Annotated in this window: 54 protein-coding genes and 1 pseudogene; 46 read left to right on the top strand and 9 right to left on the bottom strand. The window is 49.2% G+C overall.

The genetic code is table 11. The features are described 5' to 3' along the window. Positions 1–68: 68 nt before the first annotated feature. From JCM12308_RS25335 to JCM12308_RS25270, 14 genes are all read left to right on the top strand, one after another. Positions 69–1,472 carry a SagB/ThcOx family dehydrogenase gene (locus JCM12308_RS25335; RefSeq protein ID WP_054785504.1) on the top strand — a complete coding sequence of 468 codons (1,404 nt, stop codon included), beginning with the start codon at positions 69–71 and terminating at the stop codon, positions 1,470–1,472. Further along, positions 1,472–2,572: an amidase family protein gene (locus JCM12308_RS25330; RefSeq protein WP_054785503.1), complete on the top strand. Its 1,101-nt coding sequence runs from the start codon at positions 1,472–1,474 to the stop codon at positions 2,570–2,572. Before JCM12308_RS25335 ends, JCM12308_RS25330 begins: the two co-directional genes overlap by 1 nt. Beyond that, positions 2,569–2,910 carry an amidase family protein gene (locus JCM12308_RS25325; RefSeq protein ID WP_054785502.1) on the top strand — a complete coding sequence of 114 codons (342 nt, stop codon included), beginning with the start codon at positions 2,569–2,571 and terminating at the stop codon, positions 2,908–2,910. Before JCM12308_RS25330 ends, JCM12308_RS25325 begins: the two co-directional genes overlap by 4 nt. Further along, on the top strand, positions 2,907–4,313 hold the full coding sequence (locus JCM12308_RS25320; protein WP_054785501.1) for an MATE family efflux transporter: 1,407 nt from the start codon (positions 2,907–2,909) through the stop codon (positions 4,311–4,313). Before JCM12308_RS25325 ends, JCM12308_RS25320 begins: the two co-directional genes overlap by 4 nt. Then, positions 4,310–8,749, top strand: coding sequence for a non-ribosomal peptide synthetase (locus JCM12308_RS25315; RefSeq protein ID WP_054785500.1), 4,440 nt, complete (start codon positions 4,310–4,312; stop codon positions 8,747–8,749). The genes JCM12308_RS25320 and JCM12308_RS25315 overlap by 4 nt, the downstream gene beginning before the upstream one ends. Next, a complete protein-coding gene (locus tag JCM12308_RS25310; protein WP_054785499.1) occupies positions 8,739–9,854 on the top strand; it encodes an efflux RND transporter periplasmic adaptor subunit in 1,116 nt (371 codons plus the stop codon). The genes JCM12308_RS25315 and JCM12308_RS25310 overlap by 11 nt, the downstream gene beginning before the upstream one ends. A 2-nt stretch (positions 9,855–9,856) precedes the next feature. Continuing rightward, positions 9,857–10,552: an ABC transporter ATP-binding protein gene (locus JCM12308_RS25305; protein WP_014285858.1), complete on the top strand. Its 696-nt coding sequence runs from the start codon at positions 9,857–9,859 to the stop codon at positions 10,550–10,552. 81 nt (positions 10,553–10,633) lie between these two features. Beyond that, positions 10,634–11,731 carry an ABC transporter permease gene (locus tag JCM12308_RS25300; protein WP_164845366.1) on the top strand — a complete coding sequence of 366 codons (1,098 nt, stop codon included), beginning with the start codon at positions 10,634–10,636 and terminating at the stop codon, positions 11,729–11,731. Between the two features lie 4 nt (positions 11,732–11,735). Continuing rightward, a complete protein-coding gene (locus JCM12308_RS25295; RefSeq protein ID WP_128647498.1) occupies positions 11,736–12,995 on the top strand; it encodes an ABC transporter permease in 1,260 nt (419 codons plus the stop codon). Beyond that, on the top strand, positions 12,988–14,550 hold the full coding sequence (locus JCM12308_RS25290) for a beta-ketoacyl synthase N-terminal-like domain-containing protein (RefSeq protein WP_054785497.1): 1,563 nt from the start codon (positions 12,988–12,990) through the stop codon (positions 14,548–14,550). The genes JCM12308_RS25295 and JCM12308_RS25290 overlap by 8 nt, the downstream gene beginning before the upstream one ends. Then, positions 14,460–15,593, top strand: a complete 1,134-nt coding sequence (locus tag JCM12308_RS25285; protein WP_128647497.1) for an acyl carrier protein — start codon at positions 14,460–14,462, stop codon at positions 15,591–15,593. The genes JCM12308_RS25290 and JCM12308_RS25285 overlap by 91 nt, the downstream gene beginning before the upstream one ends. Position 15,594: 1 nt before the next feature. Beyond that, positions 15,595–15,933 (top strand): serine hydrolase, encoded by a 339-nt coding sequence (locus tag JCM12308_RS32610; RefSeq protein ID WP_054785495.1) that lies wholly within the window; start codon positions 15,595–15,597, stop codon positions 15,931–15,933. Between the two features lie 14 nt (positions 15,934–15,947). Continuing rightward, on the top strand, positions 15,948–17,087 hold the full coding sequence (locus tag JCM12308_RS25275; protein WP_164845365.1) for a serine hydrolase domain-containing protein: 1,140 nt from the start codon (positions 15,948–15,950) through the stop codon (positions 17,085–17,087). Positions 17,088–17,096: 9 nt separating this feature from the next. Further along, entirely contained in the window at positions 17,097–17,834 is a 738-nt protein-coding gene (locus JCM12308_RS25270; RefSeq protein WP_014285853.1) for a thioesterase II family protein, read from the top strand. A 33-nt stretch (positions 17,835–17,867) separates the two neighbouring features. Here JCM12308_RS25270 and JCM12308_RS25265 read toward each other — a convergent pair whose 3' ends face one another. After that, complete coding sequence (locus JCM12308_RS25265; RefSeq protein WP_054785493.1) at positions 17,868–18,629, bottom strand: 4'-phosphopantetheinyl transferase family protein; 762 nt, start codon at positions 18,627–18,629, stop codon at positions 17,868–17,870. Continuing rightward, positions 18,626–19,159 (bottom strand): ClbS/DfsB family four-helix bundle protein, encoded by a 534-nt coding sequence (locus tag JCM12308_RS25260; protein WP_342029947.1) that lies wholly within the window; start codon positions 19,157–19,159, stop codon positions 18,626–18,628. Before JCM12308_RS25260 ends, JCM12308_RS25265 begins: the two co-directional genes overlap by 4 nt. Positions 19,160–19,817: 658 nt before the next feature. Between JCM12308_RS25260 and JCM12308_RS25250 the strand changes: the two genes are divergently transcribed. The 8 genes from JCM12308_RS25250 to JCM12308_RS25220 all read left to right on the top strand — a co-directional run bounded on the left by JCM12308_RS25250 (position 19,818) and on the right by JCM12308_RS25220 (position 27,097). Then, a complete protein-coding gene (locus JCM12308_RS25250; RefSeq protein WP_164845364.1) occupies positions 19,818–20,261 on the top strand; it encodes a hypothetical protein in 444 nt (147 codons plus the stop codon). Between the two features lie 845 nt (positions 20,262–21,106). Then, on the top strand, positions 21,107–21,742 hold the full coding sequence (locus tag JCM12308_RS25245) for a hypothetical protein (protein WP_054785489.1): 636 nt from the start codon (positions 21,107–21,109) through the stop codon (positions 21,740–21,742). Beyond that, entirely contained in the window at positions 21,739–23,679 is a 1,941-nt protein-coding gene (locus JCM12308_RS25240) for a hypothetical protein (protein ID WP_054785488.1), read from the top strand. Before JCM12308_RS25245 ends, JCM12308_RS25240 begins: the two co-directional genes overlap by 4 nt. 46 nt (positions 23,680–23,725) lie before the next feature. After that, the gene (locus JCM12308_RS28040) at positions 23,726–24,124 is read left to right on the top strand and encodes a hypothetical protein (RefSeq protein WP_128647494.1); all 399 of its coding nucleotides are present in this window, start codon (positions 23,726–23,728) and stop codon (positions 24,122–24,124) included. Beyond that, positions 24,058–24,651 carry a hypothetical protein gene (locus JCM12308_RS25235; protein ID WP_054785487.1) on the top strand — a complete coding sequence of 198 codons (594 nt, stop codon included), beginning with the start codon at positions 24,058–24,060 and terminating at the stop codon, positions 24,649–24,651. Before JCM12308_RS28040 ends, JCM12308_RS25235 begins: the two co-directional genes overlap by 67 nt. A 370-nt stretch (positions 24,652–25,021) precedes the next feature. Then, positions 25,022–25,342: a hypothetical protein gene (locus JCM12308_RS25230; RefSeq protein WP_054785486.1), complete on the top strand. Its 321-nt coding sequence runs from the start codon at positions 25,022–25,024 to the stop codon at positions 25,340–25,342. A 388-nt stretch (positions 25,343–25,730) separates the two neighbouring features. Then, on the top strand, positions 25,731–26,477 hold the full coding sequence (locus JCM12308_RS25225) for a hypothetical protein (protein ID WP_054785485.1): 747 nt from the start codon (positions 25,731–25,733) through the stop codon (positions 26,475–26,477). Then, on the top strand, positions 26,474–27,097 hold the full coding sequence (locus tag JCM12308_RS25220) for a hypothetical protein (protein WP_054785484.1): 624 nt from the start codon (positions 26,474–26,476) through the stop codon (positions 27,095–27,097). Before JCM12308_RS25225 ends, JCM12308_RS25220 begins: the two co-directional genes overlap by 4 nt. A 373-nt stretch (positions 27,098–27,470) precedes the next feature. Here JCM12308_RS25220 and JCM12308_RS28035 read toward each other — a convergent pair whose 3' ends face one another. The 3 genes from JCM12308_RS28035 to JCM12308_RS25210 are packed head-to-tail and all read right to left on the bottom strand — an operon-like array spanning position 27,471 to position 28,609. After that, positions 27,471–27,860, bottom strand: a complete 390-nt coding sequence (locus JCM12308_RS28035) for a hypothetical protein (RefSeq protein ID WP_128647492.1) — start codon at positions 27,858–27,860, stop codon at positions 27,471–27,473. Between the two features lie 11 nt (positions 27,861–27,871). Further along, positions 27,872–28,384 carry a hypothetical protein gene (locus tag JCM12308_RS25215; protein ID WP_054785483.1) on the bottom strand — a complete coding sequence of 171 codons (513 nt, stop codon included), beginning with the start codon at positions 28,382–28,384 and terminating at the stop codon, positions 27,872–27,874. A 21-nt stretch (positions 28,385–28,405) separates the two neighbouring features. Further along, positions 28,406–28,609, bottom strand: a complete 204-nt coding sequence (locus JCM12308_RS25210) for a hypothetical protein (protein WP_054785482.1) — start codon at positions 28,607–28,609, stop codon at positions 28,406–28,408. A 287-nt stretch (positions 28,610–28,896) separates the two neighbouring features. On the opposite strand from JCM12308_RS25210, the gene JCM12308_RS25205 reads away from it, so the two are divergent. The 4 genes from JCM12308_RS25205 (at position 28,897) to JCM12308_RS25190 (ending at position 32,208) form a co-directional block, all read left to right on the top strand. After that, positions 28,897–29,907, top strand: a complete 1,011-nt coding sequence (locus tag JCM12308_RS25205) for an ImmA/IrrE family metallo-endopeptidase (RefSeq protein ID WP_054785481.1) — start codon at positions 28,897–28,899, stop codon at positions 29,905–29,907. A gap of 14 nt (positions 29,908–29,921) precedes the next feature. Next, a complete protein-coding gene (locus JCM12308_RS25200) occupies positions 29,922–30,557 on the top strand; it encodes a hypothetical protein (protein ID WP_054785480.1) in 636 nt (211 codons plus the stop codon). A 588-nt stretch (positions 30,558–31,145) separates the two neighbouring features. Next, entirely contained in the window at positions 31,146–31,664 is a 519-nt protein-coding gene (locus JCM12308_RS25195; RefSeq protein WP_128647491.1) for a hypothetical protein, read from the top strand. 4 nt (positions 31,665–31,668) lie between these two features. Next, positions 31,669–32,208: a hypothetical protein gene (locus JCM12308_RS25190; RefSeq protein ID WP_054785478.1), complete on the top strand. Its 540-nt coding sequence runs from the start codon at positions 31,669–31,671 to the stop codon at positions 32,206–32,208. Between the two features lie 371 nt (positions 32,209–32,579). On the opposite strand, the gene JCM12308_RS25185 is transcribed toward JCM12308_RS25190, so the two are convergent. Together JCM12308_RS25185 and JCM12308_RS28030 are read right to left on the bottom strand one after the other, a co-directional pair. Continuing rightward, complete coding sequence (locus JCM12308_RS25185) at positions 32,580–34,418, bottom strand: hypothetical protein (protein ID WP_164845363.1); 1,839 nt, start codon at positions 34,416–34,418, stop codon at positions 32,580–32,582. A 125-nt stretch (positions 34,419–34,543) separates the two neighbouring features. After that, positions 34,544–35,023, bottom strand: a complete 480-nt coding sequence (locus JCM12308_RS28030) for a family 16 glycosylhydrolase (RefSeq protein ID WP_244272027.1) — start codon at positions 35,021–35,023, stop codon at positions 34,544–34,546. 1,982 nt (positions 35,024–37,005) lie between these two features. Between JCM12308_RS28030 and JCM12308_RS28025 the strand changes: the two genes are divergently transcribed. The 7 genes from JCM12308_RS28025 to JCM12308_RS25145 are packed head-to-tail and all read left to right on the top strand — an operon-like array spanning position 37,006 to position 42,263. Beyond that, a complete protein-coding gene (locus JCM12308_RS28025; protein WP_128647489.1) occupies positions 37,006–37,206 on the top strand; it encodes a hypothetical protein in 201 nt (66 codons plus the stop codon). A 15-nt stretch (positions 37,207–37,221) separates the two neighbouring features. Continuing rightward, the gene (locus tag JCM12308_RS25170; protein WP_054785474.1) at positions 37,222–37,938 is read left to right on the top strand and encodes a nucleotide-binding protein; all 717 of its coding nucleotides are present in this window, start codon (positions 37,222–37,224) and stop codon (positions 37,936–37,938) included. 26 nt (positions 37,939–37,964) lie between these two features. Further along, complete coding sequence (locus JCM12308_RS25165) at positions 37,965–38,489, top strand: hypothetical protein (protein ID WP_054785473.1); 525 nt, start codon at positions 37,965–37,967, stop codon at positions 38,487–38,489. Positions 38,490–38,496: 7 nt separating this feature from the next. Further along, positions 38,497–38,814, top strand: a complete 318-nt coding sequence (locus JCM12308_RS25160; RefSeq protein ID WP_054785472.1) for a TrbC/VirB2 family protein — start codon at positions 38,497–38,499, stop codon at positions 38,812–38,814. Between the two features lie 10 nt (positions 38,815–38,824). Continuing rightward, complete coding sequence (locus JCM12308_RS25155) at positions 38,825–39,148, top strand: hypothetical protein (RefSeq protein ID WP_054785471.1); 324 nt, start codon at positions 38,825–38,827, stop codon at positions 39,146–39,148. Beyond that, on the top strand, positions 39,145–41,502 hold the full coding sequence (locus tag JCM12308_RS25150; RefSeq protein ID WP_054785470.1) for a VirB4 family type IV secretion system protein: 2,358 nt from the start codon (positions 39,145–39,147) through the stop codon (positions 41,500–41,502). The genes JCM12308_RS25155 and JCM12308_RS25150 overlap by 4 nt, the downstream gene beginning before the upstream one ends. Beyond that, positions 41,484–42,263 carry a hypothetical protein gene (locus tag JCM12308_RS25145; RefSeq protein ID WP_054785469.1) on the top strand — a complete coding sequence of 260 codons (780 nt, stop codon included), beginning with the start codon at positions 41,484–41,486 and terminating at the stop codon, positions 42,261–42,263. The genes JCM12308_RS25150 and JCM12308_RS25145 overlap by 19 nt, the downstream gene beginning before the upstream one ends. Positions 42,264–42,286: 23 nt before the next feature. Here JCM12308_RS25145 and JCM12308_RS25140 read toward each other — a convergent pair whose 3' ends face one another. Next, complete coding sequence (locus JCM12308_RS25140; protein WP_164845358.1) at positions 42,287–43,111, bottom strand: hypothetical protein; 825 nt, start codon at positions 43,109–43,111, stop codon at positions 42,287–42,289. On the opposite strand from JCM12308_RS25140, the gene JCM12308_RS25135 reads away from it, so the two are divergent. The 13 genes from JCM12308_RS25135 (at position 42,996) to traI (ending at position 55,513) form a co-directional block, all read left to right on the top strand. Further along, positions 42,996–43,964 (top strand): type IV secretion system protein, encoded by a 969-nt coding sequence (locus tag JCM12308_RS25135; RefSeq protein ID WP_164845361.1) that lies wholly within the window; start codon positions 42,996–42,998, stop codon positions 43,962–43,964. The two genes, JCM12308_RS25140 and JCM12308_RS25135, sit on opposite strands and share 116 nt — an antisense overlap. Positions 43,965–43,969: 5 nt before the next feature. Next, entirely contained in the window at positions 43,970–44,146 is a 177-nt protein-coding gene (locus JCM12308_RS28415) for a lipoprotein (RefSeq protein ID WP_164845360.1), read from the top strand. Beyond that, positions 44,130–44,906: a VirB8/TrbF family protein gene (locus tag JCM12308_RS25130; protein WP_054785466.1), complete on the top strand. Its 777-nt coding sequence runs from the start codon at positions 44,130–44,132 to the stop codon at positions 44,904–44,906. Before JCM12308_RS28415 ends, JCM12308_RS25130 begins: the two co-directional genes overlap by 17 nt. Further along, the gene (locus tag JCM12308_RS25125; RefSeq protein WP_054785465.1) at positions 44,903–45,889 is read left to right on the top strand and encodes a TrbG/VirB9 family P-type conjugative transfer protein; all 987 of its coding nucleotides are present in this window, start codon (positions 44,903–44,905) and stop codon (positions 45,887–45,889) included. Before JCM12308_RS25130 ends, JCM12308_RS25125 begins: the two co-directional genes overlap by 4 nt. 1 nt (position 45,890) lies before the next feature. Beyond that, positions 45,891–47,069 (top strand): TraB/TrbI/VirB10 family type IV secretion system protein, encoded by a 1,179-nt coding sequence (locus JCM12308_RS25120; RefSeq protein ID WP_054785464.1) that lies wholly within the window; start codon positions 45,891–45,893, stop codon positions 47,067–47,069. Then, positions 47,047–48,876, top strand: a complete 1,830-nt coding sequence (locus tag JCM12308_RS25115; RefSeq protein ID WP_054785463.1) for a hypothetical protein — start codon at positions 47,047–47,049, stop codon at positions 48,874–48,876. The genes JCM12308_RS25120 and JCM12308_RS25115 overlap by 23 nt, the downstream gene beginning before the upstream one ends. Next, the gene (locus JCM12308_RS28020) at positions 48,762–49,652 is read left to right on the top strand and encodes a hypothetical protein (protein WP_128647488.1); all 891 of its coding nucleotides are present in this window, start codon (positions 48,762–48,764) and stop codon (positions 49,650–49,652) included. Before JCM12308_RS25115 ends, JCM12308_RS28020 begins: the two co-directional genes overlap by 115 nt. A 133-nt stretch (positions 49,653–49,785) precedes the next feature. Continuing rightward, complete coding sequence (locus JCM12308_RS25110) at positions 49,786–50,724, top strand: ATPase, T2SS/T4P/T4SS family (RefSeq protein ID WP_054785462.1); 939 nt, start codon at positions 49,786–49,788, stop codon at positions 50,722–50,724. Positions 50,725–50,917: 193 nt separating this feature from the next. Further along, positions 50,918–51,709 carry a type IV secretory system conjugative DNA transfer family protein gene (locus tag JCM12308_RS32605; protein WP_054785461.1) on the top strand — a complete coding sequence of 264 codons (792 nt, stop codon included), beginning with the start codon at positions 50,918–50,920 and terminating at the stop codon, positions 51,707–51,709. Further along, complete coding sequence (locus JCM12308_RS25100; RefSeq protein WP_373282418.1) at positions 51,664–52,725, top strand: type IV secretory system conjugative DNA transfer family protein; 1,062 nt, start codon at positions 51,664–51,666, stop codon at positions 52,723–52,725. The genes JCM12308_RS32605 and JCM12308_RS25100 overlap by 46 nt, the downstream gene beginning before the upstream one ends. A 48-nt stretch (positions 52,726–52,773) precedes the next feature. Then, positions 52,774–54,054, top strand: a complete 1,281-nt coding sequence (locus JCM12308_RS25095; protein WP_054785459.1) for a DUF5710 domain-containing protein — start codon at positions 52,774–52,776, stop codon at positions 54,052–54,054. Next, the gene (locus tag JCM12308_RS25090; protein WP_054785458.1) at positions 54,054–54,407 is read left to right on the top strand and encodes a hypothetical protein; all 354 of its coding nucleotides are present in this window, start codon (positions 54,054–54,056) and stop codon (positions 54,405–54,407) included. Before JCM12308_RS25095 ends, JCM12308_RS25090 begins: the two co-directional genes overlap by 1 nt. Before the next feature lie 2 nt (positions 54,408–54,409). Further along, positions 54,410–55,513: a TraI/MobA(P) family conjugative relaxase gene (gene traI, locus JCM12308_RS25085; protein ID WP_054785457.1), complete on the top strand. Its 1,104-nt coding sequence runs from the start codon at positions 54,410–54,412 to the stop codon at positions 55,511–55,513. Between the two features lie 752 nt (positions 55,514–56,265). On the opposite strand, the pseudogene JCM12308_RS28410 reads toward traI, so the two are convergent. Beyond that, positions 56,266–57,010 (bottom strand): annotated as a pseudogene (locus tag JCM12308_RS28410) (hypothetical protein); the annotation flags it as partial.

The raw sequence follows: 57,010 nt of genomic DNA, 5'->3' as shown, positions 1-57,010 counted from the left end.
CATGAAAAAATCCGACATGCCAAAGCGATGGTACGGGACACAGGGGAGGGCGTAAGCTGGTTGCCTTTGTGGAAACCGATGAAGATACTTCTACCCATAAGGTAGATCCGACGATCATAACTGATCCTGGTGCACGGCTTGCTTTCAAACTTGAACAACGCGGTATCCGTCGGCTCAAGGGTGAACGTCATGCCTTTGGTGTTCCTGAGGACACTGACACACGTTTTGTGCGGCGGAGAAGTTGTCGCAACTACGCAGATCAAATAGTCACGAAAGAACAACTGGGCGAAGTTCTTCGCTCGCTATCACAACGCCATTTCGACCGTCTGCCCTTTCCCAAGTATCGATATGGTTCAGCAGGTGGATTGTACCCGGTTCAAACCTATGTGGGTGTCCATTCTGGCAAAATCCAGGATGTGCCCGCAGGTCTTTACTACCATGATCCTAGGACCAATGAGCTGGTTGCCACGGGTGAACGATCAAGTGGCATTGTGGCAGGTCAGGCTGGACCAAATGTCTCGCTTATTGAGAGTGCATCGTTTGCTCTTTATTTTGTCTGCGACAAGTCGGCTATCGAACCTCTTTACGGTAAGGACCTGGGGGTGATGTTTGCCGCGATGGAGGTTGGTGCTATGTGCCAGCTTCTGGAAGACCAAGCTGCTGATCTTGAGTTGGGGTTCTGCCAGTTGGGCGCAATGAACGACCGAGATCTTCGTCGCGCACTGGATCTTGGGGATGGCTACATGCCCTTACATTGTATCGTCGGTGGCTTTGTTCCAGCAGACCAACATGACGAGGAAGCGCTGATCCGGGATTTCTCCAGTTATGAGAAGCAACCGAAATCGGATGTAGCGGATCAGGATTTTGGCACTGAGTTGGCGGAGTTTCTGAAAGACAGACTTCCAAATTACATGGTTCCACAACGGGTTGTCTCGTGCCGACGGATGCCATTGACTTCAAACGGCAAGATCGACAACAAGGTCTTGATAGACCTGCTTGAAGATGAACAGCCTTCCAAGGAAGGCACTTCTGCTGCGCGCGAGATAGCGACACAAGAACCGGCACGGCATCAAGGTATAATCAAAAACGCTAATGATGCCGACGTCGAAGTGTTGGAAACCAAAGTTATTGGGTGGTGGACTGAGGCACTTGGTGGTCGGAATCTAAGATCTCAAGACAGCTTCTTTGATGCTGGCGGCACATCCCTTGAGCTAGTGCGGGTTCACCGGCTGATGGAGCAAGAGCTTGGGGCTGAAATTCCAATTGTAGACTTGTTCCGCTTAACGACGCCGCATGAGACGGCACTCTATCTGGCGGATTTGCAGTCGCGCTCTGCAAAGGCTGAGCAGCTTGTTCAGAAAAGCGCAGAAACACATCAGTCTGTAAGACCTGAGAATCCAGCAAAAGCGAGCCGCTCGGCATTGTTGACGCGGCGTCATAATATGTCATCTGCACAGATGGAGGACGCGTAATGACATCGTCCAACATCTGGCAGTTGATGGAAGAACTTCGTCAAGGGCGGACCACGTCTCTTGAACTTGTTGAAACCTATGTACAGAACATTTCTGCGGCGAACTCAAAGGTCAATGCTATCAGCCAGTTGCGTCTCGATGAGGCGCGCAGAGAGGCAGAAGCAAGTGATGCCGCCCGAGCAAGGGGGCAGGCTCTAGGTGCTCTCGCTGGTATTCCTTGCACGGTGAAGGAGGCCTTTCACGTCGCCGGGCTTCGCAGTACGGCGGGTGCTAAGCACCTGGAAGATAACCTGGTGGAAGAAGACGCACCTGTGGTGGCAAAACTCAAGCACGCGGGGGCGATTGTGCTTGGGAAGACCAATATTCCAGCAATGACAGCTGATTGGCAGACTTATAATGACATCTTTGGCATTACTCGCAATCCGTGGAACATGGACTGTACAGCTGGTGGGTCATCAGGTGGATCTGCGGTTGCTGTTGCAAGCAATATGACCGCATTCGACATCGGTAGTGACTTATGTGGTTGTCTGCGAATTCCTGCGCATTTCTGTGGAGTTTATGCGCATCGTCCTAGCTATGGTCTCACATCAGTGCGGGGGCATATACCGGGTGATCCTGCCTCAGTCGTTGAACCTGATCTATGCGTATCCGGTCCTTTGGCGCGATCAGCACGGGACCTGACTTTGATCATGCAGGTGATGTTAGACCCCTGGATTGAGGCTCCTGAGTTCAAGCCGTCAGTCGATCGTGAGCGCCCCTTACGAGTGTTGGTTTGGTTAGAGGCGCCGGCGCACAAGACCGACAGCGTCATGCGAGAGCACATAAAAGAGATGCTGGGGCGTATTGAGCCAACCGCGCATGTTGAACTGGTCTACGGAGCTCCGGCGGAGTTCGATCTTGATGAAATCATTGATCTTACCATGGTTTTGACTGGCCGCCTGATGTCTACGGCGAGTTCCCCCATTGGGCGTATGGCATCAGCAGTAAATGCACTTGGATTAAAGCTTTTCAACTCGAAGGACAAGCGGGCTGACTATGCTTGGTCGATTGCCAAAGGGCAGATTGGGCTGATCGCGTTGATCGGGATCGTGCCGAGGTGAACGAGCGGGTGAATGCCTTCTTTGACCGGTTCGATCTTTTGGTGATGCCGGTGGCACCCGTCTGTGCATTCGAACACGATTTTAGACCATCCAACAAGCGCACGTTTGACGTTGATGGGCGGCCCATCGCCTACAATGAGCTCATGGTTTGGAATGCACTTGCGAGCGTTTTCGGGCTGCCGTCAACTATTATCCCTTTAGGGACAGGAGACAATGGACTTCCCGTTGGCATTCAAGCCATCGCCAAGCGCTTTAACGACATTACAAGCCTGGATTTTGCTGAACGCGTAGAGGCCGTATTGCCAGCGAGCCCTGCCCCAAAGGAGTTTTTGCTATGAGTACTGCGCAATCAGAGAACATTGTCTCTCAGAGTGTTGATGGCGTGTACGAGGGGCCGCTTTTGCCCGTCATCATTCAGATGTCCGTTCCGATTGTGATCGGATTTCTGATCCAGGTCTTCTACAACATTGCGGATACGGTCTGGATCAGCATGATTGATCCATCAAACCCTGCGATTATTGCTGGGGTTGGCCTGGTCTTTCCGTTGGGAATGATATTGTTTGCGATCGGCAACGGTTTGCAAGTTGCGATGGGCTCTGTTTTATCTCGCGCGATTGGTGCACGTGAGGATGCTGCCACGCAGGAGCTCTTTGCAGTTGGCCTTTTACAAGCCTTGCTCATAGGTGCTCTCGTTCTGGCCCTTGCTTTGATTTTCGGAGAGCAACTGCTCGCCTTACTCGGCGCATCGGGAGAACTGGAAACTTACGCTCTAGAGTTCTTCATTTATTCATTGCCAGGCGTAGTACCAATCGTTCTGATTGGTACCTTGATGGGTATGCTACAGGGCCAGGGCCGCATGACGGCCATGATGCAGGCTGTCTTGATTGGATCGGTCGTCAACATCGTGCTCGATCCGGTGTTAATTTTCGTGTTCGACATGGGCGTAAAAGGTGCGGCACTTGCAACTGTGATCGCCCAGTTCATTGTAATGGCAAAACTGCTTTTGACGCTCGCGATGGAACCCGGTGAGCTGCGCCTGAAGCTGATCCCCGTAAAAGGAGGCTTTAGTCTTTCAAAGAGACTGTCGACCATCGGATCTGCTCAAATGTGGATCCAGATCATCATCGCTGGCAGCGTCTTGATCTATAATCGGTTTGTGATCGATGTCGATCCCATGGCGATGGCGGCATTCACACTTGTTGGTCGACTGGACTTCCTCATTATGATCCCGATGTTCGGGATATCCACGGCCTTGCTGACAATTGCTGGTCAGAACTGGGGACGCAAGAATTACGACCGTGCGTTTGCTGTGCTCCGTATTGCGACGATTTTGGCGTTCGTGTGTGTTCTGGTTTTGGCACTGCTTCATATCCTGATTGCGCCCCTGATCTATCCGCTGTTTTCTCAGGTGCCGGAGGTTGTCAATTACGCAGTCCTGCAAGTGCGCATCATGGAGCTTTCGCTGCCCTTCATTGCGATTAGCCTTTGCGTTGCCGAGTTCCATCAGGCCATTGGCAAGCCTGCACCTGCTTTGATGCTGACGATTATCCGGCATTTTATCCTGTCGGTACCAGTCGTTTATGTGCTCATTTATATGCAGCAGATGGGGATTATGGGGGTTTACTTCGGAGCAATGTCGGGGACCTTCTTCGCCGCTGCGGTCGCCTATTACATGCGGTTTCGACTGGTCAGTGCTTACAGCAATGAAACCTCGATTCCAGCAATGGGGGATGCCTCATGACACATGCATCTCTCAGCCATGGGCAGCGGCGGGCTTTGGTGTCGCAAGAACTTCACCCAGCCTCTGCCGTTAGTAACATTGGCGGCATCGTGCGCATTCATGGGCCTGTGGATGTGGCAAGACTTGAACAGTCAATCGAGGCAGCGCAGTCGGAGTTCGAGGCTTTTAGATTGTCCATTGAGGTCGAGGAACGAGACACTTTTCAAAAGCTGAATACTAGTCCGACTGGTGTGATCCAAACGGTAGATTTGTCTAACTTGTCGCTGTCGAAGGACGATACTTTCGATGCATGGGCCGAGGCAGAATTTCGCACGCCCTTGAAGGAGGGCGAGTATCACCATTTTTGCGTGTTCAAAACAAAGGATGGTGGGGGGTATGTCGTGCGAATGCACCATGTCTTCACAGACGGTTGGGCGATGTCCTTACTGACATCATTCATCGAGCGGGCATACCAATCCGAAACGCCGAAAGACTATCGAGAGAACGGTCCATCTTATCTATCTGTTCTGGAACGTCGCACGGACTACTTTTCATCCGACCGATGTGCTCGTGACAAAGAATATTGGTCAGGCAGGTTAGCTCAGCACAAACAGTCTTTACCGGTTTCAGCGGGCGCAATTGGCGGCCAAGGAGTACGCACTGTTTTCACGTTAAGTGATGCACAATCAGAGTGCTTCAGATCGTGTGCTAGTCGGCTAGATTTGTCCTTGAACCAACTCCTGCTTCTTCTACATGCAGTTTACCTTGGCCACCGTGACGGCGCAAATACCGGAGTGATAGGGTGTCCCCTGATGGATCGGCGTAGTCGAAGCGAACGCCAAACCTTCGGGATGATGACAACGCACATTCCGTTCACTTGGACTTTGGATCCAAGTGAGAGTTTTGAAGAGCTGGCAAAACGGATCAAACTTGATTTCGGGAATGCTATCCGTCATGGCCAGATGCCTCCCGAATGTATGCAGGATTCTATTCCGGTAGATAAACGCCATACGGGTCCGTTGTTTGATAGCTGCATCAATTATTACGCTTTTGGACACAACGCAGACTTCGCTGGCTTCCCGCAATCTGTCGAAGATTTCTATACTGGCTGCCAGACATTTCGCTATCAGATTGTCCTGCGTGAGAATCGAGATACTGATGTCATTCAACTGGTTTACGACGATGCGCCGGCGCAGGAGACACGTGCTGAGATCAAAGCACTACATGCTGGTCTCATGTCCCTTGCCGAGCAGGCTAACGACAATCCGGGTATGACGCTATCTTCGGCAAGGGTCCTATCAGCCGAGCAACTTGCGGCACGCAGGCAGTTGATGACTGGACCGAGTCGACACCTTTCACCCACAGCAGATGTTGTAGAAGCGCTACGCCATTTTGCCCGAACAACACCGGATGCGATTGCACTAAGGACCGATAAAGATGTGATTTCGTATCGGCAACTCGAACAGCATGTTGAAGCGATCGTACAGGATTTACATGACGCGGGTCTTGGTGAAGGTGCAACCGTTGGAATCCTTGTGCAAAGAAGTCCACATACCGTTGCAGCACTTCTTGCGGTTTTGTGGCTCGGCGGTCGTTTTGTGCCTTTGAACCATGCATTTCCAATAGACCGTCTTGGTCATATGTGCGCGAAAGCAAAAGTTGACGCCATCTTACACGATCCCGGCGGTGCGACACTCGCCTTGAAACTTACAGACATCTGCATCCCTGTCGGTCTTAATAGGCTTAAAGCCCGAAGCAACCCGGTGCCATCACCGGTGAGAGGGAAGTCGGCCTATGTCTTGTTTACTTCTGGCTCGACGGGGTTGCCTAAGGGGGTGGAAATCAGCCGAGATAATCTTGATAACTATCTCCAGTTTTCATCGAGTGCTTATTATACAGCTGACGATTGCTCCGCCTTTTACACGCCCATCACATTTGATCTCACAATCACAGCTGTACTGTCACCGATCTCGGCGGGAGCGAGTATTCGGATATACGACGAAACGTTATCGGTCGCTGACATTTTTGAAGATATTGTTTCTGAGGCCCGTGTCACCACGCTCAAAATCACACCGTCACATCTCAAGATTTTGACGATGATCGAAGAGGGGCAATCGGCTTTGCGTCGGCTTGTCGTTGGGGGAGAAGACCTACGACAAAGTTTAGCGTCGCGTTCTGTAGATCGGTTTCCCAATAGTATCATTTACAATGAGTATGGACCAACAGAAGCAACAGTCGGCTGCATGATCTCGGTGTTTGACCCTAAAGGCCAGACAGAAAGCGTTCCGATAGGCGCCCCGATCGATAACATGCAAGTGCACATCCGAACACCCTGGGGCAGTGATGCACCAATAGGTGCGATTGGTGAAATAGTACTAGAGGGAGCATCCGTCGCACTTGGATATGTTGACGAGCCAGAACTCACATCCGCAAAGTTCTCACAAGCAGATCATATGCGCGGTGCAAGAATGTATCGTACTGGTGATTTAGCCAAATTTCATGCAGAAGAGTCGTTGGTGTACCTTGGCAGGCGCGACCGTCAGATCAAGTTACTTGGAAACCGGATTGAGTTAGACGAAGTTGAAACTGCAGCATCCAATTGCCCGGGAGTAACACAGGCTGCGACGGTTGTTTTGCTCGATCATAACAGTGAGCCGAATGCTCTTGCAGTAGCCTTTACACCGTCCAGCATTGAGATCGAAACCGTGCGGGCATGTCTTGAGGCAGCATTGCCCAGCCAGATGATACCACATGTGTTTGTGGGATTAGACTGTCTGCCACTCACGAAAAATGGGAAGGTGGATACAGAGCGGTTAGCGAAGGAACTGGCTCCAAATGTACAAAGCACGTCTTCGATGGAAGAAAGCGAACTTCAAGTTCAAGTTCGTGAAGCCATTGAAGAGATCTTGAATGTGAAAGGCATCGGAGCTGACGAGAACCTATTCTTGTACGGTTTGGATTCCATCAAGAGCTTGCGTATTGCCGCGAAGCTACAACCCTTTGGCATGACATCGCCTGATATCCTGAAACTGGCATCATTGCGTGGCATAGCTGTGAAGTGCTGCAGTCAGGCTCAGGTTGTAGATGACATTCCCCTGGGATCTTTGCCTCTTTGTTTGACGCCAGCCGCACAATGGTTCCTCAGTTGGAATGCACCGCGTTTGGACCGATATGCACAGTTCGCTATTGTGAATCTGAAAGAGCCTACGTCAATGGAAAGGGTCGCTGGAGCTGTCGCTAAACTCACCGAGAACCATGAAGCTCTGCGGCAGATTATTGATCAGCCAAATGATCAGGTAGGTCATAAGTTCCGGGCCACTTCCAATGTCCCGATTGTCGCGCTGGGAGAAGATCAAACACTTGAAAATGCAGTGGCGGCTGTCACCAGCAGCATCGATTTGGCCTCAGGGTGTTTGGTTGCCCTAGGCTCCTACGGAGCAACTAGCACACGCTTTCTCCTCGCAGTTCACCATCTTGCCGTCGACGCCTATTCTTGGCTCCTGTTGTTGCAAGAGTTGGATGCGATATTGAGCGGTACGGTTGCAAGCTCCGTTCCAAGTATGAGCGGTGAAGCATCCAATCGCGGTGCTTATCTTGAGAAGGTTGCGCGTGATTTACCACGTGCTCAAATTGAGGACTGGCATCGACTTGTAAGTGCTACTGGCCCGGCGTTTCAAAAGCAGATCAGCTGTCCATCTGAACAGCCCTTTACTCAAATGTCACGCAAGATCGCACTGAATGGAGTTGCGCTGGAAGGGCTTGCGCGAGATCTCTTTGGACTTAACGCAGAGACCTTGACGATTTCGGTTATTCTGAAAGCACTGTCTCATTGGACTACAACAGCATCATGTCAAATTGAACTGGAACGTACAGGTCGTACTGAGATTGCTGGTGTTCCATCCAATCTGAACGAAGTTGGCTGGTTCTCAGCGCTCTTCCCAATCGCGCCGCCCTCCTTCATGGGATCATGGGACCAGTGTTTTAGGAATGTCATCTCGCATTTGGCTGAGCTTCCGACGGCCCCAGAGCTCTTCGGTGCGTTGCAACAACTTATGCCGGAGAAGTTTAAATACCATCCGCAAGTTCGCCTCAACCCTCTTGGATCGTCTGTCGGTGTCGACTTAGAAAAGCTGACTGTTGATGCGAGGGACTGTGGTTTGCACAATGGAACAGGTATGCACAGTCAATGTGCTGCTGAGCTGGATGTTGCCTGGACATCCACTGAAGTTCTGCTGCACTTGCGTGCGGATACATTTGAAATATCTATTGAAAATCAAGAGCTTATACTTGAGTGTGTGGTTAGTGCGTTCAAAGAAGTTCATTTACATATTTCGCAACGGGGTGGGCGCGAAACAAATATCTTAGACTTTGATGCCGTTGATCTGTCCGAAGATGAACTCGTGCTCTTGTTAGATGCAGCCTCAGAATTACGCGAGGTGGAGCGGAATGAAGCATGATATCGAAACACTGGCAAAACTAAAGATCGAACGCCATGAGCCACCGACCGAGGTGAAGGCCAAGAAACAAGCTTCTATTCTTCGAGATCTGATTGTTTTCCTCATTGGGACTGTGTCTGGGGCTGCAGGTCTGAGTTACATGGAAAGTGATTTTGATCTTGAAAGCGCGTTCTTACAGCCCTTGGCGGTAGTGCCTGATACCGGATCGCAACCAACTAAAAATCAAGAAGCCAATGCAAAAGATGTTTCGGAGGAGCTTGCACCTTCTGCTGTAACGAAGGCTGCTGCATTTGTTCCTACGTCGGCCGCTTTAGAAGCGACCGGGTATGTTCGTGCACCGCGACGCATTCAGGCAGTGCCACAGATAGGCGGCAAGGTTGAAGCCGTTTTTTTTGACATTGGCGAACACGTGGAAAAAGGCGACATCCTCGCTAGCTTAGACGACGAGTACGCTCAGATTGCGCACGATCAGGCCAAGTTAACGCTGAAGCGCGAACAAGCTGTCTTGTCCGAAACCAAACTGTCTTTGGAGCTGGCGGAAGCACAGCTGGAACGTAACCGCTTGCTGTCAAACAAAGGGCTACTCACATCGCGCACTCTGCAGGAGAGTGAGGTGGAAGTTGCTATTCTCAATACTCGGTTTCTAGCGCAGCAACAAGCGACCAAACTGGCTGATGCCAATCTTCGTTTGAAAGCATTAGACCTGAAGAAACACCTTGTTCGCGCAGCATTTTCTGGTGTCATTGTTGAACGCTTTGCAAGCCCAGGTGATTACGTATCCCCTACATCAAGTGCGACACAATCTGGTTCCAACCAAGGATTGGCAACCCTAGTGGATACCTCCAGTATCGATGCAGTGGTCGACGTATCTGAAAAACTCGTCTCACAAATCCAGCCAGGACAATCAGTTCTCGTGTCGGGAAATGGTGCTGATATTCCAGATATGCCGGGCCGTGTCAGCAAAGTCATTCCGATGGTCGACCGCGGACGGGCCACGGTCAAGATACTCATCAAACTGGATGAGTATGATGCTCGGTTTCTGGCCGATATGGGCGTCCGGGTTCGCTTTTTCTCATCCACCAATATATCCAATCAAGGACATTGAACATGACGAAGACAAATATTCGAATTCAAAACCTGTCCAAACACTTTGAGCAGGGCCAGGTTGAGACCCACATTTTCCAGGATCTCGATCTGAGTATCAAAGAAGGTGAATTTGTTGCCGTCATGGGGCCTTCAGGATCTGGCAAAACCACTCTGCTCAATTTGATTGGTGGTATCGATTCACCAGATGCCGGATCCGTTGTGGTGGACGGGCTTGATCTAGGCTCCGCATCCAAGAAGGAACTGGCGAAATTCCGTTCGCAGACCATCGGGTTTATTTTCCAGTTCTACAATCTGCTTCCCTTCCTGAATGCTGAAGACAACGTGGCGTTACCGTTGCAGCTGACAAGATTGAGTAGCAAAGAGAAGAGTGAGCGAGTAGCGCTGGCTCTAAACATTGTGGGATTGAGTGAGAAGGCAAAGTTCAAACCGAGCCAGCTTTCTGGCGGGCAAGAACAACGTGTAGCGATCGCACGAAGCATCGTGTCCGATCCGGCAATTTTGCTGTGCGATGAACCGACGGGCGACCTCGATCAGAAGACTGCAGATGAGATCATGGATTTGCTCTCTGCGTTGAGCGAAAGCCACAACAAGACGATCGTGATGGTGACGCATGACCCACGTGTTGCCCAACGCGCGTCACGCATCATTCACTTTGACAAAGCTGATCGTTTCACACGCATCGCCGAACCAGCGTAGCAGGAGGACACAATGCCTTTGCTCCTAAAAATGACGTGGCAATCTATGCTTCGCAAACCGCTTAGAACAATACTTGTCATGATGACCATTTCTTTTGCTTTTGCAATCTTTGGTCTTGCTGACGCCATCGACAATGCGTTCTCCGGTGGACGCGATTTGTCTCAAACCAAGCGTTTGATCACAAATCACAAAGTTTCGATGACAAACACGATGCCTATTCACTATGGCGATCAAATAGCTCAACTGGACGGCGTCACCATGGTCACCCACGCAACGTGGTATGGGGGCTACTATCAAGATGAGCGAAACCCAGTGACTGTCTTTGCCGTTGATGCGCAAAAGTACATTGAGATCTTTGATGAACTGGTCTTTGCAGATGAACAGAAGTCGGCATTCTTATCTAACATATCTGGTGCGGCTGTCGGCCGTGCAATGGCTGACCAGCAAGGCTGGCAGCTTGGTGACAGAGTGCAGATACATTCCAACATCTGGCGGACCAAGCATGACACCAATGTGTGGGACTTTGAAATTCTGGCAATCTTTGAAGGCGAAGACACCAACACTGAAACCAACTTATTTCTGATCCATCACGATGGGTTCGATGAAACCAGAAGCTATGGCAACTACAGTGCAGGTTGGTTTTCAATCAAAGTAGAACCCAGTGATACGAAAGAGCAACTGGCGATAGCAGCTGAGATTGATGCTCTTTTTGCCAACTCTGAATCGGAAACGAAAACAGCAACCGAACAGTCATTCCTTGAATCTTTTTCAAACCAGTATGCCGATATCGGCCTGGTTTTGAAGATGGTCATGGGGACTGTTGTGGCAACACTCTTGATTGTATGTGCGTCAACCATCACGCAATCTGCTAGGGAGCGCCAAAGAGATTTTGCCGTGCTTCAAACTATGGGGTTCCGTGTACCCTGGATATCCACTTGGATTGCATTGGAATCTTTCTTCACTGTTCTCATCGGTGCTGTGCTGGGCATCGTGATGGCCATGCTCTTTGCAGGGCGTCTCAAGGTGGTCTTCACAGAACTCATCCCTGAAGTGACGATCGGATTTGGCGACTTAGCATTTGGTTTGATGATCTCTGCTGGCGTTGGCCTTCTCGCTGCAATCTTGCCGATGTTTGAGCTGTCCAACACGCCCATCGTGAAAACCCTGAGCCGGAGATAACTCAATGGTATACCAAGTCATTACGTTGGTCGCGAACGGCTTAAAAAGCACGTTAACACGACTTTCGGGCGTATTCGTTGCCATCTTTTGTGTGGCCAGTGTGGTTTTTTTATTCATATCTGTTCTCTCGATGCTAGCAGGTTTCAGTAAGACTATGAGTAGAACCGGCCAAGAGGATGTTGCGGTCATCATGCGTTCTGGCGCTTTGTCTGAAGTGAACAGCGTCCTTAACGTATCTGATCTACCAGCGATGCTGGCGCATCCTGAGATCGCCTCAGAAGGGGATACCAAGTTGGCTTCGGGGCAATTCTACCTTGTCGTGGAACTGGCCAAAAAGAATGGTCAAGCTGTGAACGTTCCTATGCGTGGTATCGAACATGAAGAAACCGCACTGCATCCAGATTTTGTGTTGTCAGCAGGTCGAATGTTTACACGTGGCACCACAGAGATTGTTGTTGGTACAGCAGCCTCCGGACAGTTCGCCGGTTTAGAACTCGGGAACACTGTGAACATTCAGGGCGCTAACTGGACTGTCGTTGGATTGTTTGATGATGGTGGAAATGTTTATGAGTCTGAGATTTGGGCTGACTTGCAAACGATGCAAGCAGTGTTCCAACACCAAGATACGCTTCAGTCATTGCGGGTTAAACTGACCTCACCAGCAGTTTTCGACAGCTACAAAGCAGCGATCCAAGGGGATCCTCGGTTTGATCTCCAAGTCGAGCGAGAAACGGACTACTTTTCATCGCATGGCAGTGGGCTCATCACCTTGGTGCAAAAGACGGTGGATCCCTTGGCTATGTTGATGATGGTTGGTGCGATCTTTGCAGCGTTGAATGCAACATATGCATCTATCTCAACGCGAATGACGGAGATTGCAACGTTGCGCGCGCTTGGTTTCACAGATGGGGCAATGTCACTGGCTGTTCTTTTGGAGGCGATCCTGGTTTCTCTGATTGGTGGACTGATAGGGATCGGGGTCTCATATCTCATTGTTGATGGCTTCTTGTTCTCTACGATGAATGGCGAAGCATTCAGCCAGCTGGTGTTCCGGTTCAATGTTACTCCGATCATTGTGGCGCAGGGCATAGCAATGGCCTTGGCGATTGGTCTGCTATCGGGCCTTTTGCAGCATGGCTGGCGATCCGAACTCCGCTTCATATCGCGTTACGCAAAGCGTGACAGTTGCAGTTGCTCACTGCCCAATCAGGGCATTGAGCAACTGTGGCCGATCTTCTGGAGTAGGATGAAAAAAGATGAATGATCCGACAGGTGATATCTCTCCTTTCGACGTAGCAATTGTCGGAATGAGCGGAAAGTTTCCTGGTGCTCGCTCGGTGGAAGCGCTTTGGGACGCGCTGCTTAAGGGTGTCGAGTTAACGTCGCCAAGGTTTGCCCCGGTGTCGTCGACAGAGATTGCGCATTCTGACACTCCGGCCGTCAAGCGCATACTGCTCGATAATATGATCGATGATCTTTATGGGTTTGATGCTGAATTCTTCAATGTGTCGCCATTGGATGCAAAGCTGACAGATCCACAACATCGGTTGGCGCTCGAGTCTTGCTATGATGCCTTGACACGAGCGAATGTGCCCAATGCAAAGAGTCCCCTTGTGATGAAGGAAGGCGACCATCCGACCATTGGCCTTTTTGCCAGCAAGTACAGCAATACTTATTTGCTTGAGCGTGTTTATCCTGCTGTTATCCAAAAGGGTGGGATGTCTGCCTTGCAATCCCAGATCGCGAATGACGGCGATCACCTTGGTCCGTTTATTGCGTATAAACTTGGGTTGAGTGGACCTGTCATTTCGGTTCAAAACGCTTGTTCCAGTTCATTGGTGTCGGTCCATCTAGCTTGCGAGTCATTGATTTCTGGACAGTGTGATGTGGCATTGGTTACGGCAGCCACTGTTAGTCTTTGGCAAAATGGCTCGTATGATGTCACCGAAGGGGCTCTGACTTCGAATGATGGCCATTGCAAACCGTTTTCGACCACCGCTGATGGCACGGTGTATACGAATGGCGTTTGCACCGTGGTTCTGAAACGACTTGAAGATGCTGTGTCGGATCAAAGTGATATCTATGCTGTGATAAAGGGATCGGCAGTCAACAACGACGCAGAGCGTCGGATGGGCTATGCGGTACCCTCGGTTGACGGGCAGAAGGCGGTTGTTTCAAAAGCTCTAAGTACAGCCTCGGTTGATAGTCGTCAGCTTGATTTTATTGAGTGCCACGGCACCGGGACGAACCTGGGTGATAAGATCGAAGTGCAAGCGCTTCAAGATGTTCACAAGATGCGCGAACACAACTCACAGCCCTGCTACTTGAGCTCTGTAAAGGCCAATATTGGTCACCTTGGTGTTGCCTCTGGGTTGGCTGGCCTTATCAAGGTAAGCCTGAGTTTACGGACAAGCCTGCTGCCGCCTCAGCTCAACTGTCCGCAATCATTACCTGAAATCTCTAATAAGGAATCTGGATTTGGAGTGAACCAGAATCTTGCTGAGTTGCCTAAGACCCGGCAGAGGTTTGCGGGGCTGAGCTCTTTCGGTTTAGGCGGAACAAACGCTCACGCGGTTCTGGCAAGCTGGCCGCCTATGACATCCGACGCTGAAGAAAGACCGGATACGGTGGGGGGCTCAATCATCTTGCCTTTTAGTGCTCGAACTCAAACAGGGTTGGATCGTTTGATTGAAGATATTGGGCGACGTCTTGAAACGATTGGCCCGGTATGGCTGATGACATGGCGCGGTGCCTTTATCATCACCGTGAAGACTATCCTGTTCGTGCCGCTGTGGTCGTGGAGCACGGCACGCTTTTGAATTCTCACGACACATTGAAGGATGGCCTCAACTTTAGTGAAGCTAAGGATCTCGTCGAACCATATCTTTTGTTTTCAGGTTCGGAACAGGTGGCTACAGATCTTCTGGATCTCGAAGTCGACGAGGGATATGCAAAGGCCATTGCGCACTGGAAATCTATAATTTCTGTAGACCTAAGATCTCCATCATTGCTTTCACAAAGGGTTCTTTCTGTTGTGAGCCAGTGTGCCAAGGCAACGCGAGTAGCGACTGAAGTCGGACCTATTGCAGCACTTGCTGGTGATGGAACTGGTTGGATTGCCGCTTTGCTTTTTGCTGGTGTGCTTTCAGGAGACCAAACCGTGGAAATGCTGGAAGGTTTACCAGACAAAGAAGGCGATATTGACATTGATGGGTACGTTAGAAGCTTCCTCAATGTCCGCGGTGTTCGTACTGATCAGGGTCCGGCGCGAGTACTGAACTCACTGGATTGGAATGGCAAAATTGGCGTTCCGTCTTACTTGAATGGGCTTATCGCGGCAGCGTTAAATCAGAACGCAATCTTTATCGAAGTCGGTTCGCCAGGGGCTTTTAGCGAAGCGCATCACGATTTTTCCGCCTCAGGCAACAAACTTGCGTTTCATTCATTTAGTGCCTTGTCAGGTGATAGCTTAGAGCGTTTGCGGGCATTTCTTTGGAGCAACGGCGCAATCAAACTTCGTGCTCCTGTTGCAAAGAACGGCTTTTGCCCCGCCCTACCAGTACCGGAACTGATCCATACGCATTATGAGATTCCTGCCGCAAAGATACTGGTCGAAGAGATAGATGGAGAGGAGCTAGAGCTCTCCTTGAAACAAAATCTTCAACGTCTCTGGCACGAGGTGTTTAGCATCAAGGCAGCGATCGATGATGACATAATCTTTGAACACGGAGCCACCTCGCTAACAATCGCGAACTTTGTTGAAACCTTGTGCCGCGAGCTGGATGTCCACTTGGAGATTGCGGACATCTATGAGTGCCCCTCATTCGCAGCTCAGTTGCAGCTGATCAAGGAACGGATGTGAAATGAATACTGGGCGAAAAATTTTGATTGCTGTGCATTTCGCACTCATTAGCGCGTTAACCGCTGCGCTTCTGCCAATGCCTGCTAATGCGGTGCAGCAGGAGAACACACAATCACGGGCGTATCTTGAGGAACAATTGGATGCATTGATGCGGGATGGTGCCATTCCAGGGCTAGCTGTCTATGTCTCCAGCCCAAACGGTCAATGGACTATCTTTAAAGGCGTGCAAGATCTTGACAACTCTGTTCCTGTGGGGCCGGAGACCATCTTTGAGATCGGGTCAAACAGCAAAGCCTTCACGGGTGCATTAGCCAACTGTATATTGCGCGTGGCATCCTAGATCCAAATCGTAGTGTGCAGTCATATCTGCCTTGGTTTACGCCATCCTATAATGGTGTTGAACCTCGTGTCCGCGACCTAATGTATCATACCTCTGGTTTGGCATTTGGTACAATCGAGCATGTTAGAAGTGGGAACTCTGACAGTGCAGAGAAGATCGTTCGGAGCTTAGTCAACGATTCATTGGTGTTCGAACCAGGGACTGCATTTTCTTATGCAACCCTAAACTACACAGTTCTAGCACTGATCATCGAGGAAGTGACCCAAAAGTCGTTTGCTACGCTGATCAGAAGCGAGATCCTAGAGCCTTTGGATTTGAACAAGACTTGGATCCCTGACGGAACTGCAGCTCCACAGACAAAGAGTGATGGGCACAAGTTACGCTATGGCCAAGCTGCCCGTGTGGAAGCACCACTTCACATTGGTCATGCACCCGCCGGTTACATCCACTCAAACTTGTCTGATATGAGACTGTGGGCAGAGGCCATTTTAACAGCTGCTAAGAAACCAGCTTCTGAGTTGGACACTGCCTTTGCTCAATCATTAAAGCCCAACATGAGCGTTGCGCCATCACCGACCTACGGATCCTTCTATGGTACTGGATGGTTTGTATTCAACACATGGGGGACAGAGTATTATCACGCCGGAGCTAATCCAACATTTTCATCCTGTATCGACATAAAACCCGACAATGATACTGTCATTGTTGTTCTTGCAAACCTCAACTCAAACTTGGTCGCAGAGTCTTGTCGTTCCATCCTCTTTTATCTAGAGACTGGGAATTTTGGACATAGCAGCGAGTTTTTTAAGACAATTGACCGCTACGCAATGGGCTTGTCTGCGCTCGCATTAGTTGTTGTCTTTGTCACATTGGCTTTATGCCTCTATCGATGTTTTTGCATCTTTAAGGAAAAACGCATCTCGACTCGGATAGGGGTTTTAAAGAGCGGCTTTTCATTGGCGCTTTGGGTTGGATTGGCGACTGGCTTGGCCCTCGTTCTTCCATCCATGCTGTTCTACATGCTTCCCTTGTCAGTCTTGTTTGAGTGGGGGCCATTGAGTTTGGCACCGACAATTATTCTGCTTTGGTGCGCAGCCGCACTTGCAGCTTTGTTCCGGTTCCTCGGCACCTGGCAGAGCACTACGCTTAGATAGGAAAACGCGATGATGCCTATTGATTTGTTTTGTATTCCTTATTCAGGAAGTTCTGCGACGACCTTTTACAAATGGCGTCCGAAGCTGAATGAAGGAACGCGGCTTGTCCCATTGGAATTAGCAGGGCGGGGCATGCGGATGCGTGAACCCCTCTATCAATCCGTGGAGGAAGCTGTGAGTGACCTTTATGAGAAACTTGTAAAGGAACGAAAGTCATCTTCTTACGTGATTTTTGGCCATTCGGTCGGTGGCCTTTTGACGTTTGAACTAACCCAGAAGATTCTTGCAAAAGGAGAGATTGAGCCGCCGTCGCACTTGTTCTTTTCGGCATGCCGCCCACCTCATAGCGCACATGACGAAGAGGTTGTCCATACTTTGCCCAATGATCGTTTTATGGAAAAAATATTTGCGCTTGGCGGAACATCAATCGACGTCCTGAGTAATCCATCTTTGATGGAGATGTTCCTGCCTATCATTCGGGCGGATTACCGGCTTTATGAAACCTATGTGTACCCGGGAAACACGCGCAAATTGCCGTGTCCCGTGACAATCCTGTCCGGAGATTTAGACAAGTTGGCCACACCAGAGTGCCTTACAGAGTGGCAAGTTCATGCACCATACGGGTTCCAGCACAAGGTTCTGCAAGATACTGGGCATTTCTTTGTAGAAGATCGGTTGGACGACACAATAGCCTCAGTAAACACCGTCCTTTCGGCAGTTGATGAGGGATTACGGGAGACTTCCTGAGGCAATGCTTAAAGAGGCGATATCGCGCTTTTGCTAGCCAATCATCTGGAATGGTAGTTCCAGAAACGTGACTTGGTCATCGCTCGCGCTCTGGCTTTCTATAGCAGATGACATGTAGTGCTTAGGCGTAGGTTGGCAGCTTTGTGTGATCCAGTTGAGTGGCGCACCTGTCTGGCTGTCACAAATACGGCTCTTATGATCCAAAGCTTCAACGAAAAAGCTCTTTAAAGAATGGCTCATACCTAGTCCGATACCTTTGATGTATGCCTCTTTTGCAGTCCAAAGCTGAAAGAAGGTTTGCTGTCGTTCAGTGTCTGCCACACTGTTAAGGAGATCGGTATCCTGCGAGGCCAAAAATGTCTTGGCTAGGTTTGCGGTATCTATATTGAGATTGACACACTCAACATCGACACCGATAGGGGCCTGGAACGCGACAGCAAAAGCGACAACTCCTTTCGTATGCGAGAGACTAAACTGAATGGGGTCTTCATCACATGCACGAATAAGTCTGGGTTTCCCATGCGACCCGATGGTGAGCGGAACGTCAGTGGGCGTTTGGCACGTCATGGCTCCGAGCGCGAGCCGCTTGATCGCGTGGGCAACGACGAAACTGTCGTGGTCGGTGCGAAAGTAAAAGCGAGCTGCCCGAGCGCATTCCTCCGGGCTTAGGTAGTTCTTAAGCTCGTCCGTTTCGCATGTCTCTGGGATCTCAGAAAAAAAGGCAAACGGGGTTTTCTTGGATTGAAAATGGGAGACAGCGAACTTTGAAAGCTGGTCGTTGATACTCGTGATCATGTGATGCCGTTTGCTCGTTTCCATTTGCGTAGCCGTGTGCGGGCGTTGGCATAGGGAGATGAGGTATTGAATTGGATCATACGCCCTAAGGTGTATTTCTCATACCAATTTGCCCCATAGAGGCGCTCGTCTGTCTGATCGGAAATGAAATCGACAATCTCCTGCTTGGCGCCTTTAAAATCCTTCAAAAGCTGATCGAAAGCGACGTCTTCATAATCTGAATAAAATTTCTGAGCGAGCAGGCCAAGTTGGTTCCATTGAAACCCAGTTTCCGGAAAATCGATCGGTGCGTCTTTGGCATCAAGATCAAGCCATTTCAGGACTAGATGGTTCCAGCCAACCAGATAGCTGACCAGATTGTGTACATTCATCATCGTGCCCTTTGCGTGCCCTTCCAGGGTCGCCTCTCTGCATAACGCATCAGGGACAGTTTCAAGGTCTTTGAAAAGTTTTGCAAAATTCACTTCGATTGCGTTAAGCAACTCGCTGCGGGATGTTGGAATCGGCATGCTGAAATGTCCCTTTTTCAAATATTACCAGTCCATCACGTTGCGTTAATAGATGACACAGATGGTTGATTTTGATGTTGAGTTCACTGCCTGCGGTAAATGCAACCAATTATATGTTATGGGTTTTACTCTGATGCTGCAACGATCAACTTTAGCGAGTTCAAGAGACTAATTACCTATTTCTCTGGTTGTAGCCCTAGTGGAAGCAGCGCTTTGCCTTCATCGCTCATTAATCAAGGCAAAATCAGTTTGCTCACTCATTTGAGTGGATAGCGTCTTCTTCACATGTAGCTATGAAAACAGAGAAGAAGAATGAAGAAATCAGCACTATTGGCTCTTGTAGCGGTTATGTCCTACATAGGTCCAAGTTCAGTAACCGCGCAAAATGCTGCTCATTATGATCACCTATCTGCGCTAGACGCATACGAGCAATCATACTTCATTAATCCAAGCTATTTTCTTGGAGAGGGTAACTATAAAGCAGCTTTCTTGATCCCCAAACCTGCTCTAGTTATAAAGACCTGTATTGTTCAAGGAAACACTCCCTTAAGTTGCTTTAATGAAATGCGCGCTCAGATCGAGGATTACAATACATTAGAGCGAGACTTTCGGGATCAGCTTGTTAATTTTTATCCAACAGATCATACCAGAATTAATCCGTTCGTGTGTGCTCAACACGATGCAGAAAATCCAAGTAAAGATTGTCACTTCATGCTCGAAGAGTTTCTTTATGGGACTTGGATGCCACTTGCACGCAGATTTTCAATCGCTCGAACGTTCTGGAGTTTGTCATTGGTCATACTTAACGGATGAAGCAACCTTTGCTTACGAGTTAAAAAAGGCGATGGAGCCCTTGTTCAATGATGGTGGGTATACAAAACTGACAGGATCAGTGAATGGGAGTTCTATTGCCTCCATTTCAGGTACTTTGGCCCGTGTCAGTTATGCCTTTGAGGATTTGCAAGGCTCATTTGCCTCCAAAGGATTTATTATTAGTGACACTGGAGTATACACAGGCGATGACTATAAAGAGGATCGAAATTGCCAAGTAAACTGGTTGTGTGCACTTGCTAAAGAACTTGATGCGAACGCGTCTTGTAGTTTTATCAGGCAAAACGAGTAGCTGTATCAGCTTGATATTCCCCTGATTTACAGTCTTAAGCGAGCTGAGCCCCAAATCGTGATGGTCTCAGTTCGCTACAAGTACATAAGAGCCCTGAGCTCCAGCCGATGCGGGCTGGACGTCCTCTCGATATGTCTGCGGAGCCATGTGCTCATAGCAAAATTGCGAAGCAATTTCGGTTAAGCTACAGCACGAGTAATGGTGCTGGCATACAATGCGAGTAGCCTCCGTGTCTTGGTATGTTATCAGTCAGTACATAAACAGCTTTGCTGTACTGGCTGCTGTAGGAGAGCAAAAAACTTTCATACTGAAGAACCCATTGTAGTCATACGCCATACAATCTGCCTTTGCGTATGCAGCAAGTCGCTCGTGACCATTTGCGGACATTCATCCTAGCTTAAAGCAGCACTGGCTGCAGCAAGACATCAATTTAAGATTGGTTTCACTCACCTTGGCTCTATGGGCGGAAAGCAGACCCTCACTGCAGTCGCTAGATGTTGCCAGCAGTTCAATGTAAGTAGACGTTCGGCATTGGATTAAGTTTAAAATGACTGAGTTCGACGTTACGGACAGGAGGCAAAACCTCAACGTCGATGGGCTAAGAAGGCTCATTTGATCGTGAGTTTATAGATACGTCCATTGAATTGCGCATGCACATCACAATCAACTTTACCTAGTACACGCCTGGTCTCCTGAGTTTTTTGCCTTCGTTCCGAGTAAAGTTGGATTCACAATCGCGAGTTTTCGTGTCATAAACTCACCTATTGAGAGTGAGTCACATTTTTATCGTGCTAAGGTTGAAGGTGAACAGATGAAGATAAGATCTCTTCAGCAGAAAGGCCAAATTGCATATTCAAGGTAAACGTGATGCAGTCCGTATCTTGTTCGTCATAGCCAAGGCTGGCGAGCCGGTCAAAAGAACAGCGCCGAAGGGAGCCTGCGCAGTCATCAATGCCGAGAAGAAACTTCAGGCGTTGGATTTCTGGATGCGCAATCCGGACTATCTGGCTTCTGAGATCCTGAACCAGTACGAGGCCGATCTATCTCAAAAACAACTTCTCAAATTAGCTGATAAGGTGATGTCGGGTGACGAGCCCGATATTCGGCGCCTAGCAATGCAACGCTTTCTATTTGGCGCGTGGGAGGCGCTCGATGACGCAATCGCTACTTTGACTTTGCCTGGTTTAGTGAGGATGCAACGCTCTTTCACGAATGACGGCACAAAAATACGCCAAACCAGCTACTACCTTACGGATGAGGGTGCTGCTAAAGTGGCAGAGTTAGAAAAGATCGAACCTCTCGATTGGTATGCGGCCCGCGCTGAGATAGTCGCTCTGATCGCCGGCACTCGGTCAGGCAATCAACTTAAGTCGGTTCAATACAAGGTCGCCGAGTATAATGATGCTCGGCATGGTACCATTATTGCGCCCATTCGGGACGAAGTAGATGCTCGTCTTAAGGAATTGAAAGCGGCGGCATGAGCACGAAAAACGAGAAAGAACTTCCTTTCCCAAAAGCTGTTGCCAAAAAAATCGGCCGACCGGCCAAGGAAGTCAACGAAACTCTCGCGCGTTATTCCATCGAGCCAGCCGGTGCAGCTCCGTCCGCCAGACCTCTGCGGGTTGTTAGAGTCGCCTTTTCGGGGTCAAAAACGATTGATGAACAGGAGGTGCCTTTTGATTTCGAGTGGGACGTCGATAGCAACGGCGTTTGGGGTATCTTGGCCGAAGAAAACCTCGTCGGCAAATCTTCGATTTTGCAGGTTATTCTTTGGGCATTGCGTGGGCGGTCAAAGAGCCTAACTGCGACCGTCAAAAACTGGATTCAGCATGTGGACGTCACCTTCCGAGTAGACGAGCGCTATCTCCGCGTTACGTTCGATGTTGAAGATGAAGATCCTTCTGGGAATATTGCCTTTGGTAGTTCAGCCGAAACGGCAATAAACCGCGAGTTTGATGGCACCGAAGAGTTCCAAGAAATCATGCAGGAGTTCATGCTATCGGGGCTTGGGCTTGAACCTATTCCGGCAAGCCAAGTGGCAGCCGGACGGATCATCGCTTATGACGATGGCTGGGCTGCTTATACTGGTGCTTTTCTGACAGACGCCGATAGCGACGCGATCATTGGTGAGCAGGTCGGAAACGATTTGATTCAACGATTGCTCCAAGTCTACATTGGAATTCCATGGGTTAGGACCTTTTTTCAGGCACGCAGGCATACTCGACTTCTGGAACAGGACAGTACCGTGCGGAGGCGCGCGCTCAGAGGCTTAGGAGGGAAGTCTCTCGAAGATCTTGAAAGCGACTTGGCTGACGTCAACGCAAAGCTTGAGGATGAAGGAGCAAGTAACTTGGCGTCTCAACAGTTGAACGCGGCCCACATTGAGCGCGATGAACTGGCCAATAAGCTCGAAACTCTTTCAACTTCGGTTTCCGATGCCAAGACTACTGCTGTAAAATGCCGTCAATCGAGGATTGATGCTGAGCAGGCCGTGAATGCTTTGGCTGAGGAAACTGCTGCATCCAAGTTTTTCGGTTTACTCACGCCACACTCGTGCCCACGTTGCAGTGCGAAAATTGAAGTTGACAAGCTTAAGAAAGAACAAGACACGAATGAGTGTTCAGTTTGCACAGAGGTCCTTGTTCAGGCTGATCCAAACGCGGCTGCCGCTGAGAAGCTCCGAAGAGATGAGAGGCTTAAGGACGCAAAAAAGACAGAGCGCGACGCAGAGAGATTTGTAAAACGCTTGGTGGAAAAGCAAGTCGCTGCCCGCGAAGCGCTGGATGCTGTGGGACAAACATTGACTCGTTTAGCCGCAGCCGGAACCGCTGCTGATGCAGGCTTGCTACAATCAGAGAAAGACCGGCTTGAAGGTATGATCCAAGCTGTAACTGCGATCTTGGAAGCTGAAGATGACACAGCGGATGACCTTCTTATAGTGCGTGCCGCGCAAAACGAAGCAGAGGAACGAGTCAAACAAGCTTCGATTTCTGTCATGGCTGAAATTTCTGAGGAGGTGACCCGCTTGGCGAAGGCACTTGGCATACGTGACGTCGAATCCGTCACTTTGAAGCGGAATGCTCATGTCAACGTCGTGAAAGGTGGCAGTGTCTCTAAATGGAAGGATTTGTCGCCTGGCGAAAAGTTGCGGCTACGAATTGCAACGGTTATCGCATTGTCGCGCGGACCGAAATCACTTGGTATGGGACGCCATCCAGGACTGCTTCTGATTGACTCACCTGGCCGAGAAGAAATGCAACAAGAACACCTTGAAGAGACTATTGCAGAGCTGGTGAATCTTACAAAAGAGTACCCTGACTACCAGATGTTCATCGCAATGACCGGTGTTCCTAGCGATCTTCAGACAGTTGATACTGATCGTATTCGTTTTGCGGAGAAAGGGCAGTTCCTTTGGTAGCGGCAGCGTTCACTTCACGCGCTGAAAGTGTGTGGGAGCCAACTTGATGAACTCGCTGGAGGATATCATTGTAGAACTTGAGTCTGCTGGCCTTGCCGTAACCCTTGAAGCACTCGGCGGAGTGGAAGAGGTGTTGGATTCAGAGTTTCACCTGTCATCCGCGTTTGGCATAGTCACGAATGCACTGAGTAGCGACTGGTCGATGATCGGGGACCATCAGTCTGTCGTCCAGCGACTTGCTGAGGGTCTCGAACGAAACGCAGATCGTATTGCGGTGCGTGAAAGCGTTGGCGCATTGCAGCGTTTGCCATTGGAGCTATACGCCCATTTGTTTTTGCGCTGGAACGGCGAACACGCAATCTGTCGGAACACCCTTTATTGCAAGCAGAGGCGTCCGCCGGTATTCTGCGTTTCGCCCTCGCTGACGGTCAATGGAGCACAGTAGCATGTGCTGCACTCCAGGCGTATGAGCCAGGACGTGATCCGCTCGCAGACCCACTTTATTGTCGCCTCTTATCAGCCGCCCATGACTTCCTTGGCTTTGCCGAAGCCGCAGCACTACTTGAAGCTTATGCAAAGTTAGGAACATCAGCCCCGCAGGCTAAATTCGAGCGAGGGCTCGTTGAAGTTTCTTTAGCTCTTTCAGAAACGTCAAGCGATGAGGTTGAAGCACGTTTAGAAGAAGCAGAGCGCTGGCTTGCTGCTGCGGTAAATGCAGACGAAGAGCGCCGGGATACAAAGACATATCATTTATTGATCAAATCGATCCTTAGTGTCCGGAAATCAGAAAGAGACGTCGTCGGAGATCTATTTGACGAGTTGAAAACCGAAACGCTTGTTTCTGATCTGTGGGATAGACCAGCTCCTGGCATGGAATGGCTAATGTCTCCGAGTTACACACGTTCGGCATGGGTTCCCGTAGTTGAAAGCCTCGGGCTTATCGCAGGTAAGCTGGATGAACCAAGTTGCTAGATGCCTCAACCGTTTTGGAGCACGTATATCACCTCTACAGCGTGAGCAGATCTATTCGGCCTGGTTCACCCGATATCGGTGAGTTTCTAAAACCATCTATAGAGGCCGCTTTCGTTCGAGAACGGGGATTAGCATCTCATCTCCAGCAATGGTTAGATATGGCGCCGCGAGAACATTTTCGTCGATCTGACGCTGAGCGGCTCCGTGTGAACATTCAGAGCATCGATGAGAATAATGCGCCCCCAAAAAAGCACTAGGGGGTGGGTCCAATGGCCCTTCAGCCACCCCTTCGTTTCTATTGGAGGGGCTTTCACCAGAAGGTAGAGAACTTGTAGCAGTCGTAAGCAAAACTTTTTGGCTTCGAAGCGACATGACCTTAGTTCAGGAGCGATTGTTCCATTCCGTTATTTCAAGGCTCAAAGACTCCAATGACTTTCATGGGGAGGTTCGAGCTCATTTCGAGCATTTAGTATTTTTGCTCATCAAGTTCCTCACTGACAGGATTGATGGAGAGGGTAAACGCTTCAACTATCTTCGGAGGTTCGATAAGAAAGCTGAAGCACCCAAGGAAGGCGCCCTTCAAGCTGATTTACATAACTTTCTAATTGCCGTAATTGCCGCAGAAGTAGAAAAGACTGACATAAGCTCGGCAGAGCAGACATCTATATTCCACGACAGAGTTTTCGACTAATCATTGAGCTCAAGCGTGCATTCTCTTGGTCTGATGAGGAATTGCAGCCCTTTCTCACCCAAACGGTCGCTTACAGTCAAACCGATGTTCGGCTGGGTACTCTAGGAATACTTGATCTCTCAGATCGCGACCCAGGCGTACCGCATTTGGATCAATGCTTCGATGTGGTTTACCGCGAGCTCACAGGTGAAGCAGATAGGGCGGCCTTAGTGATGCGAGTCCCCGCAAATGTTAGAACACCCTCAGATTCTAAAGGTAAAGCCAAAAGCGCTTGAACTAGAACTGCAATCGATGCCTGCATTAAAAAGAGTATTGCGACTATCACAATGATCAATGAGGTCCGGTTTTACCAAATGTGATGTGACGAGTACTTATCAGAGAGGTTTCAATGCCCACGCGTATTAGAAAAGCAAGATTTGATGAGTTCACCTTTGGTTTTAGTGGCTCAGGTGATCAAGAGAACTGGAACGCGGTTGCGTATTGGTCGACGCACGACTCAGAAGCTCTTGCGGCGCTTTACTATGTGGAAAAAGCTGATAGCTATCTAGGGGTTCTGTGCCTGCGAAACGACCAGCACAGATTTGCTCCCCACGGCCCATTAGTCCCGTTTCGTACGTTACGGGAGGGAGAGGCGTCGATTTGTCAAAAACTTAAAGAAATTGAAGAGAGAACCACTGAGCTGGTTTGCCCAACAGGTGAGGGTAAGCCGGGCGTCGATCTCTTTACAACCAATCACAACGGAACGTTGAATCCTGTTTTTGTCAACATTCGAGATACTATGCACTCACAAGCAGCAAGGAAGCAATTGCAAGAGATCGCAAATTGGTTTGTCGACGGTGATGGCAATTTCGTACGGGAATTTCAAACAGCAGGAACGGACGCGCGCCTTTGGGAGTTATACTTGTTTCGCGTATTCCATGCCTTGGATATGAAAATTGATCAAACTAGCGCAGTCCCTGACTTTACGTTGGAATTGAACGGACAGAAAATGTTCGTCGAGGCGGTCACTGCAAACGCTGGTAGCAATCAAGCAGTGGACTTGATGGCCGGTCCAACGCCGCGACAGATGATTTTTGGAAATTCATCGAAAACGATATGCCGATTATTTTCGGATCCCCGCTCTACTCAAAGATGAAGAAGTCATACTGGGAATTGGAGAATGTGAAAGGTCGTCCTTTTGCTATTGCGGTAGCCGATTTTCATGCGCCAGGGTCTATGATTTGGTCTCACACAGCGCTTTCAATTTATCTGTATGGAACCAGTGCTGAAAAAGTTCTGGGATCTGATGGGCGGTTCGTCGCGATGCCAAAACCGCTTCAATCTCATGTCAAAGGGAAAAAATCTATACCAACGAACTTCTTCGCTCAGCCAGGGGCAGAGAATGTGTCAGCCGTGATTTTCTCAAACGCAGGAACGAAAGCAAAATTCACTCGAATGGGAACACTTGCCGGCTTTGGAAACCCAACAATGACTGTGAGAAGAATCGGCACGCTTTCCAATCCTGAGCCAGGCGCATTGGAAGGTATCCCATTCAATGTGAACATTGAGAATGGGGAATACTGCGAAAACTGGGCTGATGAGCTCGAAATTTATCACAACCCGAATGCTCTAATCCCATGGCCAGATGAGGACCTTATACCCGCAGCGACCCACTTTCGACAGAAGGGTGACGATCTAGTTTGGAGAGGTGCACCCTTCCGAGTCCTGAATTCATATACAGAAGTGATATCGAAGCCCTCTTTTCCGACCGAATAAAATATTTGGCTATAGGACATTGCGCTCAAATATCGCGCTATCCAATAGGCTCTGTGCACCTGCAGCGAATGGCAGCTATGGTGAGCCTCGTCGCATTATGTCGAGGGTTGTTTGAAATGCCGCTTTGGGCCGTTTAAGTAATTGCAGATCGTTTGCAGGGGCTACTGAAGAAGCTTCTTAGTGGGACTAGTTCAACCCTTGCTGGAAATGCTCCAACGGCCGCAATTGGCCCTATTCACTGGCAGGTTGCTGATGACCAATAGCGGGCATTCGCAGGTGTTCGACGCATTCTCAGCTAGGGCAAGGTTTCAACTTTAAGTGAGTGTCTCAAGGCTCAAAATGGAGGAAGTAAACAAGGCCTCCTTTTATAGACCTAAGTTGGTCCAGCCCCACACCATTCGCAAGCGCCTTGACCTACTCCATCTACGGAGACAATAGGATCATCTTCGGCATGCTCATTTGCCTCGAAGCATTCAGGGCAAATTGTGATTGTAGGGTATTGTTCAGATGCTCTATCAGAACTCAAATCGCCAAAAACAACCACTCGTAACATTGGTTTTCCTGAACTCTGTTTCATTTCAGCCCAGCTACTCACTTCTTCATCGGTTGCTTTGCAAACAAGAAAGCATTGACTGGTCATTTCCGAAAACTTTAAATCATCACAGTGCGGGCAATTTACTTCCTCACGCTCTTTGCCCCCGGGGACAACTGGTCCAATGCGTGAAACTGAGTACAAACCACCACATTTATTGCATTGCTCCATGCTGCTTCTCCTTAGTTGGCCCCATCAGGAGGCAATTTTAACTCTTGGATGCCATCCGGTGAAACTGAAAACGCTCTTTTGAACGCATCAATCGAGATCGGTCCTATGTGCCCGGCCTCAATGTGTGGCATTACGTTGTGTCCGTATGCTTTTTCATTATTCCATCGGTCCATCAATTCTGTTGTTGAAATCAGATTTGGTGACGCATGCTGCCGATTGATTTCAATCCAGACTGCCAAATTGCGGGATCTCGGATAAGGAACAAAATTATACCAACTAGACATAGGATAGTTTTCAGAGTACTTTTCAGGATCGAAGTCGCTGAAATCAAATAAACTTATTCCTCCAAGTGATCTAACAAACGGGTAGTTCTTCTTACCATTACCCGTATTGTACCTTTCTCTGTCAGGAATATCTGGCTCTGGAAGGATCGCCTTTTTCTCCATAATAGCCCAAAAGCGCTTCATTGACGTTGTATGCCATAACCCGTCCTTCAAAACCTTAAGCAGATCATCAGCTCTCAATACATTTCTCCTTAATTGGACTTACCAATTTATGACTTCAATACTTGAGGCTGTTTTGTTTAAAATTCTGGCTAAGTCCTGAGCTTGATCGTAAGTTGTGCCTTTAGGAAATCGAATGCTAACTCTCTTGTCGTCAGGTAGCCCAAGATCTTCGTGAGGTTCAACAATTAGCGTCGGATGACCATCTTCAAACTCTTTAACCAGAACAACAAATTTCCTAGACATGCGTGTGTTCCTCATGATGCTTTACAATATCTTGTGCGTTGGAATCGTAGATGGTCTGCAGTTGAAAGTGAGGTCGCTTAACCGCGACAGGATCGAAGGTGTAATTGAGCGCGCCTAAAAAAACCTCCTACAAAAGAAAGTTGGTGTAGATCCGCGGGCTCTGTGATGGAAATGTTCATCTTTTCCCCCATTATGCGAACTTGACAAGTTGATGTTAACAGCAAATTTTGAAAAGTAAGAGAATATTTAAAAGTTCGATTCTTGCAGCTTATTAGGAGGGTGTTCTCATGACTGTCAGTGTAGCATCCAAACAGCGTGCGTTTAGTCGTGAGTTGCGTGAAGCAGGATTTGAGTGGTCTAAAGTCAAGAAAACGCTTCCAGATTGGTATAAAGAAGCCTTTACGACAAATTCCGGGGTGCTGGAGTTGCGGAGCTTCGTTGCCAAGCACTTAGGACTGAAGTTCGGGAATGACGGGAAGCTCACACTTAGAGATTTGCCAGCCGTGTGCTTCAAGACGGCGAAGGGTACTGATCCGGCTGATGTACTTTCTGCTCGAGCATTTGCGACCACAACTGCAAGGGTTGTAGCTAGAGCTACAGATAGTGAATGGCGAGGCATGCCTAGCGATCCTTCCGAGATCCGAAAGTGTGTTTTGGCAGAGCACTCAGAGTTTAACTGGATCGATTTTCAATCCTTGGTCAAATACTGCTGGAGTATAGGCGTACCCGTACTTTATCTTCCAGAGAGTCCGTCTTCTGGGAAGAAGATGGAAGGAATGGTGTCATATTGTGCAGGCCGGCCTGTGATTATTTTGACGAAGAAAAACAATTCTTCAGATTGGCACCTTTTTACGCTTGCTCATGAATTAGGACACATTGCTCTAGGTCATTTGCCTATGACTGAGGGTGAGGCGGTTGTTGACGAAGCGATCATACGAGATGAGCGCGATGATGAGCAGGAACTGGAAGCAAACAAATTTGCAACTAATCTTTTGGCTGAAGGCAAAAAGCTACGACTTCAACGATTGTTGAACGCTGGATCGTTTGCAAATGTGGCTGTGAAATACGCAAAAGAGAATAGTGTAAGCCCTGGACATGTGATCCTTAGCGCATCTAATCATACACAGAAAAAGGGCCAGAAGGTTTTCGCGCTGGGGAATAGCGCTCTGTCGCAGCTTCCTGAAAAATACAATCGTAAGACTGGGGTTGTGTGTAAGAGTGTGGCTCATGACTATATGGACTTATACGAGCTAAGCTCCGACAGTTTTGAATATCTAGAAAATTTAAATATTCTTTGATGGGGCACATGTAAGTGATTGGCCTTTTTGATAAAGATGTTTTTCTCAAGTTGTGCTGTTGTGACTTGTTGGCAGATTTTATAGCTGCGGTTGGGCTTAAAGAATGTTATCGACTAGCCTCTCTCGGGAGTGCAAAGAGTAACGAAAAGTCCATGCGAAAACTTTTGCGCGGTTTGGACGATGAGACGCTTGCGAGCGCAATAGGACGGGTTCAGGATGCGATCAGTAATGTTGGGCAAATCCCTGATGAACTTGCTGAAGACCTTGATACAGATGAGATGTTTCTCAGACTGACAGAAGTTGAATCTGTTGACGTTGGTGAGGCGCAGCTTGTTACAATCTTGCAGAAAAAAATAGAAGCGGGATGTATGATCACCGGCGACAAGCGCTTTTTGAAGGCGCTCAGTGAAGATGTTCCTGAACTATGGTGTGAGGTCAAGTCTTCGATTATTTGCTTTGAGGCTTGCCTGATAGCCCTAGTGCGTGAGTATGGATACGAGTATGTAGTGAAAAAAGTTAGTCCAGTATCTTGTTGCGATAAAGTTCTTAAATTGGTTGTTAGCGGAACAAATTCAGAAGCAGATTTCATTAAAGTGCTTCAATCCTATCTGCCAGAGCCTCCTCAGCAGGATATCGCTCCTGCAATTTAATTCTGTTAGCTTTTCTTTATTGGCTTTCATTGTGTTGCTTCAATATCAATCGATTTCTGTTGCTGGGTTATCTGCATCCCAGCGTTGCTGCCACGAAAAATAGGCTGATTTTGATAGATTCGACCCTTCCATTTCTTTTAGCTCCTTCCAGCTCCGAGCTGTTTTACTGCGTATTCTGCACGCTCTGGATCATGGCTTAGTCCGTCCGCAACGCCAAATTTTAAGACCATAACAACCTTAGAAGGAAACACTCGAATGACCGCTTGTGGCCCAACTCGCATTTTGGGGCCTCGCAGTAGCGTGACCAAAGCGGGTGTTCGCTAACACATGGAAAAATCTCTTCATACGTTAGGTTGTAGTCAAAACGCATGTGTTTATCTTGATCGCGAGGTTTGTGAAGTCTTGCTATTTGACTATTATCGTCAGAATCAATTAAATTTTTCAAAAGATAAGGTTTTGAGATATCTAGGGCTTCACCTACATTTGCCTCAATAGCGGCTAGAACTATGAAGGTGAACAATTTCACTTCTAACCCTTAGTTTTCGGAGTTAGTATTACCTTAATACATTTTGAATGCGGGAGAGCGCCGTGATCAGACACCTAGGGTTTCTTTTGGTCTTTTTATTTTCAAGTCCTGCTTTAGCAATTTGTGATCAACCGCAGCCTCTAAACTTGTTTAGTGGTGCAAGCAGCACTTACGAGGGCTTATGTAACTGGGCTATGAATGCCAATAAAAGTGGTTCTTTGCCCTTACTCCGCTTATATGGAGATGATGAGGATCCTGATTGTCCTGAGAATGGGGACCCAACGTGGGATTGTGATCCAACCTGGCAAGTGGTGAAAGGCGGCCAGGCGGTGCTGTTCAGCATTGGTGAAACTGGAGCTAGCATTACCGTACTTGATCATGTCTTAAGCTCACCTCTGCAAAGTGAAATAGACAATCTTCCGTCGCTGCGCCTTTTGGAATCTAATAGTTATCGGGAAGGGAACGGCTTTGATAAGCAAAGCCTTGTGAATAAGACAGGGGCTGTCGTTAGCCACCACAATTTGGGTCAATGGCTACCTACCGGACACCGTTTTTACTTTATCGCAGTCAAACCGAAGTGAAGCTATGGATGATTTAATTTTTCATTGGGCGCACTTTGAAAGTGCCCTTCGCGTATCGATAAGTGTACTCGTCGGTTGCTTTGTAATTTGCAGCGCAGTTATCTTGCTTTCCTATCGAATTCATCGGTTTGAAGTGTCAGCGTTTGTGCGCTTAGCAGTCGCAACATTTGGAGTTGCAGTTCTAGGTGGTCTAATCGGATTTTCCGGCGGAAATGCACGTGAGGGAGTTGTAGGAGACTTGATGCCCGCCATCCTGTCATTTCTTGCTGTAGCCGCTGCCTATCTCCTTGGAGTCGCTAAGACGCCACCGCGAGACGAAATGTATCCGATAGTTATTTCTTTCGTGCTAGTCCTTTTCTTCTCATATGCACTTGGCGCTTCAAACAGAGGTGGATATGAAAAAGGCGAGTCACGCCGACAGGTGTGCTTGTCGGTATTCACGAATGCGGAAGTTCTGGGCAGTGATACAGCCGTGAAGAACTCACTCGCCTTCTTTGGCGACAAATGCAAGAAAGTGATTACACTTCCGAAAGTAGAAGAATAGAGTTATCAGCGCGTCCACCTCCGCCTATATGGTAGCACCGTGTTTGGTGGTCCTTAATGCGCTGTGAGTCGCTGCAGTGCGCATACATTCTCCAATGGGTTTGCCGCTTGCGTATTTTCCGAAAAATCTCCTCAAAAACGACACCGGATCTGTGAAGGCTGACACAATCATTGACAAAAACGCCAGAGTGACCCCTTCGTCCGCTATGCCATTTTCTGTATGAGACTTTCTTAAACTCCCACAACGGACAAAGGCAGACAGTTGTTATAGCCAGCCTTCGTCAGGATTTAGGTAATAGCTCTAATTGGACAGATCTGAAACCGCATCGCACGAAGTTCAAGCTAGTAACGAGGCTGAGCGTTTTAGATTAATTAGTTGATCTGCTGGCGATTGTCCTGTCCCGTCAGCGCTTTATAAAATGGTTTACTCTTCAACAGATCGTCATTTTCTTTGCCGAGCGGTTTGTCGCCAAACTCCTCGCCACGTGACCCATCTTCATGGCGGAATGTGGCGAATTTCATACCTTCTAGGCCCACGTCTGACTTCGGGATATCGCCTGGTTGAATACCAGCTGCTTCCAGTTCCTGTTCCAGTAGTTTTATGAAGAAATTGTATTCCTGCACACCGCCTGTGAAGTCTTCATCTTTGGTGTAGGGATAAAGCGTGATTTGAGCACCATCGGAAATTCGTTGCTGCGCTTTTTTGTCGATCTCCAGCTGCTTCCTTTTTTCTTCCGAGGGGCTGTCATCCAGTCGTTTGCTAATGATCTGTCGTGCGGTTTGCGTTGCTTGCAGGTTTGAAACTTTGAAGGAAAGAAAGGGGCAGTCGGGCGAGAGAAGAAGCGGGGTTAGAATGTCTCCGGCCTTCTCCACTTGATCTTGCCGAATGCTCAAATGGATCTTGTTACCGTGATAGGTGTAACCGGAGTCTTCTGTTAAGATTGGATTCCCGTCTGCATCAAGCCGGTCGAACCCTACAAAAGTGGGCAATCGTGAATGCCTTTGGATCTGGTGTGTGTCGCTCGACAGTTTCACCTTTTTAGCTTCTATGCGTTGCTTATGGTTGTCTCGGCATTCTCGCATCAGCTCCAGCTTCTCTTTGAGGTCTTCATTGTCTTCTTCCAACTTTGCCAGTTCTTCTTGACACTTTTGAAGTACTGGCAAGTCTCGCAGGAGCCGCAGGTCTTTCAGTCTATCATCTAGCTCTTCGTAGATCTCTATGGACTTAGTTGTCTTAAGTTCCTTTTTTAACTGATTAATTTTGCCTTGAACGTCCTCTATGCCTTCGAACTTTTTTTCTAATCTCTGTATTGTCTCGGGTATCTCTTTGACATGTTTGCATCTTTTCCCTGTTTCGATTTTCATTTCCTGAAGATGCACAGCTTGCATTGCTGTTGGATGGTTCTGTTTCAGGTCTTCATCCCTCTCTGTTTCCAACTTGTATATGTCCATATAAATACTGTTGGAATCGGCGACGGAGTGTTTGCCTGTGTAAGCACGGAGGACTGTTTTCTTGTCCTTCTTTTCGATTTCTGCGGTGGGTTTTAACAGTAAGATGGCTTCTAGCGCACCGATATATGCTGCCATCTGCTCCAGTGTTTTGCTGGCTTCCTTCACTTTGAAGCCACTTAGCAAGAGCTCGGATTCGTCGCCTTTTTCTTTGATTGTTTTGGTTAGTCGTGCAAACTCGTCTCCTCGGAGTTTGAGCTCATCCTTCTTCAAGCCTTTCAACTTTTTAGGATCAACTTTTTCAAGTTCTTGTGCGCGTGCCCTTTGCTCTGCCAACTCTTCTTTGCAATGTAAAAGGTTGCAGGCTGTTTCAACCCCGCAGGAGTAGATAGTTTTCACTTTATCAAGGGTCTGATTCAGTCCGTTCAAGGCGCTCTGGGTTCCAACTTCATTGTGTCCAGCGTTTTGCTCTTCAGCATGATTTAAGAAACCATTGGCTTGTTTGAGAACGTCATCAAACTCCTTTTGCTTCTCACTATCTTTGAAGATGTTTCTACGTTTCTCATAGGCCATGAACTTGTCACGAAGCGCTTTGATTTGAGGGGAGTAGTCAACGGAAAGCTGGTTGTTCCCAGGCTGCTCATCGTGGGGGAGGTGCAACACTTCCTCCATTTGGAACTCCCAGTCCGCATAGTCAGCGTTATGGACTTGATCGTTATTGTTGTTGCCGTTTGGATCATTGTCTTTTTTCGGAGGTGCCATAAACGGGTTCCTTTCGCGTTGGAGAACACGAGAACTTTGCATCAGTTTTCTGCTGGCCTAAACAAGGCTATGTTTTCAGGACCAATGAGAGCTCAACCCAAAAGATAAATCGCCAAGCGTTTACCTTACTCAGTTCCTTTGGGCACGTAAGACACTGCAGCAGACGCAATTTGAAAGGTCCATCCTTGTCCTGGCGCGTTTGAGGGTTGTAAGTCAGCGTCATAGGCCCAAGTCCAGCCAGTTGCACTTGGAGCCCAGAAGTTGAGAGTAAGGCTCATGTCGGACTGAGGAGCTTGTGAGGAACTTCGGACGGTAACCCCGTTGACAAGCCATTTGATGCCATTTGATGACCAGATGATCATCAGATCGATAGGATTACCGAATACTTGGGCAATGGTGTTTTGCTCAGCTTCACCTTGAGCGCTGTCATAAAAAACGTTTGTGTTGATCTGAGGAGCAGGGTTGTTCCAGTATTTTGAGATCAGCTCAAAATCTATTTCATCTCTCTGATCAGTGTTCTGATTGAGCAGGTTGTAAGCAAACAAGGCGGCAACAGCACCTTTGGGCATCGAAGTTGGGCATATAACCCGTGCATGGAAGGCCACCTTTGCGCAGCTGCTCAAGCCCCATTTACTTTTGGTGCTGATCTGGGAACCAAGTAACGCCGAATGGTCAGGGGAGAGTGGATCATATGTGCTTAGTCTGAGCTGTGCACATCCATTCACGACAGGCGTGCAGCCGACTTCGCCGTGAAAGTCTTTTGGATTCCTCAGCGCCGTTCGTCCAAGAAATGAAGCATTATGTTGCTTGGTGTACACTGGGCTAGTCCATTCAGAACGATCTACGTCCGGACCATCGGTAAAAACGTACTTCTTGATAGTCCAAGGCCCGGCTCAATGGTTTCAAGAAAGTCACTTCTGGCATCCATAGTCATATCCTCGGCTTATCTGTTTGATTGATAAGATATCGTAGCGCGAGGTTATGACTGCTGCATTGGATCTTATTAGGCAGAGTTACGACCACGTAAAGCAGCACAGTTAGCCAATAACTAAGTCTCTGATGAACTTGTCCAAGACAAATTATAGGCAGGCAGTAGAACCAACTTACCCATGGGTGCATTGCACATAGCAACTTGAGGGGGCATCTGATAAAATGATTGGGATTTAGGGGCAAAAGCAGCCGCGCTGAGCCAACCAGTGCATCGGGTAAGATAGGCTTTCCCGACTGCGGCAACAGCCTTGCCTCTAAACCGGAGAGTGATGAAATGAGTATACTTCCCATTTCTGTCACGCTGAAAATAAAAAAGACACGGAACAGTTGGCTACTGAGTCTCCGTGTCTCTTTTAAGTAAGTCAGAAACGGAAGGGGGCTTAGCTCCCTTCCACTCCGGTATACTACTCGGAGATTTCCAAAAAATCAATTAGCACGGCTTCACGGACCGCGAGTGATTTGGCGCTTGCTCCAACGATTCCAGGCTGCGCGGGATTTGCTGATGTCACTCCACCTTCCAGTATTGGCGCTACGCTCATTGCTTTTGCCAACCGTCTGCAAAGTCGAACACTCGCAGGTCGCAAAGCGCTTAGCTGCATGGATAAGTAGTTGCTGTGACCTGAAATGGACTTTGCGAATCTTCATTTTCAATTTGGAGATCCAAAAGTTGTCAAGTTCTTAGTTCAATATTTTGCGTGCTTTAAATGTTGGGTCCACTATGGACGCTGTTGTCCATACTTGTTTTTTTGTTGCAAATATCAGTTTTGATAACTGCAGTTCTCCGAGTTTCTCCAAGCATCTCTGAGTTTCTTGAAGCCTCATTCCCATTCTACGAAATTCTCCAACTTTCTACGATTTATGTAATGTTTCTCTGAGTTTCTCCGACTGGAAGTTGGCAAGATAGGCTAAGCGGTGCCGCTTAGCGAGAATTCTCCGCTCTGGGATCAAATCGGAAAATTGCACTTATTCGCACCAAAGTGCTCAACGTCTTTTTGCTACGCAAAACTCGGAGATAATCATCGATACTTTGTTGTGGATAATTTTGATCTACAGTTTTAGAGAAATTATACTGAAAACCCGCAGTTTCCCTTGGCACATAAAAATTGAAGTAAATTAGAGCTATGGCGACACTCAATTCGGCCTAGAACTGTGATCGAAATGAGGCTGGCAATAGTTGGGGTAATGAGTTATGCACGTTTTACTTGTTGACATAGCAAATGCTGTGTGCCCCGGCGGCTATTAAGTTGGCGCTCATAACCACCGGGGCATTGCAAGTACCAAAGCATTCTTGGCACTCGCATAGGAGAAACTACAACTTCTAATTTTAGTCGTAGACATCTCTCACGTCCTGAACGGCGTGAGACTTAACGCATTTCAGCATGGAATGCGATGAGTCGAACTGTGTCTAAATCCTTTTTCCAAATATTAAACATCAGGGATACCCGCGTGACTTGCGGGTAAATGAGTAATGGCACTTCCATGGGGAGATGCTCGAACTCAGTTTCAACTTGTGCGTGTGCATGTCGAGACGGAGATCGGGCGAGGTGTACCTAAACGTAGGATCTTCGAGGCCCTTCTTAAAGAAGGAAAGATCTCTATGGCGGAAAAAACTTTCTACAAGCATGCGGATAAGGCCCTGAAATATGGACCCAAATTGACTTTGGGAGGTGTAACTGCGCCAACGCACCAAAGTAGGCAGGAGCAGCGGGTATCTCCAACATCAGGACCGCTTCTGACATCTCAATCTGAAGGTAAAGGCCGGTTCCAAATGGCTGACGAAATTCCCAACTACGACTAACTGAACTGAGTAATCATGAAGTACGTAAATATAGTCCTGCAAGGAAAAGGCGGGGCCGGTAAGAGTTTTGTCTCTCTTTGTCTTTCTGAGTTCTTAAGACACAAAGAAAGAAAGCTGATTGCAATTGATACAGATCCAGTAAATCCTACTTTGCATTCTTACAAGGCTCTCAATTGTAATCTTATCCGCATGATGGATAACGGTGAGATAGATCACCGCAGCTTTGACCAGATCATTGAAGGCATTTTGGAGGCTGAAGAAGACTCGCACTTCGTAATCGACACGGGTGCAACAACCTTCCTGCCAATGCTCAAGTATCTGGATGAGAACGGTGTTCTTGATCTGCTGCAGGACAACGAATGTGAAGTCGCCATTCATACGGTTGTCAGTGGGGGAGGGGCCATTGATGCTACTCTTTCCTGTGTCGATAAGATCTTCAAAGTATTCCCAAAGCAAAAGATCATCATTTGGAAGAATGAATACTCCGGACTTGCTGCAAAGAACGACAAACCTTTCGAAGAGCTGAAAATCTTCAAGGATAACATTGAACGCATCTATGCGGTGCCAACGCTCAAGCAGCGCACTGGAAGCTCTTTCAACTTCGACATTCAGCAAATGATCGAAAGACGGAAGACCTTCAGCGAAGCAATCAATGACGAGGCCTTTGGCTTATGTCTCGCCAACGTCTCAAGATGGTTCAAAACGATGTGTTTTCACAGCTTGAAACCATGAACTTGTAAGCCTGAAGCGAGGATGTGATGACGATCAATGCTTCAGCTGCTCAAGACAACAGCCAGCCAAACTTCGACTTCATGGAGGAGACTGAAGCAGCTCCCAAGGATCTACAGATCTCCACTCTGGACGAAGTTCAGGCACTCCTTGCCAAGAAACATGGGGGACGCGGAGCGGGATCTGATGACCCAATCTGGTTGCTCTACTCCATGTTTGAGGTGTTCGTTGCCGATTTATCCGTTCTCCTGCAGGAGACCGATACGCGGCAAGGGGCAGAGCGCGAGAAACTTAAAGCTCTGCTGCCCGAGGTGGCAAAGACACTTTCTGAAAGCTTGCAGGGCGAGCTTACCGGCTTGAGCTCAACCTTGGGGCAACTGCGCCAGGACGCAGAAGCCAGCTCCGTTGAAAATCTGCTGAAGCAACAGGCTCAATTCTCCTCAGAACTGGGAACGCTCACATCCAAAGTCAGAGGCCTCATGTGGCCTTTTGTTTTCCTAACCGCCCTCAACTGGCTTGCCGTGGGGGCTTTCTATCTCATCATGATCAAATAGGTTTGTCATGCTTCCTTTTAGAGACTCAAAGTCATTCCTGACCCGTGAGGTCAAACTCTTTCTCCTTGCTGTTTTGCTCCTGAACCCAGCCATAGCCTATGCAGGCGCAGAGTGGGCGAGTCCAGTTGTCACGACCTTCGGTTACCTGGAAAGCGGTATGGTCCAGATCGGTGCTGTTGTCGTTGGTCTTGGTGTTGTGGCGTTCGGTGCTTACTCGGCCATGTTTGGCAACATGCGGTGGGAAAGATTGATCAACTATGTCATCGCGGCGATCATCATTGTCGCCGCCCCGGCAGCTATCCGCGCCCTTGTCGATCTAGCCTAAGGAGCGCGGTATGCGAGTGCAGAACGGCGTCTATCGGCATCTACAGTCACCCTCAACCATCTTTGGCATGCCACCTGTGTTTGCGGCGCTGGCTATTGGTGGCGTGTTCTTTGTAGGTGCGATCTTAACCTTGGTGATTGATCCGCCGGTCGTCATGCTGCTCTGCATATTCGCCACCCCTCCTGCGCTTGTGTTCACGATAACACTTCGGCGCAAGGACGCTCATTGTGAGGCGACACTGCTGCTGCCTCACACCTTCTTCAAAGGCAAGAAAGAGCGCCGCCTTGTGGCTGGCGGCTCTACGGCTCAGGCGAAAAATGGCAAGGGAAAATGAGCATCATTCTTTCAACTGTTGCAACATTGGGCGTCGCCGGTGGTGCGGCCATGTACGCCAACAAACTGCTGCGGGCCAATGATGGCGGTGAGTTTGAGCAAGACTGGCTTGCAGATGAGTTGGACTTTGATCACCTGCTGGAAGACCGCTCAACCGTCGTCATGAAAGACGGCACGCTGTTTCGTGTGTTTCGTCTGCGCGGCATGTCTTACGACACCATGAACTTTACCGAGTTGTCTTCTCTTGCCAATCAGCGCACCAACATTTTGCATCAGATTGGTGCAACCGGATCAGCGTTCCGGTTTGTCGCCGTCAAGCGCCTTAAAGATATTTCGTTTGACGCTGACTGGCCTTCACCGGCCTTGCGCGAAATTGGTAATGCGGAAAAAGAACTCTATAAACGGGCCTACTCCATGCACTGGTTTGTGGTGGTTGAGGCCAAGACTTATGAGACGCTGAGCAAGAACAGTAAAACGTTACTCTCTGGCTTTGAGAAGTACCAGATTGAGCCACTTGAAGCTGCAGCTAATCTCACAGACCATTGCGAACTCACCGCGTTCCTGACCTATCTCGTCTGCGGCGAGATGCCGAGCAACATCACGCGGGTGAGCCGGTCAATCAATGCAAACCTGCCTGTTTGCGATCTCATCATCAATAAAGACGGGACTGTCTTAACCCAGTCTCCGCTCAAGCATATTCATAAGACAATCGGTGTTCATGAGTACCCTGACAGTGTGTCAGGAATGATGATTTCCAAGATCCTCGCTTTACCTGCTGAGCTGGAAGTCACTCAAATATGCCTCCCGCTCAACACTGAAAAGACCATCATTGAATACACGCGCAAGAAGGCTGAGCAGCTCAACAGCTTCCTAACTTCAGCTTCTATGGTTGCTGAACTTAATGAAGCCACTGAAGCGCTGACCAATAACTCCAATGCGATGTTCCAAACCCAGCTGCAGTTCACTGTTCGGGCCAGATCCGAAGAAGAGCTGAACGAGGTGTTGGACCAGATCTCAGCCATCTTGAACACACGCCGCGTCAAGCATTCAGTTGAAACCGCACCAGCTGCAAACAGCTGGTTCAATCGCATGCCAGGACGAGACAAGCTCGTTAGAAAACTGCGATTGATGGATTACAACATCGCCGCGCTATGGCCGTTCCAGTATTCTCCGGAAGGCATGTACTCCTCGCCGTTTGGTGATCGTCCGCTGCGCCTCTTCAAGACGCCATCGGGCCAGAACTACGCCTTCCAGTTTCATATTGCAGACAAGCCTCAGGCCGCAGGCCATTACCTGATTTTTGCACCCACCGGTACTGGTAAGTCCACACTGATCATGCACCTGCTTGGCGGCATCGCCAAGTTTGCAGGGGTACGCAATTACGTCTTTGACAGTCTGGAAGGTGCGCGGTTCATGACTGAGGTTATGGGAGGCAAGTACCAGTCGTTTGATCAGCTTTCTCTCAATCCTCTTGATGGCGATTTAGCTGACAAAGCCACGCGCCAGCGGGCCGCGACCATGATCCGGATCATGTTGGGAGAACAGTACGCGCAAGAGATGGATGACCAGATCAACGATGTGCTGGATTTTGCCAGTGTTCTGGATCGCGGTGAGCGTACGTTCGACAACATTTACAAGACGGCATTCCCACCTGATACGGATATCAAGCGGGCTTTCTCAAGATGGGTCCATGATGAGCGGCAAGGAGAGGGGGCTTACAGCCACATCTTCAACGCACCTCATGACAGCATTCGCTCATTCCTTGAAACCAGCCATCTGGTTGGCATTGATATGACCGAGCCGCTCAAAGATCCGTTGCTTGGTCCAGCTCTGGTAACTCATGTATCCAGCGCCATTTATGAAGCTGCCAAGGTGAACCAGAGCGGCTTTTCCATCTTTGTAGATGAGGCCGCTAACCTTCTGCGTAACAAAGGCTTCCGTGATCTTGTCGGGCAGATGTTCATGGAATACCGCAAACTTGGCGGTGTTGTCGGGCTTGCTTTCCAGAACCCTGAAGCGCTCGTTGAATATGAGGGATCTGCCAAGATCATCAATAACGCGCCAAACCTCCTGTTCATGGCTGGTTGTGGTGGCAGTGAAAGTGCACTGGAGCCGTTCAATCTGAGCGATGATCAGATCGCATTTATTCGCGGTGAGACTGAGCTGCAGGGAGGCCGTCAGGTTCTTCTGGTCAGGCGCGATCTGGCGACTGGATACAATGAAAGTACCATCATTGATGTTGACCTATCCGGTCTTGGTGATGCGCTGCGCTTCTACCGCTCTGGCACCGGCCCGATGGCTGAACTTCAAAAAATTCAGGAAGTATGGGGGGAGCAATGGCTTTCTCACGTTTAATCGCAACTACCGCTTTATCGCTGTCATTGTGCCTTGCTGCTGGAAGCACTCATGCTGCCAAGCCTGTCATTGATGTGAAGGGGTTAAAGGCAGCAAAAGACCAGATTAGCGCTCTGAAAGAGCAGATTAAAACGCTCAAAGATCAGCTTGATGTGGTCAAGGATGTGCGTGCTGGCATTGACGACACGCTGAAAAGCATTGGTGAGGTCTCCAAGATCTCAATCCCATCCATCAACTTTGGAAACATCACCAGCCAGATCATGTCCGACAACTCCTGTCTGGTTCCTGACTTTGAAAGTCTGATGCCGGATGTGAGTTTTGATGAGATGGATATCGGCTCGCTCTGCTCACGCTCCGATGCCTATCAAAACGGATTGATAGCTGAACCTAAAGATCTGCAATCCCAGGACTGGGGGCAAAAGCGTGCCACAATCGCTGGCGTGCAAAAAGCGCGAGAGAACACGGTTGCTGATGCGTCTTTGAAAGGTCTGGCTCAGGCAGATATGGCGCAGGAAAATGCAGTTCAAACATTGAGTGCGGCCCAAGAGCTGAAAAGTGAAGGGGCAAAAGCCCAAACTGTCAACGAGCGCCTGCAGGTGCTCATCGAGGTCAATACTGCGCTGCTGCAAAGTCAGTCACAGACTAATCAGCTGCTTGCCCAGATCCTCAAAGTTTCTTCGGCTAAATCTATTCTGCAGGGTGTTCCGCTTGAGAGCGAGCTGGCTAAGAAAGACATGAAAAAGAAGGGAGGTTCTTCATGACCTCCCTGAGCTTATCGTCATCTTCAGTTGGTTTGCAGGTACTTCAGCGAGCCCTCTTTCTTGCGCCGCTCGTATGTGGTCTTAAAAAACGGATCAAGATCGGGTCTGCGCCAATTCGGAATGCGGCAGTCTTCCATTCTGAAGTTGTATCTTTTGGTGTTCCGCTCGCAATGGAATGTTTCGAACGCCCGCCAGTGTTCTGCATCAAACGGTACATCTTGCTCGAAAGAAATATTCCAAGACAAGCGCATCAACTCCAGATCGCGATACTTAGCGATGGCCTCTTGCTGGTCGCTCGCCAGAAAGACTTTTTTGTCAGATTCCACCCGAAATGCTTCTTCGACCTTTCCTCTTTTGAGAAACGGAACGTTTTTAACAGCAGCCTTTACACCCTGTTTGTAGGCGGTTTCAGCAGTTTTCTCCCACGCTTTGTAAGCGTCTTCGTGCTTTGCGAGTTCATTAGAAAGATCTTCGAAATTTTTCAGGTTGTTCCAGGCCCATTTTGCGTAGGTCGGATCAACAAAGTCCGAAGAATCTGTCCCCCAGATGTGGCGTGTAGGTGGAACAGCAGACCCATCCAAAGCAATGGAACTTTTCAGTTCGTCGAGGCTGATCTCGGCCTGAGCTTGTGCCGTGCCAGCAAGAAAGGTGAGTGCAATGAGTAGCGGTTGTGTCAGCTGCCAGGTCATTGAAGCGTACGTTAAAAATGGCGGTGACTTTGTAAATGGTTTCATGGATATAGCCTTTGAGCCTATGCTGGCAATTTTTGTGAGCCTAGCATGTTTATGGTCGGTATTCCAAGGGTTTAAGGTAGTTGCGGGTGCCGTAGATATCTGGTGGGTTGCCACTCAGTTCGTGTTCTTATTCTTCGGCTTTGGCGTACTGGTGGCCCTGCAATATGGCCTTGCAGGTCAGGTCTACGAAGTCACCTACAACGTCATGTTCGGCATCCCTGCAAGTATCATGGGTGGTGGAGGCGGAAGCAGTGCTGTAGTGGAGCTTGTCTCAGGCATAGAGACTACCTTCATGCGACCAATCAACATGGCAAAGTCCATGATGGATAGTGCAGGGTTCTTCGACAAGATTGGCTATGTGATCTTCACTGGTCTGATCATGTTGCCCTTTATCTTGATGATGATCGTGTTTGTGACACAGGTCGCCATTGGCCTCTTTCGCATCATGATCATTTGCCTCTTTGCTCCCTACATCGTCTCATTGAGTGCCTTCCCATGGGGGCGTGAGCAGATCATGAACGGTGTACGCACTTTGCTCGGAGCGATCATTACCCTTGTAGCTGTCACGCTGGTGTTCTCGCTCATAGTTAAAGGTGTTGAAAGTCTCGTCCCGTCCGGTGATGGCATTGGTACTGATCTGGGTAATGCAGACACGTGGTCAGCTTACATTGTTGTAATCCTCACTGCCTGGTCTGGCGTGGCGCTCATTCAGGAAGCAGTCAGCCTTGCAGGCACCATCGCGCAAGCCTCTCTCAATGCAGCAACTTCAGGCGCCATGATGCAAGGTGTTGGCAGTATGGCCAGCAGCTACATGAAAGGCGGCGGCATGGCCTTCAAGGCAGGCAAAGCCGCAATTGGCGTCACTAATGATGCTCTGGGCGATGCCGCCCATGACATGAGCTCAAAATACGGCTCAGGCCGCGCTCCCAAAAGTCAAGCAACCGATGCACTCAAGTCAGAGAAGTAAATTTCATGCGTAAAAGATTCATTCCATTCCTTTCGATTGTCTTGCTTCTGGCTGGGTGTCAGACCACCGAGATGCCCTATGAGCCGGTGAACACCGACGAAATGCGGCCCTCACCCTGCGCCTGTGTAGACCTTGAATATCAACCTCAAACCTTCGAGTGGGTCGATGCTGCACAAGCTTAAATTTGGCAAGAAAAAGAAAGCAGAGCCGGAGGCCACAGTTGAGGGCACGGCTTTGATAGAGGGTGGCGCACCTGAGGTAAGTGTTGCTGGTGAACGACCTGGGGCACATGAAGCTGTTCTAGACGCAGATCCATTTGCTTACAAAACAGCCCATCGCCGCATGGTGTCTTTGTTCAAGGTCTCAGTGTTCCTCAATGTGGTCACTGGCTTGGGACTAGCCACGGCATTGCAAGTTCTGGCAACAGCAATCCCTCTTAAGACAACAGAAGTGGCGCTCTTACGTGTTGATCCAGCTGATGACCGGATCTACCGCGTTGAGCCAATTTCTGTTGAAGTCGATGGTTTTGAGCTGATGCTTGAGAAGATGGCACGCCGCTATGTGGCGCAGATCCTTGCAATTGATGGCATCTCTCAAGGCGCACGGTTCAGGGAAGTTGCGACCTATTCAGATCCAGCGTTTTACCGTGACTTCCTGAAAGAGAACGAAGGCCGGATCGACCAAGCTATTGAAGATGGTCTTAATCGTTCCATCACCGTCGAGACGGCAAGCCAAGTCGATGCTTATGACGGTGTATATCAGTACTCCGTTGACTTCATCCAGACTGACAAGATCGGCAAGCAGCCCCCAGAGCAAAGCAAGCTTCGAGCATATCTGGAGATGACGACCCGTCCTCAAGAAGTCACGACCGTAGAGCGCTTCGAAAATCCCCTTGGTATCCGCATTTTGAAATTGGCTGTTCAGGAAAGGCCAACCACATGACGTCACGCATTTCTCTTTTTCTTGTAACGATGCTTGTTTCAAACACTGCTCTTGCGCAGACCGCGCTTAATCGTGGTCCTCAAACACCAAGCCAGCGCGTTGCGCAAGGCCAGCAGGTTGCATCTCAAAGTGTGACGGCCAGCGTGCCGCAAGATGCGCTCAAACAAGCTGCAGCACAGCGCCGTGGTGAGTTCGGTCAGATGAGCCGTACGACCGTTCCATTGGGCCAGATCCAGAAGGCCTGGGATAAGGCCGGTAAAGACAGCGGTGTTCATACTCAGGTTGATTGTGGTGCATGTGTTTACCGCGTGCGCCTTCGTGAGTTCATGCTCTCTGTCATCCAGCTTCCAGAAGACGTGAAGATTAAAAACGCTGATGTTGCTGATGCAAGTTTGTTCGATACGAAGGTGCGCACCGACAACACACTGGTGGTCAAGCCGCTGGCAGCAGGTGTTGATAGCTCGCTGCAGGTCTATGCTGAAGATGGCAGGGTCTACAGCTTCTATCTTCGTGCTGAGACGGTGAACTCAAAGCATGTTCCTGATCTCCTATTTAAGATCGAGGAGCCTCGTGTTGCGCAGTCAGCCTTTATCGAAGTGGCTGCAGGTGGACCACCAGCGCCGCTGATGAACATGCCCTACACACCAAAGTCAGGTGATGCTCAAAAGGTTGCCGGTGACTATGTGAAGAAGGCCAACATCGACCCGTCAAAACTGCGTGGTTGGGGAGAGTACAAGCTTTGGGGATCTGACAACTCTTTGAAGCCTGAAATGGTTCTGCGCGATGATCACTTCACCTACATTTTTTACGGTGACAAGTGGAAGGACATTGAGCTGCCGACCGCTTATGTGGTGGTTGATGGGATTGACGAGCTGGTCAATACCCGCGTGTCCGGAACGACCTATATCGTTGAAAATACGAGCAAACTGATCACTCTCAAATCTGGTCAGTCCTACATGTGTATCCAGTTCAAGGGTAACTAACATGAGTGTATGTGAGTTATTCCTTGCGGTAGGACTGAGCTTTGGCGGGGCATGTGAACCTGAGCCGGTTATTGCTCGGGGTTTGCCGCCAAGTGACGAGGGGGTGTTTGATTACAAACTCCCCCCAAAACCAAAGCCGGTGGCTCCGCCAGCACCACCGCCACCGCGTATCATTATGGCTCCTCCAATCGTCGTTGAAAGAGAAGTCAGCATCGATGCGCCGCCAAGAACGATCATCAAGAAAGAGTACATCACGGTCGAGAAGCTCAAAGAGCCTCCAAAGCCCAAAGAGCCAAGCCCGTTTGAACTAGAGCTGCAAGCAGCGCGAGCGGCCCGCTTTGGATCTCAGGAGTACATTACTTCAGAAGGCGTGCTGGCAAATGGCACAGAGGGCAATGTTCCTGGACTGGATGGCGGGCTGAAAGAGACAGCAGCGCTTAATGTGTCTCCTCCAGGATCTAGTGTTGCAGGATCATTAGCTGCACCACAAGGTATTGATCCGAAAAACAGCACCTACAAGGCGTCGGGCCGGATCTCCACCAGTGCGGTTGATAACAGCCGCATTGTGACTGCCGACCGCTACATCACCGGCATCATGGAAACCGGCATTAACAGCCAGCTTGCAGATGAGGGCACGGTCGTCATTCAGGTGAGCAGGGATGTTTACGGCTATCACGGGGCCAATCTCCTGGTTCCCAAGGGAAGCCGGATGATCTGCCGCTATGAGAGCGCGAAGAAGGTTGGACAGACCCGCATTGGCTTTAGTTGTGAGCGTGTTCTCATGGCGGAAAGCCGCGCTGAAATCTACCAGCTCAAAGCCAAGGTTGGCGATGCGCAGGGCTATGGCGGCATGTCCGGCCATGTCGATAATCGCTGGTGGGAGAAGTACGGCACCGCCGTGACCACCGTTGCCATTGGCGCGGCCGTTGAATCAGCGGTCACCATGGCGTCTACCTATGGTTTGAAAGGCTCCGACACAATCGCTTCAGCCCTGACAGGCATCTCGGAGAACGTTGGTGAGTTGTCGGCAAAGTTTATGGAAGACACGGTCAATTTGAGGCCGGTCATCCGTATTTCCCAGGGCACCAGAGTTCAGATCAGACCTGAATATGACTGGTACCTGGCTCCACCTACCAACAGTGATGAGGGTTATTTAGATGCGGAATATTTTAAGGCTTAGTCTGGTTGGAGCCTTGCTGCTGACAAGTTCAGTTGCAGGCCTCTCCCAAACTGCTTCACCGCCGTCTGCAGCTACGCAGGCAGCGCAGGCAGGCAAGCAAGGAACGAGTGCGGTAGAGGCCACCGCTGCACTTCGTGAAAAGCTGTTCGCCGTTGCTGTGAAGCAGACAACACCAATTTTTGAAGGCAAAGCAGTTGAGCTGGCCTTGCAGATCAAAAAGGCTCCTCAGTTCACTGCAGGGGTCAACAAAGACGAAGTGTCTGTATCAGGTGTGAGCGCAGAAGGCTTCTCCCAATACGTCATGCATGACGGGAAGAAGATCGGGCAAGCTGTGCTCACACGCCTGACGAAGGGCGAGAGTTATGTTGAGCTGAATGCAGAAAACTTCTCATCGCAGTTTGACGTTAATGAGGACGTGATCAATCCGGAAGAGACGCTTGATGTTTCCGGCAATGAAGAAGAGCTGATTGCAGCTTTGAAGAAGCTGAACTCAGATGAGGCACCTGAAGAAGACAAAGATAAATTGGGCGAGGAAAAGGAAGAGGGCTACCGCGATGTTGCCCGCGATGAGAACGGAGGTTCCGGATCTGGAAGCGGCCCATCTGGTGGTGGTGAAACTCCAGGTTCAAGCGGCTACGAGACACCAGAACGCAAGGACGTAGAAAAGGCTGAGACACCTGAAGAAGATCCCGAAGAGGTTCGCGTAACCTATGATGGATGTTCACCAGTCATCGACCGCAATCAGGGTCAGGTGCGCGTTCAGTCTAAGACGCAAACGCTCAAGAAAGGCATCGTTGTTGAGGAAAGTGCTTGTTCTGATAGCGGGACAAACTTCACGATCCAGAAGAGCGCTGCAACTTGTGAAGACAAGATTGATCTCAATGCTCGTATCGCAAAGCCTCAGTTCCTTGAGTACTACATCAATAGCCAGCAAGAGCGTATTCAGCTGTCTGACTGTCAGCCAGACCCAGACACAACGTTCCGGATCACAGAAGCCGATACCTGTCCGATTGATGTAAATCTGGAAGAGGGTAAGGCTTACGTTGAAACCTCGCTGGTCTACACCGATGGCAACAACAACCTTCAGACTGTTCGCACCTGTGAGCGTTCCGAAAGTGTTCAGCCAATCCAGATGACCCAAGTAACTGATGGTTGCTCAATCGTTCATGACTTTGGCAATGCTCTTTCAACTGAAATGGCGATGTGGATGTATGAGCGTGATGGTCAGTTCTTCCAGGCTTCTCCATGCACTCAGACTGATAAGACCTTCAAACATGAGAAGGTGTTCAAGAAGAATAGCGTCGATATCTGCCAAACTATGGTGGATCTGACAGGTCGCAGAGCAATCCCGCAGTATCGCACCGAGATTATGGTGGATGGTGCTGTGCAGTACATTGATCAGTGTACGCCTGATTCAAACACATCGATCAATATTCTTGCGACCAGTGAAGGGTGCATGAACCCTGCAGAGTTCAACCACGACATTGCTGCAGGCGTCTCATATGCCTTGAGCGCCACTATTATGAAAACCCGCTGCGTGTTTACGTTAACAGCTGTCAGCAGAGCAATACTGCTTACACCCATGACGTTGAGATCTCTTCTTGGAAGTACAACGACGAAAAGAAAGTCGCTCAGCCGCTTTCTGATGTGTCAATCAATGTCTCTGGTCAGGTCTATCCAATTGCTTCAAACATGCTGCTGCCAGGAGCTCCGGAAGTTGCCTACTTCTCTCTGGGTGAAGAAACAGAGCAAAATCCAGGTGGTCGTTATTTTGAAGGCTGTTACGGCTTCATTCCAACCAAGCTGACTGACATTTATGAGCGGCCAGATGGAACGCGGTATGAAATCGACAACGGTGCAGGAGCGCCTTACGAAGAAGGCTATCAGTGCAAATCAACCACTGAAGGCTGTATGACGCCAAACGACTTCATTCATGATTTTGCGGCTGGTTACTCCTTCGGTTTGCAGCGGTTCTACTACAACAATCCAGACCGCAATTACGTTGGTTCATGTGAGAAGGGCGATAAGACCTTCGAGCACAATGTACAGACAACCAGTTGGGTAAATAGCGATTCAAAGCTAAAGGCAAAGCCTCGTTCTGATGTTTGGATCAGGGTCGAAGGAAGCAATCACACCATCGCTTCTAATACGTTGCTGCCTAATGCTGAGTTTGTTGCCTACAACTTGATCAAAGAAGAGGAAGTTGCTCGCGCTGGGGATGCAACATTCAATGGCTGTATCAAGACCACTCCATCAAGCCTGATGAAAACGTATGAACGGCCAGATGGTTCTGAATACGTCAAAAATGCCGGTGCTGGAGCGGGGGTAGATAAAGACGTTTGCGTTCGTAAGACAGAGACAAAGAATGGCAGGAAGTACACAGAGTACAGTCCAAGTCCTGGACGTTGTGAACGTGTCTTTGCTCAGGAGATCTCTGTTCAGGAGTACAAAACTCGCGTGAAGACCACCTACCCAGATGGCAAGGTCGAGTACTCCAGTTGGTCTGATACGAAAAAGACAAAAACCGGCAAAGGCTATGGATGGAGAGTTGGTAGTGATTATCACAATGATCGCCGCTGCTAATCACCACTAAGTCTAGCTGAGTTGGCGGGCAGGGCTCCTGCCTGCCAACTCTCACTCAAACTGAAATTAAGACGTAAAGCCAACGGCTTGAAAGTAGCTCCCAGAGACAACTCTCAGGGTGAATGGGTAAGTCATGTCTGATGCACTGATAATGAAGCTTATGGAACCTTTAGCTGAGTTCTACAGCGATCCGAATGTAGTTGAGCTGCGCCAGATGCGCCCCGGTCAGCTCATTCTGGAACATCGCAAGTCAGACCTGCAGCAGATCGAGACGCCCAATATCGGCTTCAACCAGATCCGACGCATGTGTCAGGCGCTTGCCAACTACAACGGCCTGAAGTTTTCCGAAGATACAAACCCGAAGCTTTCCGTGTCGCTGCCTGAGCGCCACCGTTTTGAATGCTTGATCGGGCCAAGCACGCTTACCGGCCTTTCCATGGCAGTGCGTTGCAAACACCCTTACGAGGTCAAGTTTGAAGATCTGGGGCTTCGCCAGAAGATCATCGACTACATTGGTGAAGCCATGCACAAGCGCTGGAATATCGCGATATCCGGCTCCACCAACACGGGCAAAACAACATTCTTAAACAAGCTGCTTGGGCTCTTGCCTGTCCAAGAGCGTGTTGTGTCTTGCGAAGACACGCCGGAGCTGGAGGTTGAGCGCTTCTGGAATGGATCAGCACTGTTTGCATCTCGTGAAGCCTCTCAAGGGGCTGGCCTGCAAACCTGGCCGCAGCTGTTTGACCACAAAATGCGCATCTCTCCGGACCGCATTATCTTTTCTGAGATCTCTGTCCAAAATGCCTTTTCTGCTTTGAATGCGCTTAACACCGGTGCAAAGGGGTGGATGTGCACCATTCACGCCGACCGCGCTGAGATGGTGGTCGAGCGGTTTCAGAACAACATCGACATGTCAGGCATGAACCTGACAAAGCCAATCAGCGAGTACTTCGACACGCTGGTCGATGTGATCTTCCATATCACCCGATTTGACCGCGGGGTGCGTCACATCACCGATATCTACGAGGTCAAAAACAACCGTTACATCCTCAAAAACGGGAAACTTCAGTGATGCATGTATTTCCTCGCGTTGTTGCTCTCGTCTCTCTTTGTGTCTTCTTTAGCGTCACTTTTGGCGGATGGTATTACACGCTTGCGTTTGATCCTACCGACCTGAGTGGTGGAGGTGGCTCTACGCCTTTTATGTCCAGACCAAATCCCTTCCCAATGAGATCCTGATCCCGTTTGGTGGCGGTTTTGTTTCCATGATTGTGGTGATGGTTATTGGCCGCATCCTCATGGAGCGGGCGTCCAGCTCTACCGTCTCTGGAGAGCATGAATCTGCTTCCCTTCATGGCTCTGCGCGGTTTGCTGAGCCGGATGAGATCAAGAAGATGGGTCTGCTGCGCGGCAAAGGTGTTGTTGTTGGCGGACTGGAAGACAAGCTGAAGGGCACCACCATGCTTCGCCATGATGGGCCTGAACATGTTCTGGCATTCGCCCCAACCCGTTCTGGTAAGGGTGTTGGGGTGGTGATCCCTACTCTGCTCACCTGGCCTGGAAGCACCATAGTACTTGATATCAAGGGCGAGAACTACGCCAAGACCTCAGGCTGGCGTGCCTCACAAGGTCAAAACGTCTTTTACTTTGAACCTAGTGCTGAGGAAGGTTCAGCACGCTACAACCCGCTTCAGGAAATCCGTCTTGGCACAGATCACCAGATCGGTGACTGCATGAATGTTGCCAAGATGATCATCGACACCTCAGGCAAGGGACTAAAGGATTTTTGGGAGCAGGAGGGCTTTTCATGGCTCACCACTCCATTCTTCATGTGCTTTACCGTGTTCGCAATGAAGAAGAGCGCACAGCCAGTCTTGCGGATGTTTTGCAGTTCCTCTCTGTGGGCGACGATACAAACTCCGGTGATGCTGCAGAGCAGCTGGATGAGCTGGTTAAGGCCAAAGCCAAAGGCAAGAAAGACGAAGATGGTTTTGAAAAACTGCTTCTTGATATGGAAAGCTATGAGCATGGGAATGAGGGGGCAAACGACGAGGTAAGACGCGGAGCCAGCCGCATGCGCAAACGCGCAGCTAATGAACGCTCAGGGGTGTCGTCAACAGCAACTGCACAGCTTGCTATCTTCGCTGACCCAATCGTTGCTCGCAATACATCGGCCTGTGACTTCACCATTGAAGATCTTATGAATGCCGATCAGCCTACCAATGTCTATTTGGTTCTTTCACCGGCTGAAATTGGGCGCATGAAGGCGCTCATTCGTATCCTTCTCAATCAGATCCTCACCCGACTGACTGCAAAGATGTCTCACAATGAAGATGAGGCATTTTACAAGCACCGCATGCTCTTGATGCTCGATGAGTTTCCGCAGCTCGGCAAGCTGGAGATCTTTGAAAGCGCACTGGCCTTTATGGCTGGCTATGGTCTCAAAGCGTTCCTAATCACGCAGGACATTACCCAGCTTCAGGCAGCTTACACTCGTGAAGAGAGCATTATCTCCAACTGCCATGTGCGCATTGCCTACGCACCCAACAAGATTGAGACCGCACGTGTTCTTTCTGACATGAGCGGCAAGACAACGGTCGTGCAGAGAAAGCGTTCAGTGTCGAAGAATCTGGACAAAGCTTCAGCCAGTGTCTCTGAAAGTCTTTCAGAGGTGGCGCGTCCCCTAATGACTCCGGATGAATGCATGAACTTGCCAGGTCTGGAATATGACGAGGACGGCAAAGTCACAGGGCCAGGAAAGATGCTCATCTTTACCGCTGGCAAGCGAACCATCTACGGCCAGCAGTTCTTGTACTTCCAAGACGAAGAGATGAGGGATCGCTCAAAACTAAAGCCATCTGGCAACGTCAAAGACGGTGTTTTGATAACCCCTTCTAAACCTGCTCAGCCTGCACAGCTACCTGCGCAATCACCTGCAGATCCGGAGCAGGAAAAACAAGAACCAGAACAATCAGATGAACAGGATAAGGCCACCGCACAGCCTGAATCCGATCCGGTGTTAGCCCGTTTTATGAAGGCCGCTGAAGGCATTCAGCCAGAGGCCGCATCATGATTTTTAATCTCATTTTTTCTGTCATTTTGAACCTGCAGGAGAGACCGCATGCCCGCACTTGATAAGCAAGATCACCGCGCAAAAGAAGCCAATGATAATGGCCCAAAGGCCAAAACATCGAAGCAAAATCGGATCTACCTCGCCGTGCCATTTGAAGAAAACCAGAAGGCAAAGGAACTGGGTGCCAGATGGGATAGAGAGGCAAGCAGCTGGTACGCGCCAAGCGCAAAGGTGGCAGAGAAAACCAAGCAATGGTCCGTTGAAGGCAAAGCCCCTGCAGCAGAAGAAAAGCGAGATCCTGTGCAGGAGTTTAGCGATTGGATGCGTGCTCAAGGCATGGATCTGAAAGGCCATGCCATCATGGATGGCAAATGGCATCGCATCGCGATCATGGGAGAGAAAGCCAAGAATGCATCTTATCGCGGCCATCTGGATGCAGCCGTACCCAATGGCATGCTCAACAACTTCAAGGGCACTAAGTCGGAATGGAAGTTTGATGGGGTGAAGCTCTCAAAAGATGAAGTGGCAAAAGCCATAGAAGCTGGCAAAAAGGCTCAAAAGGAACGGGCGGACGAACTGAAGCAGGATCAGGAGAAGGCCGCTAAGACAGCCTTCGGGATCTGGAGCAATCTTACAAAGTGGGCGGAGCCTGAGAACTGCGATTATCTCAAGCGCAAGGATGTTCGCGGCTATGGCGTCAAGCTGGATAAAGATGGCCGTATGGTCGTGCCATTGCGCGATACAGATCTGCGCATCCATTCCTTGCAGTTTGTGGGTGAAGAAAAGCACTACCTGAAGAATGGCCGCAAGGAAGGCTTGTTCCATGCCATCGATCCAAAACGTTACCTGAGTGACAAAGACAAGCCTGGACTGGGCGATACAATTGTTTTTGCGGAAGGCTATGCGACAGGGGCTTCGGTTCATAAGTTTGTGCGCAAGCCAACCATTATCACGTTTGATGGCGGCAACCTGGTCAAGGTCGCCAAAGCCATGCGTGAAAAGTTCCCAGATGTAACCATGCTGTTTGCAGCTGATGACGACCATCACCTGCCTTTAAGAGAAATCCCTCTCGCCAACATGGGACAGGAGATGGCCCGTGAAGCAGCCGATGCGGTCGGCGGTTATGTGGTGTCCCCTCCCCTCACAAAAGCCGAAAAAGCCAAGGGGCTCACAGATTGGAATGATCTGGAGAAAGAGCGCGGCACGGACAAAGCCGCCTTCCAGTTTCTGATGCAAACCCGCAAGTCCCTTGATGCTGAAAAGATCAAGGAACAGGAGCTAAGTTGCTCCCCAAAAAAAGAAATGTCCCGTGATTTGGAGGTTGTATAATGAAGCCAATCAAGCGCCGCAAGCCTGAAGAAGAGATCCGCAAACCGTTCAAGATCCGGTTGCCCAAATGGCTTTGTGATGAAACTCGCAAAAAAGCGAAAGCGGCAAACGGCATGCCTCAATCGCACTACGTTGAATTTGTGTTGGTCAATGCCGCGCATCCTGACCCATCACGCATGACCGCCATTGATGAGCTGAAGAAAATCAACCACGACCAGGCGCGATTGGGCAACTTGTTAAATGCGGTTTTGACTGACCCAGATCTGAAATCGAAGTTTGCAGATATTGATGAGCTCATCGGTGAGATCCGCGACAGCCAGCAGACTATCAAGTCCAAAGTGCTGGCGCTGTAACGATGATTGCTCACAAGATTGCTCGTACGTCTGGAAAGAACTCTTTTAAAGCACTAGCTCGCTATGTGGCTGCAGCGAAGGAAGAGAATGAAAAGCTGGGAGATCTATGGATTGAGAACTGTACCTTTGCAACCTCATTAGAAGATCTGGATCATGCCATTGTCGAAATCGAGAACACGCAAGTTCACAACACTCGCGTTAAGAGCGACCGCTCCTACCATCTGGTGATCTCGTTTGCTGAAGGTGAGGTGCCGGAGAAGGATGTGCTGAAGGACATTGAAAAAGCCTTCGCAACAGAGCTGGGCTTTGAAGAGCACGAGCGCATCATTGCGACCCACATAAACACTGACAACTTTCATATGCACGTGGCGGTCAACCGTGTTCATCCAACAACCTATAAGGTCTGTACGCCGTATAGAGACTTTGAAACGCTTGAGCGTGTTCGTCTGGAGATGGAGAAAAAGCACGGCCTGACCCGCACCAATGCCAAGGGTGAGGCGCTTGATAAGAAGAATCCAAAGGCACGCGACTATGAGGCAAACACCTTTGAAGTCTCCTTCTCTACCTATGTGAAGGACTACCAAAGCGAGCTTTTGAAGATCCGCGAAAATGCAAAATCATGGGCAGAGCTTCATGAGGGCATTGCGGCTTACTCAGTGGAGTTGAAAAAACGTGGCAACGGTCTGGTGTTCAAGGAAATGGAAGGGCATCGCCTTGAGAAGGCAAGCAATGTCCATCGCGACTTTTCCAAGAAGGCTTTGGAAGATAAGTTCGGTCCTTATCGGGCACCGGAGAAAGATCTCAGTCAGGTTCAGGCCAAAGATCGCTACGAGCGCAGGCCTCTATACGACCGGCATCGGCAAACAGACCTTTGGGAGAAGTTCACAGATCAGCTGAGCAAACCCAAGCCTAGACACAGTTGGCGAGCATTCTTGAGAGATCAATCACAACTCAATCGTGCAGCTGTTGAAATGATGAAAGGTGAGGAAGCCATGCTGTCCTTGATGGGACTTGGCTCAAGACGACAACCAGGACTGCTGGAACAGCATCTGGGCATCAAGCTGAAGCAGAACAAGGTGCAAAAGAAAGTGGAGCTGGAGCGCTGATACAATGCAGCCACCCTGCCCTCATCGCCTGTAGGTGAACCAAAAACGCAAGGTGTTGCATCAGGCATAGAACACATCACCCTCAAGCAAGTTCTCGCCTGCGCCAGCCCAATCTTGCAAGAGATGATCAGGAATGCGCAGCGGAGCAATGATGTTGACTGGTTAGCTATAGTTGCGGCCGCCGAGCAGTCATCTCACTACCTCGGGATTTCGCAATTAGCCTTGAAGCAGGCCTGTGCGATTGTTGGAGTTACAGCTGCAGCAACGATTGTCATTGTGGCTGAGCGCAAAGGGGCAGATCCAGAAACGCCAAGGAGGCTTTTTGCGCGGTTGTCTTGCCAAGGCTGAACGCGAGCTGCACCTTCATAAATCTGATTTTGGCCTGTTGAGCAAGGCGAACCTCAATGAGTAGTCTGATGAGACGGTTACAAGTTTAATGAGCCAATTTTTTTGAAATGGGAGATTATATGTATGTTTTTAAAGTCTGCATTCGAATAGATAAAATGTCTTTATTACCCTCAGATTACGATTGCTCCTGTCGCTCGAGACAAAGTTAAACTTGCCTTACAATCGAACGTTAAACGGATAAATCTGATGCAGATAGAACATGTATAAAGCACCAAAGATTAAGCTTTGATGTGGATTAAGAAGAACGTCATTGGTCGACCTTGACGCTTGGCAAGCTTTGTATTTAGGGGACTGAAAGAGTAATCAGTGCCCCTTTTTTTGATAAAGATGACTTTATTCATTGGTCAACATCTATCATCATTATCAGCTCTATGGGTTATAGTATCTGAAGTATTTCTCTGAGAAATATACTTCCAATTTGAATATAACACTGCGCCTATCGGATTTGTTTTTTTGTCTCTCGAGTATGTTTTGAAAAGGTTTGTTATTGTGAATGTAGCTGTTTGACAACGCGACTGTCTTTTGACTGCAATTGCTTTGTAGGGGCCATTATTGAATGGGCCTTTGTTAGACTGAGTTCTGTTCTTATTCTTGTCTTCTAAGTATCCCCAACCTGCATTATGGCTTGAGAATTTCACACTTATCCAGCGTTCTTCAAGTTCCCGACGATAAGTACATTTATCGCCCTCAGAGTGAGGTGTTCCGAAGCCGTTTTCGCGAACGTAGGTTGCGCCAGTTTTGTAGCGGTAGGTTTCCTCTCGAACGGTCTTCAGATAGGAGATACAGCCTTCATAATACCGGGTGCTTTGTCGAGGGACTTCATGGGTTGAAATGTGTGTGTAGGCTGAGGACGCAGAGACAAACTCAAAATTGCTTGCCTTCAAATCGGCTTTGCGAGTGTTTCTGAGTGTTACTGTGTTGCTGTCATTGAGTTTGATGACCAGATTGCCACTTTGCTGTGTGGCATTGCGCATGAGGTGGTCGAAGTTTGCAAAGATAAGCTTGTCGAAGCGCGCTTTGTCACCGAAGCCAAAGCCATGCTCAAAATCTTCAATCACATCGCGGCCGAAGAATGGACCTTCAAAGATG

The sequence above is a fragment of the Pseudovibrio denitrificans JCM 12308 genome (assembly GCF_001310815.1).
Classification (GTDB): domain Bacteria; phylum Pseudomonadota; class Alphaproteobacteria; order Rhizobiales; family Stappiaceae; genus Pseudovibrio; species Pseudovibrio denitrificans.
This window is presented reverse-complemented; position numbering and strand designations above follow the sequence as displayed.

Excerpts from the sequence above, each read along its gene's own strand:
- JCM12308_RS25330 (WP_054785503.1), top strand. The coding sequence starts at position 1,472 with ATGACATCGTCCAACATCTGGCAGTTGATGGAAGAACTTCGTCAAGGG.
- JCM12308_RS25320 (WP_054785501.1), top strand. The coding sequence starts at position 2,907 with ATGAGTACTGCGCAATCAGAGAACATTGTCTCTCAGAGTGTTGATGGC.
- JCM12308_RS25315 (WP_054785500.1), top strand. The coding sequence starts at position 4,310 with ATGACACATGCATCTCTCAGCCATGGGCAGCGGCGGGCTTTGGTGTCG.
- JCM12308_RS25310 (WP_054785499.1), top strand. The coding sequence starts at position 8,739 with ATGAAGCATGATATCGAAACACTGGCAAAACTAAAGATCGAACGCCAT.
- JCM12308_RS25305 (WP_014285858.1), top strand. The coding sequence starts at position 9,857 with ATGACGAAGACAAATATTCGAATTCAAAACCTGTCCAAACACTTTGAG.
- JCM12308_RS25300 (WP_164845366.1), top strand. The coding sequence starts at position 10,634 with ATGACCATTTCTTTTGCTTTTGCAATCTTTGGTCTTGCTGACGCCATC.
- JCM12308_RS25295 (WP_128647498.1), top strand. The coding sequence starts at position 11,736 with ATGGTATACCAAGTCATTACGTTGGTCGCGAACGGCTTAAAAAGCACG.
- JCM12308_RS25290 (WP_054785497.1), top strand. The coding sequence starts at position 12,988 with ATGAATGATCCGACAGGTGATATCTCTCCTTTCGACGTAGCAATTGTC.
- JCM12308_RS25285 (WP_128647497.1), top strand. The coding sequence starts at position 14,460 with ATGGCTGATGACATGGCGCGGTGCCTTTATCATCACCGTGAAGACTAT.
- JCM12308_RS32610 (WP_054785495.1), top strand. The coding sequence starts at position 15,595 with ATGAATACTGGGCGAAAAATTTTGATTGCTGTGCATTTCGCACTCATT.
- JCM12308_RS25270 (WP_014285853.1), top strand. The coding sequence starts at position 17,097 with ATGATGCCTATTGATTTGTTTTGTATTCCTTATTCAGGAAGTTCTGCG.
- JCM12308_RS25265 (WP_054785493.1), bottom strand. The coding sequence starts at position 18,629 with ATGATCACGAGTATCAACGACCAGCTTTCAAAGTTCGCTGTCTCCCAT.
- JCM12308_RS25250 (WP_164845364.1), top strand. The coding sequence starts at position 19,818 with ATGCAGAAAATCCAAGTAAAGATTGTCACTTCATGCTCGAAGAGTTTC.
- JCM12308_RS25240 (WP_054785488.1), top strand. The coding sequence starts at position 21,739 with ATGAGCACGAAAAACGAGAAAGAACTTCCTTTCCCAAAAGCTGTTGCC.
- JCM12308_RS28040 (WP_128647494.1), top strand. The coding sequence starts at position 23,726 with ATGAACTCGCTGGAGGATATCATTGTAGAACTTGAGTCTGCTGGCCTT.
- JCM12308_RS25230 (WP_054785486.1), top strand. The coding sequence starts at position 25,022 with ATGACCTTAGTTCAGGAGCGATTGTTCCATTCCGTTATTTCAAGGCTC.
- JCM12308_RS25225 (WP_054785485.1), top strand. The coding sequence starts at position 25,731 with ATGCCCACGCGTATTAGAAAAGCAAGATTTGATGAGTTCACCTTTGGT.
- JCM12308_RS25220 (WP_054785484.1), top strand. The coding sequence starts at position 26,474 with ATGAAGAAGTCATACTGGGAATTGGAGAATGTGAAAGGTCGTCCTTTT.
- JCM12308_RS28035 (WP_128647492.1), bottom strand. The coding sequence starts at position 27,860 with ATGGAGCAATGCAATAAATGTGGTGGTTTGTACTCAGTTTCACGCATT.
- JCM12308_RS25210 (WP_054785482.1), bottom strand. The coding sequence starts at position 28,609 with ATGTCTAGGAAATTTGTTGTTCTGGTTAAAGAGTTTGAAGATGGTCAT.
- JCM12308_RS25205 (WP_054785481.1), top strand. The coding sequence starts at position 28,897 with ATGACTGTCAGTGTAGCATCCAAACAGCGTGCGTTTAGTCGTGAGTTG.
- JCM12308_RS25190 (WP_054785478.1), top strand. The coding sequence starts at position 31,669 with ATGGATGATTTAATTTTTCATTGGGCGCACTTTGAAAGTGCCCTTCGC.
- JCM12308_RS25185 (WP_164845363.1), bottom strand. The coding sequence starts at position 34,418 with ATGGCACCTCCGAAAAAAGACAATGATCCAAACGGCAACAACAATAAC.
- JCM12308_RS28025 (WP_128647489.1), top strand. The coding sequence starts at position 37,006 with ATGGCGGAAAAAACTTTCTACAAGCATGCGGATAAGGCCCTGAAATAT.
- JCM12308_RS25170 (WP_054785474.1), top strand. The coding sequence starts at position 37,222 with ATGAAGTACGTAAATATAGTCCTGCAAGGAAAAGGCGGGGCCGGTAAG.
- JCM12308_RS25165 (WP_054785473.1), top strand. The coding sequence starts at position 37,965 with ATGACGATCAATGCTTCAGCTGCTCAAGACAACAGCCAGCCAAACTTC.
- JCM12308_RS25160 (WP_054785472.1), top strand. The coding sequence starts at position 38,497 with ATGCTTCCTTTTAGAGACTCAAAGTCATTCCTGACCCGTGAGGTCAAA.
- JCM12308_RS25155 (WP_054785471.1), top strand. The coding sequence starts at position 38,825 with ATGCGAGTGCAGAACGGCGTCTATCGGCATCTACAGTCACCCTCAACC.
- JCM12308_RS25150 (WP_054785470.1), top strand. The coding sequence starts at position 39,145 with ATGAGCATCATTCTTTCAACTGTTGCAACATTGGGCGTCGCCGGTGGT.
- JCM12308_RS25145 (WP_054785469.1), top strand. The coding sequence starts at position 41,484 with ATGGCTTTCTCACGTTTAATCGCAACTACCGCTTTATCGCTGTCATTG.
- JCM12308_RS25135 (WP_164845361.1), top strand. The coding sequence starts at position 42,996 with ATGGATATAGCCTTTGAGCCTATGCTGGCAATTTTTGTGAGCCTAGCA.
- JCM12308_RS28415 (WP_164845360.1), top strand. The coding sequence starts at position 43,970 with ATGCGTAAAAGATTCATTCCATTCCTTTCGATTGTCTTGCTTCTGGCT.
- JCM12308_RS25130 (WP_054785466.1), top strand. The coding sequence starts at position 44,130 with ATGCTGCACAAGCTTAAATTTGGCAAGAAAAAGAAAGCAGAGCCGGAG.
- JCM12308_RS25125 (WP_054785465.1), top strand. The coding sequence starts at position 44,903 with ATGACGTCACGCATTTCTCTTTTTCTTGTAACGATGCTTGTTTCAAAC.
- JCM12308_RS25120 (WP_054785464.1), top strand. The coding sequence starts at position 45,891 with ATGAGTGTATGTGAGTTATTCCTTGCGGTAGGACTGAGCTTTGGCGGG.
- JCM12308_RS25115 (WP_054785463.1), top strand. The coding sequence starts at position 47,047 with ATGCGGAATATTTTAAGGCTTAGTCTGGTTGGAGCCTTGCTGCTGACA.
- JCM12308_RS28020 (WP_128647488.1), top strand. The coding sequence starts at position 48,762 with ATGCTGCTGCCAGGAGCTCCGGAAGTTGCCTACTTCTCTCTGGGTGAA.
- JCM12308_RS25110 (WP_054785462.1), top strand. The coding sequence starts at position 49,786 with ATGTCTGATGCACTGATAATGAAGCTTATGGAACCTTTAGCTGAGTTC.
- JCM12308_RS32605 (WP_054785461.1), top strand. The coding sequence starts at position 50,918 with ATGATTGTGGTGATGGTTATTGGCCGCATCCTCATGGAGCGGGCGTCC.
- JCM12308_RS25100 (WP_373282418.1), top strand. The coding sequence starts at position 51,664 with ATGGAAAGCTATGAGCATGGGAATGAGGGGGCAAACGACGAGGTAAGA.
- JCM12308_RS25095 (WP_054785459.1), top strand. The coding sequence starts at position 52,774 with ATGCCCGCACTTGATAAGCAAGATCACCGCGCAAAAGAAGCCAATGAT.
- JCM12308_RS25090 (WP_054785458.1), top strand. The coding sequence starts at position 54,054 with ATGAAGCCAATCAAGCGCCGCAAGCCTGAAGAAGAGATCCGCAAACCG.
- traI (WP_054785457.1), top strand. The coding sequence starts at position 54,410 with ATGATTGCTCACAAGATTGCTCGTACGTCTGGAAAGAACTCTTTTAAA.